Here is a 55,716-nt window from a genome sequence, read left to right as displayed (position 1 = left end):
CGGCGCCCGCGGGGGCGTCTATCTCGGCGGCGGGATCCTGCCGCGCATCGTGGACGTGCTGCGCGGCAGCGCGTTCCGCGACCGCTTCGAGGGGAAGCCCCCCGTCGAGGACTACGTGCGCGGCATCCCGACCGCGCTGATCGTCCATTCCGGCCCGGCCCTGGTCGGCGCCGCCGTCCGGCTCGCGCAGAGCCTGCCCGACGCTCCGCCCCGGAGGGAGCCCGCATGATCGCCGAAGACCTGCTCGACCTCGCGCCCGTCATCCCGGTCGTGGTGCTGGACGACGCGGACGCCGCCGTCCCGCTCGCCCGCGCCCTGGTCGAGGGCGGCCTCCCGGTGATCGAGGTGACGCTGCGCACCTCGTCCGCGCTGGAGGCGATCGCCCGGATCGCGGCGGAGGTCCCGGACGCGGTGGTCGGCGCCGGCACGGTCGTCCGCCCGGAGGACGCCGAGCGGTCCGCCGCCGCCGGTGCGCGGTTCCTGGTGAGCCCCGGCTGCACGTCCCGGCTGCGGGCGGCGATGGTCGCGACCGGGCTGCCGTTCCTGCCGGGCGTCGCGACCGCGTCGGAGGCGATCGCGCTGCTGGAGGCCGGGATCACCGCGATGAAGTTCTTCCCCGCCGAGGCCGCCGGCGGCACCGCCTACCTGAAGTCGCTCGGCGGGCCGCTGCCGCAGATCCGGTTCTGCCCGACGGGCGGCATCGGCCCGCGGAACGCGGCCGACTACCTCGCGCTGGCGAACGTCGGCTGCGTGGGCGGCTCCTGGCTGACCCCGGCGGACGCCGTCCGGAACGGGGACTGGAAGCTCATCCGCGACCTCGCCTCCGAAGCGGCGTCCCTGAGGTGACGTGACGGGTGATGTCACGCCCAGGACGGGGTATCCCGTCTCCTGGGCATGAACACCGCAACGACGCTGGAAAGCTGGAAGAAGCAGAAGACGTTCCTGCTGACGTCCTACCGCAAGGACGGCACGCCGGTCGGGACGCCGGTCAACGTCGTCGTGCGCGGCGACCACGCCTATTTCCGCACCTACGACAAGGCGTTCAAGTCCAAGCGGCTGGCGCGCAACCCGGAGGTGGAGATCGCGCCGAGCACGTTCCGGGGCGAGGTCACCGGCCCGGCGGTGCGCGGCCGCGTCCGGCTGCTGACCGAGGAGGAGGCGCGGCCGATCCGGCGGCTGCTGGCCCGCAAGCACCCGTTCCTGCAGGGTTTCGCGGTACCGCTGTTCCACCGGATGAAGCGCTACCGGACCCTCCACTACGAGGTCACGCTCGACTAGGGCCGTGGGGGCAGGGGCCGGCGGTCAGCCGCGGGGCGCGCCCGTCGGGGATGAGGTCCATGCGCAGCCGGCCGCAGGTGCAGCGGGTCCAGATGACGACGCCGTCGCTGGTGACGTGGCGGGAGACAACCGTGTTCTCGTTCATGTACGGCAGTCTGCAGCCCACCGATCGTTGGCGTCTATTTCAGGTTTCCGCACTAGATCGTGCAATATGGTTGCATGATTGATCTGCGCCGCCTGCACATGCTCCGGCTCGTCCACCAGTACGGGACGGTGACGTCCGCGGCGGAGGCGCTGCACCTCACGCCGTCGGCGGTGTCCCACCAGCTGCGCGAGCTGGCGCGGGAGCTGAAGGTGCCGCTGCTGGAGCCGCAGGGCCGCAAGGTGCGGCTCACTCCGGCCGCGCACCTGCTGATCGAGCACGCCGACGGGCTGCTCGCCCGGTGGGAGGAGGCGCTCGCCGATCTGGAGTCGCACCGCGCCGGGGCCGCCGGGCCGCTGCGCATGTGCGGGTTCACCACGGCGGTCGGCGGGCTCATCGCCCCGGCCGCCGGCGCGCTGCTGCGGGACGACCCCGGCCTGCGCGTCGAGGTCCGCGAGTGCGACACCGACGTGGCGATGGGGCTGCTCGCCGCCGGCGAGACCGACATCGCGGTCATCGAGCCGACCCCGGACGCGCCGCCGCCCGGCGACCCGCGCTTCGACCGCGAGCCGCTGCTGGAGGAGGCCTACGACCTGATCGTCCCGGCCGGGCACCCGCTCGCGGGCCGCGCCGGCGTCCGGCTGGAGCACGCGGCGGAGGAGGTCTGGATCAGCGTCGCGCCCGAGGTGTGCGCCCACTACCAGCAGGTGCTGACGTACTGCGGCGCCGCCGGGTTCACGCCCCGGTTCGCGCATCACGCCACCACCTGGTCGGTGATCTGGGCGCTGGTCGCCAACGGCCTCGGCGTGTCGCTCGTGCCGCGGCTGGCGGGCGGGCCGGCCGACCAGCCGGTCGTGCGGGTCCCGCTGACCGGCGACGCCGTCCCGAGGCGGCGGGTGCTGACCTGCGTGCGGCGCGGCAGCCGGAGCAACCCGCTGATCGTGCGCGGCCTGCGCGCCCTCCACGACGCCGTCCCCGATCGCTGCGCCCGGCTCGCGGCCGCATAGCCGGGCGCAGCGGTCGCTACTCCGCCGCGATCGCCTCCAGGACGTTCATCCGCGCGGCGCGGCGGGCCGGCCACGCGGCGGCGACGACGCCGATCGGCGCGCCCGCCGCGACGTGCGGCTGCTCGGCACGGCCGCCGGGCGCGCGTCCGACCGGGACCGGACCCGCGCGCTCCTGCGCGGCCTCACCGAGCGGGAGACGCAGGTGCTGGCGTGCCTCGGCGAGGGGCTGTCCAACGCGCGGATCGCGCGCCGCCTCCACCTCAGCGAGGCGACCGTCAAGGGGCACGTCTCCCGCGTGCTCGACGAGCTCGGCTGCGCGAACCGCACGCAGGCCGGCCTCATCGCCCGCGACGCCGGCCTGCCCTGACGCCGGCCTGCCCTGACGGGGGCGCCGCGTCAGGCGCCGGGCATGTGGCGGCGCGACCGCCGCACCCCGAACGCCAGCATGACCGCGCGGATCACCCAGACGGCGAGCGCGATCTGCAGGACGGTGAGGAACCCCGTGCCCGGCCCGACCGTGAACGTCAGCACCAGGAACACCCCGAGCAGCAGCGGGAACGCCGGGAAGCGCGGCCCGTGCCGGTGGTGGCGGGCAAGGTGCCGGTGGCGGCGCTGCCACGCGGGGTGCCCCGGCCCGCCGAACATCATCGGCACCGCCCGCACGGGTCCGGGTTCCGGTTCGCGCAGCCCGGTCGGGGACGGCAGGTCCTTGACGAGGGCGCGCAGGTCGCCGCGCGTCCGGGCGGACAGCGCGGACTCCAGCCGCTCGTCCAGCTCGGCGCGGTCGAGCCGTCCCTCGGCGAAGTGGTCGTGCAGGGCCACCATGACGGCGTCGCGCTCGGCGTCGCCGATGCGGATCTCGTCTTGACGCGCCATCTCTACTCCTCGTCGCCGGCGGCCGTCGGCCCCGGGTCGTCGTCGGTGCCTTCGAGGTCGTCGGCCAGGATGCGGTACAGGCTGCGCCGGGTCTCCGCCAGGACGTCCTTCGCCTGGGCGACCTGCGCGGACGACCCGGAGTGGACGATCTGCATCACCGCGGCGCCCGTCTGCGCGGCCTGCTTGAACAGCTCGGGGACGCCCTCGCCGTAGTCGGGCGTCATCTCCGCCCACGGCTCGGCGAGCCGGTCGGCGTTCTCCTCGACGTAGCGGCGGCCCTCGTCGGTGAGGTGGTAGGTGCGGCGGCCGCCCGCCTCGTCGCCGCTGATCAGGCCCTCGTCGGCGAGCTGCTGCAGGGCCGGGTAGACGGCGCCGGGGCTCGGCTTCCACGCCCCGCCGCTGCGCTCGTGGATCTCCTGGATGATCTGGTAGCCGTTGCGCGGCTCCTCGGCCAGCAGCACGAGGATCGCCGCGCGGACGTTGCCCTTGCGCGCCCGGCCGCCGCCGGCGCCCCGGCCCCACGGACCGCCGCGCCCGCGCGCCCAGGGGGGCCGCGGGCCGGGCCCGTGGCCGAACCCGCCGGGCCCGCCCGGTCCGCCGAACGGTCCGCCGAACGCGCCGCCGAACAGCGCGCCGAGGTTCGGGAAGTCGCCGCGGCCCCAGGGGCCGTGCCCGTGCGTGTGTCCCATGTTCTGCACCACCTTCTGAGATCTTCTGAGATCTCTCTCTGATCCTTCGCGATACGACAACGATATATCGAAGACGTACCGCTGAGCCAGATGGTTCCCGAACATTCCGGGGCGCCGTCTCAGGCTTCGCTCTCGGCGAACCCGGGCATGATCCCCAATACCGGGCGGCACCGTCTGATTCCGCGAATCTTGGGTAGGCACCCGACCCGAGGGGGACGATGGGCACACACGAGGTGGTGACCGCGCGGGACGCGGTCGTGATGCCGGGCGCTGCCGGCGCCAGGCCCCGCGCCAGGAACGAGCTGCTGCTCGGCCTGGCGCTCTTCGCTGTGTACTCGCTGGTCACCATGCTGCCGGAGGAGGCGCGGCGGCTGGAGGCCCGCGACCGCGGCGAGCTGCTGTACCGGCTGGAACGCGCCCTGCACATCGACGTCGAGCCGGCCCTCAACGGCTGGCTCGCGCACCAGCCCGTCCTGCGCGTGTTCGCCAACTACGAGTACGCGATCACCTACATCGCGAGCGCGCTGGCGCTCCTCACCTGGCTGTTCGTCCGGCATCCCGAGCGGTACCGCACGGCCCGCAACGCCTTCGTCATGCTCAACCTGGGCGGCCTCGCCTGCTTCGCCCTGTTCCCCGTGATGCCGCCGCGGCTGATGCCCGACCTCGGGTTCGTCGACACCGTCACCGAGGGCCGGACCTGGGGCTCCTGGGGCTCCCCGATGGTCGAGCACGCCGACCAGTTCGCCGCCGTCCCGTCCCTGCACATGGCCTGGACAATGTGGGTCGGCGTCGAGCTCGCCCGCGTGAAGGCCAAGCGCTGGGTGCAATGGTTGAACGTCGCCCACATCCTCCTTACCCTCTACGTCATCCTGGCGACCGCGAACCACTTCCTGGTGGACGCGGTGGCCGCCGTCCCCTTCGTGGTGGTCCCCGTGTACATCGCCGAGCGCATCGCCCATCCGCAGGCCGCCCGCGTCCAGGGCCCCGACGCCTTCTTCCTCTCCGTGGAGACGCCCGCCGCGCCGCAGCAGGCCGGCGGCGTCATCATGCTCGACACCTCGCAGGGAGAGGTGGGGCGCGAGGATCTCGTCCGCGTCATCAAGGAGCGGCTGCCCGGGCTGCCCCGGTTCCGGCAGCGGCTCGTCCGCCGCGGCCGCTGGCGCCGCCCCGTCTGGCACGACCACGACCCGGTCGACTGGGAGTGGCACGTCGCCGAGCGGCACGTCGACGGCATGGCCGGGCTGCGCGCCGCGGTCGCCGAGATCCAGTCGGAGCGGCTGCCGCTCGACCGGCCGCCGTGGCGGATGGTCGTGATGAAGGGCGCCGAGCCCGGCCGGACCGCCGTCGTCTACCTCATGCACCACGTCGTCGCCGACGGCGTCGGCATCGTCGCGCAGGCGATGTACCTGATGGAGCCGCCGCCCGACAACCTCGGCGCGCGCTTCCCGCGCCGGCCGTTCCGGAAGGCCCTCGCCACCGTGGTCGGGCTCGCCCAGCTCGCCACCGCGGTGACGAAGCCGGAGCGGCTGCCGGCCGGCGGGACGGCCGAGCGCCGGTTCAGCTCGATGCGGCTGCCGCTCGCCGAGGTCCGGGACGTGGGCCGCCGCTACGGCGCCCGCGTCACCGACGTCGTGCTGTGCGCGGTCGCGGGCGCGCTGAACCGCGTCGTCAGCGAGGACGACGGGCGCCCCGACACCTGCCGGGTCGCCGTGCCGCTCATGATGCGCCCGCCCGGCAGCGCGATGGTCGGCAACCACACCACCGCCGTCATGGTGGACCTGCCGGTCGGGAAGATGGCGGAGGTCGACCGGCTCGCGCTGATCGCCCGGCGCGGCCGCGTGCTGCGCTCCGGCACCCGCGCGCAGGCCGCCTGGTTCGTGATGTGGCAGGCGGGACGCGTCCTGCCGGTGCCGCTGCACGCCCGGTTCGCCCGCATGTCCTACAGCGGGCGCTTCCTGCAGGGCACCGTGTCGAGCCTCCCGGGGCCGGACAAGCCGCTGCGGCTGGCCGGCGCGCCCCTCACCGCCGTGTACCCGATCGTCCCGCTCGCGCCCGGCGCGCCGCTCGCGGTCGCCGCGCTCGGCGTCGACCGCGAGCTGTGCTTCGGCGTCTCCCTCGACCCCGGCCTGGCCGACGACGCCGACGCCTTCATGGCCGCCGTCCACGACGTGATCGAGGAACTCCGCAGCGAGCCGGAGTAGCCGTCACGCGCTCCGCATCGCGCGCAGCGACTCCTTGAGCGAGCCCATCGTCGCGAACACGGCGGTGGGCTCGTAGCCGCAGTGCGCCATGCAGTTCGCGCACCGGTCGTCGCGGCCCCGCCCGTAGGCGTCCCAGTCGGTGGTGTCGAGAAGCTCCTGGTAGGTGGCGCAGTAGCCGTCGTCCATCAGGTAGCACGGACGCTGCCAGCCCTTCAGCGAGTACGACGGGATCGCCCACGCCGTGCAGCGGAAGTCGGCCTTGCCTTCGAGGAAGTCCAGGAACAGCGGCGAGTGGTTGAACCGCCAGCGCCGGCGGCGGCCGTCCGCGAACGCCTTGCGGAACAGGTTCCGGGTCTCCTCGACGCCGAGGAAGTGGTCCTGGTCCGGCGCCTTCTCGTAGGCGTACGCCGGCGAGATCATCATCTGGTCGACGCGCAGGTCGTCGTTCAGGTAGTCGAGGACGTCGATCACGGTCTGCGGGGTGTCGGTGTTGAACACGGTGGTGTTCGTCGTGACCCGGAACCCGCGCTCCCTGCACATCCTGATCGCCTCGACCGCCTGGTCGAACACGCCCTCCTTGCACACGGACGCGTCGTGCCGCTCCCGCAGCCCGTCGATGTGCACCGCCCACGCGAAGTAGCGGGACGGCCTGAACTGGTCGATCTTCTTCGGGATCAGCGCGGCGTTCGTGCACAGGAACACGTACCGGCGCATCCCGACGAGCCTGCCGACCAGCTCCCCGATCCGCGGATGCATCAGGGGCTCGCCGCCCGCGATCGACACCATCGGCGCGCCGCACTCCTCGACGGCGGCGATCGCCTGCTCCACCGGCATCCGCTGCTTCAGCACGTCCGCCGGATGCTGGATCTTGCCGCAGCCCGCGCACGCCAGGTTGCACGCGTACAGCGGCTCCAGTTCCATGATCAGCGGGAACTTGGCCCGCCCCGCCAGCTTGTTGCGCAGGACGTACCCGCCGACGCGCAGGCTCTGCCGCAGTGGCATGCCCATGGTCAGGCCCCTCTCAGGTACCGGCCCAGCGCCGAGAGCGGGAACACCAGCCGGTACAGGTGGTAGTTGATGTAGAAGTCGCCGGGGAAGCCCGTGCCGGTGTAGTGGTCCTCGTCCCATGTGCCGTCGGGCCGCTGGTGCTCGACGAGCCAGCGGATCCCGCGCTCCACGGCGGGGCCGCGCTCGCCGGCGGCGAGCAGCGCGAGCAGCGCCCACGCGGTCTGCGACGGGGTGGACGCGCCGTGCCCGACCCACGACCGGTCGCGGTAGGAGCGCAGGTCCTCGCCCCAGCCGCCGTCGTCGCGCTGGTGGCGCCGCAGCCAGCCGACCGCGTCCCGGATCACCGGCTTCTCCGGCCGGACGCCCGCCGCGATCAGCGCCGGGACGACGGCGCCCGTCCCGTACACGTGGTTGGCGCCCCACCGGCCGAACCACGACCCGTCTGGCTCCTGCGCCCGCAGCAGCCACACCACGGCCCGCTTCACCGGCAGCGAGTCGGCCATGCCCCGGTGCGACATCGCCTCCACGACGTGCGCGGTGACGTCGGCGGACGGCGGGTCGATCACCTCGCCGAAGTCGCAGAAGGGCAGCCTGCGGCACAGCGCGCGGGTGTTGTCGGCGTCGAACGCGCCGAACCCGCCGTCCTTCGACGCCATCCCCGCCATCCAGCGGACCCCCCGCTCGATCGCCGGTTCCGCCAGGGGGTGCCGGGCGCGGTTCAACGCGATCACGACCTCGGCGGTGTCGTCGGCGTCGGGGTAGCAGTCGTTGTCGAACTCGAACGCCCAGCCGCCCGGCGGCAGGCCGGGGCGCCGCACCGACCAGTCTCCCGGCCCCCGCACCTCCTCGCCGACCAGCCACCGCGCGGCCCGCTCCAGCGCCGGGTGCCCGGCGGGCAGGCCCGCGTCGGCGAGCGCGTTGATCGCGAGGGCGGTGTCCCAGACGGGGGACTGGCACGCTTCGAGGCGCCGGCCCTGCTCGTCCCGGATCGTGAACCGTTCCAGGCCGTCCAGGCCGCGCTGGATGACGGGGTGGTCGAGGCCGTAGCCGAGCAGGTGCAGCGCCAGCAGCGAGTACACCCACGGCGGCTGGATGCCGCCCCACGACCCGTCCCGCTCCTGCCGCGCGACGATCCACTCGGCGGCGCGGCGCAGCGCCGCCTCCCGCAGGCCCCGCAGCGGGCGCCGCTGGTACACGTGGAGGGCACGGTCGAGCGCGCCGAACGCCTCGCCCCAGCCGGGCAGGCCCCGCCGCCCCGGCCGCGGGAGGCGGTAGTCGGGGACCAGCTCGTCCAGCCCGAACGGCAGCGGCCGGACCGGGCGCAGCGCGCCCACCACCGACAGCGGCACGATCGTCTGCCGCGCCCAGCACGCGAAGTCGTACACGTTCAGCGGGAACCAGCGCGGCAGGAACACCATCTCCGGCGGCACCACCGGCAGCTCGTCCCACGGCCAGCGGCCGAACATCGCCAGCCAGAACCGGGTGAACACGCGGGTCGCGGGGAGGCCGCCCTCGCCGCGGATGTAGGCGGCGGCGCGGGCCATGTGCCCGGCGTCCGGGAGGTCGCCGGCGAGCCGCAGCGCCACGTACGCCTCGACGGTCGTGGACAGGTCCGGCGGGCCGTCGTGGAAGTTCGCCCACGTCCCGTCCGGGGATTGCCGCGACCTGATCCAGCGGGCCGCCTCGCGGGTGTCCTCGCCGGTGCGGATGCCGAGGAACTCGCGCAGCAGCAGGTCCTCGGCGTCCATCGTGACGTTGGTCCGCAGCTCGCCCTTCCACCAGCCCTCCGGGGACTGGAGCAGCAGCAGGTGCTCGCGGGCGGCGTCCAGCGCGTCGGCGGCCGTCCGGGGCGCGGCGGCCTCCGGGGTCTCGGGTGTCTCCAGCGTTGTCATCAGTGGTCCCGGTGGGTGACGAAGTCGGCGATGCGGAGGAACTCGGCGCGGACGGAGTCCGGCAGCCGGGCGCCGAGCAGGTGCCCGGCGGCGCGCTGGACGCGGTTCTCGGCCTCCAGCTCGGCCCAGGCGCGCCCGCCCGCGGCCTCCACGAGCGCGGCGGCCTCGGCCAGGTCGTCCTCGGCCGGGTCGGGCCGCGCGTAGAGGTCGGCGAGCTTCGCCGCCTCCGGGGTGCCGGAGTCGAGCGCGGCGACGACCGGCAGCGACATCTTCCGGGACCGCAGGTCCGACATGGCGGGCTTCCCGGTGGCCGCCGGGTCCCCCCAGATGCCGAGCAGGTCGTCGGCGAGCTGGAACGCGACGCCGAGCTCCGCGCCGAACGCCTCCAGCGCGTCCGAGACGGACTCGGGCGCCCCGTCCAGGACGGCGCCGATCGAGCAGGAGCACGCCAGCAGCGCGGCGGTCTTGTCGGACGCCATGGCGAGGCACTCGTCCACGCTCACCTGGCGGCGGGTCTCGAAGTCCATGTCGAGCGACTGCCCGGCGATGAGGCGGCGCGTCGCGGCGGCCAGCGCCCGCGCCGCCTTCGCCGACCCCTGCCCCGGCGCCTCCAGCAGGACCTCGCCGGCGAGGGCGAGGAGCGCGTCCCCGGCCAGGATCGCGGACGCCTCGCCGAACACCGTCCACGCCGCGGGGCGGTGCCGGCGCGTCCGGTCGCCGTCCATGATGTCGTCGTGCAGGAGTGAGAACGCGTGGACCAGCTCCACCGCGACGGCTCCCGGCAGCGCGCTCTCCGGCGGCGCCACCGCGGCGCGCGCCGACAGCAGCGCCAGCGCGGGGCGCAGCGCCTTCCCGACGGGCGCCCTGCGCGGGCGGCCCTCCTCGTCGGTCCAGCCCAGGTGGTAGGCCGCGACGCGGTACGTGCGCGGATCGAGCCGGCCGACGGCGGCGCGCAGCGCCCCGTCGACCAGCTCGCGAACATCGGTCATCGAGACCGGAACGGCAGTCACCGGCCCCTCACCCCCTCCAGTGGCGATGGGTCGGCGGAGGGCCGGCGGCGCGCGGCGGTCACCGGTCCCTCACCCCGTCCAGGTGGCGGCGGACCAGCCGCGCGGCGGTGAGGCCGCTGCGCACTGCTCCCTCCATCGTGTCGGGCCAGCCCGTGTCGGTCCACGCGCCGGCCAGGAACAGCCCGGGCGCCCGCGTCGCCGCGCCCGGCCGGGCCGCCGCGCTGCCCGGGCACTGCCGGAACGTCGCCCGCCGCTCCCGCGTCACGAACAGCTCCCGCACGGCGGCGCCCCGCGCGGCCGGCAGCAGCCGCCGCAGCTCGGGGACGAACCGGGCGCGCAGCTCGGCGGTCGGCATGTCGATCCAGCGGTCCGCGGCCGACAGCGACACCGCGAGGTACTGCCCGCGGCGCAGCCCGCTGACCGCCGTCCGGTCGAACACCCACTGGACGGGCGAGGCGACGGCGGCGGCGAACGGCGCGTCCAGCACCTTGCGGTCGTAGACGACGTGCACGTTCACGATCGGGCTGGCGTCCAGCTCGGGCCAGCGCAGCGGCTCGGGCAGCGCCTGCGCGGGCAGCAGCCGCGCCGCCGCCTCGTGCGGCACCGCCATGACCACCGCGTCGGCGGCCATCGGCACCCCGTCCACCACCACCTTCGGGTCGGTGGTGACGGCCTCGACCTTCGCCTTCAGCCGGACGGTCCCGCCCATCTCCGCGATGCGGCGCAGCGCGGGCCCGCCGTGCAGCTCCTCCAGCGGTACCAGCGGGACTCCGATGTCGGCGGCGTCGGCGCGCCCCAGCAGCGCCCGCCCGCACACCATCGCGGACAGCCCGAGCGCCGCGTCGTCCACCTCGGCGTTCAGCGCCGCGGTGATGAACAGCCCCCACAGCGCCTGCCGCGCCCACGCCCGCTGCCCGTGCTCGGCCAGCCAGGTCCCCGCCGACATCGTGTCGAGGACGGGGTCGGCCGGGTCGAGGCGGCTCAGCCCGGCCGCGGCGCGGATCGCGCGGAGCCGGTCGCCGGGCGGCAGCGGCGAGTACCGGGCCAGCGCGGGCAGCAGGTGCAGCGGGCCCGGCAGCCTCGACCGGCGCAGCCGCGCCGCCTTCGCCCCCGGCCGCAGGACGGGGACGTCGAACCGGTCCTGCACCTCCACCAGGTGGTCGGCGCGCAGCCTGCGCAGCAGCCCCTGGTACGCCGAGCAGCAGCGCAGGAACACGTGCTGCCCGTTGTCCACGCTCAGCTCGCCCCGGACGAACGAGTGCGTCGCGCCGCCCAGCCACGGCCGGGACTCCACGACCGTCACCGGCACGCCCGACTCCTGCAGCGCGATGGCGGCGCTGATGCCCGCGAGCCCGCCGCCGACGATGACCACGCTCACCGTGCCGCCCCCGCTCCGGGCGCCGGTCCCGCACCGCTCACCGCTCGACCCCCGACAGGGCGCGCGCCGCCACCACGGCCTTCTGCCACGTCGGCAGCGACGCCCGGCTGTGCAGCGCCGTCGACGGGCGGGCCGCGATCGTCTCCAGCAGCCGCCGGTAGATGCCCGCCATCGCCGCCGTGCAGGCGGCGCTGCGCCGGTCCAGCAGCGGCAGCAGCCGCAGGCCCTCCGCGTACCAGGCGCGGGCCCGCTCCGCCTGGAAGCCGATGAGCTTGTTCAGCCGCCACGGCGGGTCGACGAACGTGCCCGACTCGTCCAGCTCCAGCGTGCAGCCGAACTGCGCCAGGTCCTCCCGCGGGATGTAGGTGCGGCCCGCCAGCCGGTCCTCGCGCAGGTCGCGCAGGATGTTGGTGAGCTGCAGCGCGACGCCGAGCGAGTCGGCGAGGCCCTCGGCGCGCTGCCGGCCGTCCGACCCGAACACCCCGAGCGACAGCCGCCCGACCGTCCCCGCGACCGCCTGGCAGTACCGCAGCAGGTCGTCGAAGGTGTCGTAGTCGGCGCCCCGCACGTCGTTCTCGCAGCCGTCGATCAGCTCGTCGAACGCCTCCAGGGGGATCGGGTAGCGGCCCGCCGCGTCCGCCAGCGCGGTCAGCACCGGATGGCCCTCCAGCGCCCGGACGTCCGCGCGGCGCCGCAGCACGTCCTGCACGGTCCGCAGCCGCCGCCGGGACCGGTCCAGCAGGTCGAGCCGCACGCACGCCGGCTCCGGGCCGTCCCCGATGTCGTCGATGCCGCGCGCGAACGCGTAGATCGCGCTCATCGCCCGCCGCTTCGGCGCCGGCATCAGCCGGATCCCGTAGGAGAAGTTGCGGGCCTCCTCGCGCACCACCCGCTCGCAGTGCCGGTACGCCTCCACCACCCGCTCGGAGCGCTCGCACGCCTCCAGCGCCGTCATCGCACACCTCCTCGAAGAACGCGCAGCCACCCGGCGGGCAGCGTCGCGCGGCGCGGGCGCAGCCGGCGCGCGAGCACGTCGTAGCGCCCCCGCTCCAGCGCCGCCAGGGCCGCGCGGCCCCCGGCGACGTAGCCCGCGACCGCGATCCGCGCCCATCCGGTGAGCCCGGCCATGAGCGGCGGCGCGCCCCGGTCCAGCAGCTCGGCGGCGCGGCCCGCCTGCAGCGCCAGCACGCCGCGCAGCCGCGTCGGCGTCACCGGGCCCGCCAGGTCCCGCTCGGCGCAGCCGAACCGCCGCAGGTCCTCGCCGGGCAGGTACACGCGCCCGTCCCGGTAGTCCTGGCCCGCGTCCTGGCAGTGCTCGATGACCTGCAGCGCGGTGCACACGTCGTCCGACGCGGCCACCAGGCCGGGCCGGTGCGCGCCGAACAGGTGCAGGACGATCCGCCCCACCGGCGCGGCCGACAGCGCGCAGTAGCCCGTCAGCTCCTCGAACGTCTCGTATCGGTGGACGACCTGGTCCTGGCGGTTCGCCTGGACCAGGTCGCGGAAGGGCGCCTCCGGGATCCGGTGCGCGTGCACCGTGCCCGCCAGGCGTCTCAGCTGCGGCAGGTTCGGCGTCCGTCCGGCGAACACGCGGTCCAGGTCGTCGTCCACGAGGCCGAGCAGCTTGGCCCGCTGCTCCGGCGGCGCCTCGTCGCCGATGTCGTCGACGAGCCGCGCGAAGCCGTAGACGGCCCGCAGGGCGGCGCGGTGCCGGGCGGGCAGCACCCGCGCCGCCACCGGGAAGTTCTCCCGCGCCGCGAGCCGGTCCAGCGCGCGGTCGTGCTCCTCGGCGCTCCAGGGCGGTTGAATGATCACCTTGGAGAGATCGGCAGGTACGGCACCAGAAAAACTCTGGCCCAGGTATGGACTTATTTAAACGCCGCGTGTCCTGCCCTGGACCGTTGCGGAGTCCTGGGCGTCCGCGCCATTGGAACAGGCCATTCCTCGCATGTGGCAGATTGAGGAAATAGCGGTGCGGGCGCGGGGAGCGCCCGGTGTTGGCGGCCGGTCAGTAGGCTCGGGGGATGGGGACGCACGAGCGCGAGATCACCGAACCCGTCGACCTCTGCCTGCCGGACGGGCGGCTCAACCCGGACGCGGTCGGCTGGACGCGCCGGCCCCTGCACCGCTCGAACCTGCGCGGATGGGGGCGGGTGAAGCGCTGGGAGTACTGGGGGATCGTCACGCCCCGGCACATCATCGGGCTGGTGGCGTCGTCGCTCGACTACGCCGGGGTGCACGGCGTGTGGGTGCTGGACCGCGAGACCGGCGAGGAGTCCGCGAAGGACGCCGTCGTTCCGTTCGCGCGAGGCGCCGTCTTCCCGGACCGCAGCGGGGTCGGCGAGGCGTCCGTGCGGGGCGGGGGAGTGGCAGTCGGCGTGCGGCAGCGTCCGTCCGGGTCGCGGGTGCGCGCCCTGGCGCCCGGGGTGATGGACCTCGACGTCGAGATCCCGCTGCCGGACGGGCACGAGTCGCTCGGCGTGGTGATCCCCTGGGGGCCGACGCGCTTCCAGTACACGGTGAAGGACGTCGGGCGGCCGGTGGCGGGGCGGCTGACGCTCCCGTCGGGGGAGCACGAGATCGGGGAAGGGGCGTTCGCCGTCCTCGACCACGGGCGCGGGAAGTGGCCGTACCGGATGACGTGGAACTGGGCGGCGGCGAGCGGTCCGGGCCTGGCCCTGCAGTTCGGCGGCAAGTGGACGGACGGCACCGGCATGACCGAGAACGCGGTCTTCGTCGACGGCCGCCTCCACAAGATCGGCGAGGAGCTGGACTGGTCGTACGACCGGGCCGACTGGCTGCGCCCCTGGACGATCAGCGGCGAGCGGGTCGAGGCCGAGTTCCGCCCGTTCCACGAGAAGGTCGCGCGCACCGAACTCGGCGTCGTCGGCACGGAGACCCACCAGTGCTTCGGGCACTTCAGCGGGCGGGTCCGGACCGACTCCGGCGGATGGATCGATTTCGACGGCCTCACCGGGTGGGCGGAGGAGGCCCGGCAGCGGTGGTGAGCCGCCCGGTCGTTCCGGCGCCGTGCCGGGGAGGGGCTTGCATCCATCTTAGAATCAAGTTCTAATTTGGGTCCGGGGGAATCGGGGGGCGCCAGAAGCGTCGTGCTGAAAGGAAGCCCCAGTGAGGCTCACCGGCATCCCACTGCTCGCATCCGCACTCCTCCTCGCCGGCGCGGCTCCCGCCGCGGCCCAGCCGCGCCCGCCCCGCCCGCCCGCCGTCGTCCGCACCGACCTCGGCCCCGTCCGCGGCCAGGTGCAAGGAGACCACCGCCTCTTCCAAGGCATCCCGTACGCCGCCCCGCCGACCGGAGACCTGCGCTGGAGGCCCCCGCAGCCGGCGCGGCCGTGGCACGGCACCTACGACGCCACGTTCCCGCGCGGCCAGTGCGCGCAGCTCGCCCCGCCCTACGGCGGCGAGACGACCTACGGCGAAGACTGCCTCTACCTGAACGTCACCACCCCCGCCCGCGCGCACGGCCGGCACAAGCTGCCGGTCATGGTGTGGGTGCACGGCGGCAGCAACACGACCGGCAGCGGAAGCGCCTACGACGCGACCAAGCTCGCCGTGGACGGGGACGTCGTCGTGGTCACCGTCAACTACCGGCTCGGCCCGCTCGGCTGGCTCGCGCACCCGGCCCTGGAGACCGGCTCCGACCGCCGCTACCAGGCGGGCAACTACGGCCTGCTCGACCAGCAGGCGGCGCTGCGCTGGGTCCGGCGCAACGCCGCGGCCTTCGGCGGCGACCCGCGCAACGTGACGCTGTTCGGCGAGTCCGCCGGTGCCGCGGACTCGTGCGCCAACCTGGTCTCGCCGTCTGCCGCGGGGCTGTTCCACAAGGTGATCTCGCAGAGCTTCAGCTGCGCTACCCCGGTGCGCACCGAAGCCTCGGCCGAGGCCGACGGCGAGGCGCTCGCCAAGGCCGTCGGCTGCGACGAGGGATCACCCGCCGCGAACGCGGCCTGCCTGCGCGCCGTGCCCGCCAAGACCCTGCTGGAGACCTTCGACGCCGAGGGGATGAGCGCCGGCCCCGTCGCGGGCGGCGACCGCGTCCTGCCGCTGCAGCCCGTCCAGGCGATCGAGCAGGGCCGCTTCAACAGGGTGCCCGTCATGCACGGCAACACCCTGGACGAGATGCGCCTGTTCGTCTCGCTCTACTACCCGAACCCCATCACCGCTGCGCAGTACGAGGGCATCGTCCGCGCCACCTACGGCGCCGCCGCCGACGCGGTCCTGGCCCGCTATCCGGCCGGCGACTACCCCGACCCGAGGATCGCCCTGTCCACGATCCAGACCGACGCCGGTGGCGCGCTGTCGTCCTGCCTGCACCAGGACGCCTTCCAGCTGCTCGAGCGGGCGGGCGTCCCGGTGTACGCCTACCAGTTCGCCGACCGCACGGCTCCTCCGCTGATCGACGTCCCGGGCTTCGACGAGGGCGCCGAGCACGCGACGGAGCTGACATTCCTGTTCCCGGGCCTCCTCGGCGACCTGAACCCGGAGCAGACGCGTCTCTCCGACGCCATGGTCGGCTACTGGACGTCCTTCGCCCACAACGGCCGGCCTAGGGCGCATCGCGCCCCGCACTGGCCGCGTTTCCGCTCGTCGGACGACGTCCTGTCGCTGGCGCCCGGCCCGGGCGGCATCCACCGGACCGACACGTCCGAGAGGAGCATGTGCTCCTTCTGGAACTCCCTCTGACCCCGCCCGCCGGGCCGCTCAAGCAGGGCGAGTCGTCTAGCCGAGGCGTTCGGTCAGGTGGACGGTGACCTTGTCGCCTACCTCCTTGCCGAGCGCCTCGCGGAGTTCCGCCTTCACCGCCAGTTTGTGGTCGCCGTCGCCCAGCGCCATGAATGAGCCCTGGAACGGGTGCCCGTCGATGGTGCCCTTGACCTTCACCAGGCCGCGGGTGCCGAAGAACTCCGCCGACTCGGGCCAGACGACGTACGTCCAGCCGCCCTTGGCGGGACTCTTCTGCAGCGTCTCGGTGAACTCCTTGTCCAGGGGCGTGCTCTTGGATCGGGTCGTCATGGTGTCCTCCGGAGCGGCTGGTGCTCTTCCTGGAAGAGACCTCGCGGGACGGCGGAACTCATCGCTCCGGCTCATTCCGCGACCAGGGCGCGGGGCCAAGGCCGAGGGCACGTGGGCGAGGCTCCGCCGGTGAGTACTCGCGTGCGGGACGGTACTAGCGTGGCGGCATGGTGGAGAGAGACGCGGGGTCGGGGTACGTGCATCGGATCCGGGTCCGGTACGGCGACTGCGACATGCAGGGAGTGGTGTTCAACGCCAACTACTTCGCCTACATCGACGACGCCATGGACATGTGGCTCCAGCACGCGCTCGGCGAGGAGTACCTCGACGAGTTCGACTACGCGGTGAAGAAGGCGGCCATGGAGTGGGCCTCTCCGGCTCGCGCCCGCGAGGTCGTCGACCTGCGGCCCGTGGTCACGCGGTGGGGGCGCACGTCGTTCGATGTCCGCATCGGGCTCAGCGTCGGTGACCGTGCCGTCGGCGAAGGAGAGCTGGTGCTGGTCAGCATCACGCCGGGCGGGTACGAGCCGGCGCCCGTCCCCGAGAGGGTCCGGCGGGCGCTGTCGGACGGAGATGCAAGTAGCTCGATATCGAGATAAATTGGAGATAGCTTGACGTCGAGAGAAATCCTGCGGAAGTTAGGCGGCCCTGATTGCGGGTGATGTGGTCGACTAAGGCAGGATCAAGGTAGACGAGCACCCGGCCCGTCCCGCCGCGCGCCGCCACGTGCCGGCCCCGCGGACGGGCGCACTGCAATTCACGAGGAGCGCCGCGCGCTCATGTCCCGGACCGGACGCGCGGTTGCGATGGAGGAGGAGTCCGTGTCCGCGAACAGCTTCGGCAGCCTTGACAAGCTGCAGGTTGGCGACAAGTCGTACGACATCTATCGGCTGGACGCCGTCGAGGGCGCGGCCCGTCTCCCGTACAGCCTGAAGGTGCTGCTGGAGAACCTGCTGCGCACCGAGGACGGCGCGAACGTCACCGCAGACCACATCCGCGCGCTCGCGCAGTGGGACCCGCAGGCGCAGCCGAGCAAGGAGATCCAGTTCACCCCCGCCCGGGTGATCATGCAGGACTTCACCGGCGTGCCGTGCGTGGTCGACCTCGCCACGATGCGCGAGGCCGTACGGGACCTCGGCGGGGACCCCACGAAGATCAACCCGCTGGCGCCGGCCGAGATGGTGATCGACCACTCGGTGATCGTCGACTACTTCGGCACCCCGCAGGCGTTCGAGCGGAACGTGCAGCGGGAGTACGAGCGCAACAAGGAGCGCTACCAGTTCCTGCGGTGGGGGCAGACGGCGTTCGACGAGTTCAAGGTCGTCCCGCCCGGCACCGGCATCGTCCACCAGGTGAACATCGAGCACCTCGCGCGCGTGGTCTTCGACCGCGACGGCGTCGCCTACCCCGACACCTGCGTCGGCACCGACTCCCACACGACGATGGAGAACGGCATCGGCGTCCTCGGCTGGGGCGTCGGCGGCATCGAGGCCGAGGCCGCGATGCTCGGCCAGCCGATCTCGATGCTCATCCCGCGCGTGGTCGGGTTCAAGCTGACCGGCGAGCTGCCCGCCGGGACCACCGCGACCGACCTGGTCCTCACGATCACCGAGATGCTGCGCGAGCACGGCGTCGTCGGCAAGTTCGTCGAGTTCTACGGCGAGGGCGTGCACGCGCTGCCGCTGGCGAACCGCGCCACGATCGGCAACATGAGCCCCGAGTTCGGCTCCACCTGCGCGATCTTCCCGATCGACGACGAGACGCTGAAGTACCTGCGGCTGACCGGGCGCACCGAAGAGCAGATCAGCCTCGTCGAGGCGTACGCCAAGGCGCAGGGCCTGTGGCTCGACCCGTCGGTGGAGCCCGAGTTCTCCGAGTACATGGAGCTGGACCTCGGCACGGTCGTGCCGTCGCTCGCCGGCCCGAAGCGCCCGCAGGACCGCATCCCGCTGTCGGACGCCAAGCGGATCTGGCGGCGTGACGTGCAGAACTACGTCTCCAGCATCATGGGCGCGCTGGACGAGGCGTCCGACGAGAGCTTCCCGGCCTCCGACACCCCGGCGATCACCCACGCGACCAACGGCGACAAGCCGCGGCACGTCGACCCGGAGGGCTCCACGCGGCCGCACAAGCGCGTCCCCGTCAAGCTGGAGGACGGCACCGAGTTCGTCCTCGACCACGGGCACGTCGCCGTCGCGGCCATCACGTCCTGCACCAACACGTCCAACCCGTACGTGATGATCGGCGCGGCGCTGCTGGCGAAGAACGCCGTGGAGAAGGGCCTCACCCGCAAGCCGTGGGTGAAGACCTCGCTCGCGCCCGGGTCGCAGGTCGTCACCGACTACTACGAGCGCGCCGGGCTCACCCCCTACCTCGACAAGATCGGCTTCAACCTGGTCGGGTACGGCTGCACCACCTGCATCGGCAACACCGGGCCGCTGCAGCCGGAGATCTCCAAGGCCGTCAACGACAACGACCTGGCGGTCACCGCGGTGCTGTCCGGCAACCGCAACTTCGAGGGCCGCATCAGCCCCGACGTGAAGATGAACTACCTGGCGTCGCCGCCGCTCGTCATCGCCTACGCGCTCGCCGGGACGATGGACATCGACATCCTCAACGACCCGATCGCCGAGGGCACCGACGGCCCGGTCTACCTGCGCGACATCTGGCCCGCGCCGGAGGAGGTCGCGGCGATCGTCGAGTCGTCCATCGGGCAGGAGATGTTCGTCGAGAGCTACGCCGACGTCTTCAAGGGCGACGAGCGCTGGCGCAACCTCGCCATCCCCACCGGCGACCTGTTCGAGTGGGATCCGTCGTCCACCTACGTCCGCAAGGCCCCGTACTTCGACGGCATGGGCGCCGAGCCCGAGCCGGTCGCCGACATCCACGGCGCCCGCGTCCTGGCGAAGCTGGGCGACTCGGTCACCACCGACCACATCTCCCCGGCGGGCGCCATCAAGGTCGGCACCCCCGCCGCGCAGTACCTCCAGGACAACGGCGTCGCCGTCAAGGACTTCAACTCCTACGGCTCGCGCCGCGGCAACCACGAGGTCATGATCCGCGGGACGTTCGCCAACATCCGGCTCCGCAACCAGCTCCTGGACGGCGTCGAGGGCGGCTACACCCGCGACTTCACCCAGGAGGGCGCGCCGCAGGCGTTCATCTACGACGCCTCGCGGAACTACCTCGAGCGCGGCATCCCGCTCGTGGTCATCGCGGGCAAGGAGTACGGCTCCGGCTCGTCCCGCGACTGGGCGGCGAAGGGCACCGCGCTGCTCGGCGTCCGTGCCGTGATCGCCGAGTCCTTCGAGCGCATCCACCGCTCCAACCTGATCGGCCTCGGCGTCCTGCCGCTGCAGTTCAAGGACGGCGAGTCCGCCGAGTCGCTCGGCCTCACCGGCACCGAGACCTTCGACATCACCGGCGTCACCGCCCTCAACGAGGGCGGCATCCCGGAGGAGGTCACCGTGAAGGCCGACGACAAGGAGTTCACCGCCATCGTCCGCATCGACACCCCGGGTGAGGCGGACTACTACCGCAACGGCGGCATCCTCCAGTACGTCCTGCGCAACCTGATCCGCAAGTAACCCGCACGACCGCGACGGGCCGCTCCACCCCGGAGCGGCCCGTTCCGTCTCCGTCTCACCGGCCTTTCAGCCGTTCGTGGATCTTCGCGGCCACCGCCGGCGGGCAGTCGGACCGCCGGGCGAGGTCGAGCGCGCGGCCGCCCGGCACGTTGCGTTCGTGGACGGCGATGGCCTCGGCGATGGCCCCCTTGGTGCCCGGGCCGACGCTCGTCCACAACTCCTCGGTCAGCCGGCCGGCGAAGGTGTCCGACCGGGCGATGACTCCGCGCAGCATGTCGGCCAGCGCCTCACCGAAACCGCTGCTGACCTGCTGGACGTCCCAGCCGGGCAGGACGCCCCCCACCGCCCGCTCGATCTCCGCGACGGGGAGGCGGTGCAGGCCGAGCGCGTTGACGGCGTCCACCCAGAGGCTCAGTTCCGAGGTGAGCCGGGCCGTCGCGCGCGTCGTGGAGTCGGCGGCGATCCGTGCGGGGACGGCGCGGAGCGGCTCGGTGAGCTTGTCCATGACGGCTCGCACGTCGTCTAGGGGCAGCGGGCGGCGCCGGTCCAGTTCGACGAGGAGCTTGAGAAGGTCGGCGGGTAGCTGGGTGTTCTCGCGGGCGTCGACGGCCCTCTCCAGCCGCGCGCGGGCCGCGTCGCCGATCCCGTCCCATTCCGCGCGGGTCAGCGAGGCGTCCGGAACGAGGCGCTCGTCCGCCAGGATCAGGGCGATCTTCCCCGCGGCGTCGGTGTGCCGGGTGGGGAGGAGGGCGAGGAGCCACCGCGTCACGTCGGGGGAGAGCGGCTCGCCGTCCTCCAGGGCCCACGACTGGACGGTGTTGACGGCGGTGCCGGCGACGGCCGGGCTGGCTCCGTCCAGGATCCGGGGCGCGAGCCACGCCCGCGCCCCGGCGTCGTGGCGGGCGATCCGCCCCTCGAACTGGGCCCGCCGCTGGACGGACTTGCCGCCGCTCTCGGTCGGCAGCAGCGCGCGGAGGTCCGTCCGCGCCTCGACGAGGAAACCGGTGGGTGCCGTGTTGAGCCAGGTCCGGACCGTGCTGGCGAGGACGACCTCCCAGTCCTTCACGGCCCGCGGCCCGTCCGCGGCGGTGCGCCGCTTCCGGTCGTGCGCGGCCAGGTCGGCCAGTAGGGACCGGTGGAGATCGGCGTCGGGGTTCGCGAGCTTGACGAGGACGGGCCAGACCTGCCGCTCGAACCGCGACCGGTGCCGGGAGAGGGCGCCGAGGAGCCGTTCCCGGCGCGCGCGGCCGAGCCGCCCGGCGATCTGCTTCGCCAGGGCGGCGGCCGTGCCCACGGCCTCCGCGCCGGCGTCCTCGGGCAGCTCCAGCAGGTCTGCGGCCACCTCGTCCGGACGGTCGTCGGCGATGAACCGGGCGACGTTCACCCAGCGCTCCCGGAACCGGACGGACCGGTCGCTCAGCACTGTGCCGAGCAGGTCCCGGCGGACGTCCGGGTCTCGCGTGAACTCGGCGACGAGCCGGATCTGCGCCTTGTCCCATCGGGCGGGCAGGTCGTCCTGGAGGAGGTCCGGCCAGGACGCCCAGCCGCGCGCCGACCTGACCGCGGGGGTGTGCCAGCAGTGCCGGAGCAGGTCCACGGCGTCGTCGTTGGCCAGGTCCGTCGGCAGCTCGGCCGCCAGCATGGCCGTCTCCAGGCCGTTCCACGCGGCCGGCTCCCCGCGCCGCAGCACCGCGAGCTTGCCCCTCAGCATCGTGCGCTGCGCGCACACGCCGAGGGCCGCGTACCGGCCGTGCAGGTGCTCCTCTATCTCCGGGCCGGGCTCGGACGCGCACAGTTCCGCGATCAGGTTCTCCGGCAGGCCGACCCACAGGTTGTTCGACAGTCCGTCCCGGCGCGCGTCGACCAGGGCCAGTGCCCACGAGAGGTAGTGCCGCCGCAGCGGTCCGTCCAGGCGGGCCAGCAGGCTTCCCACGGTGCGGGTGGCCTCGGGCAGCAGATCCGCCGCGGTGTGTTCGAGCAGCGGGACGCTGATCCGCAGGGCCTCCTCGCGGCAGCCGGCCGGCGCCTGCGCCAGCAGCGGGACGAGCGAGTGCAGCAGCGCCGGATCGTCCTGCGCCAGGGCGTCGGCTAGGGTGCGCAGGTCCTCCGGCGAGTCCCAGGCCAGCGCGGCCAGCAGGTGGATGCGGGCGCCCTCCGCGGTCAGCCGCGGGACGGCGTCGCGCAGCTCGTCCCGGCGGTCGGGCGCCGAGCCCTGCAGCAGCAGGTGCCGGGCGATCGACCAAAGGAAGGAGTGCGGGTCGGCGAGGCCCGCGCGCAGGTCGTCCAGCTGGGCCGGTTTCCCGCGCTGGGCGAGCAGCCGGGCGATGACGAACTCGGCGTAGGTCTGGTGGAAGAATTCGCACCGGCCGGCGCGGTGGCGCAGCGCGCCCTCGCTGAGCAGCGCGCGCAGGCCCGAGTCGTCGGGTAGCTCCGCGATGTCCACCGTCGGCGACAGGCGCCCGGTGCTCTGGTCCAGGACGGCCTGTGCCAGCGCGAGCGCGGCCGCCTCCTGACGCCTCGCCTGAGCCGAATGGCGGCCCTGCCGGTCGCGGGCGATGCGCCGGTTCCAGTACGCCAGGTACAGGCCGGTGATGGTGAGGTCGGACGGCACCGTGCCCGTCTCGCTGTACAGCTCGCAGGCCAGCGCGAGGCGCAGCGGCACCGCGCAGACCTCCCGGACGGTGGCCGCCGACACGGCGTCCGACAGCGAGCGGAGGAAGCGCTCCCGCTCGTGCGCCGTCCGGTCCAGGCCCGAGACGTACCGTTCGGCCCACGCCAGGATCTCCGTCGTGCCCAGCCTGGGCAGGGCGACGGCCTTGCCGAGCCGGAGCCTCAGCCGCGGGCGGTAGGAGTGCGGATCCTGGAGCAGATCCTCGAACTCGCGGGTGCGGCAGGTGACGAAGAGTCTGGCGTGCTCGGCGGCGTCCTCCAGGACGGTCGTCAGCGCGTCGGCGGTCGCGTCGGAGAGCGCGACGTCCAGGGTGTCCACCAGCAGGAACACCTCGCCGAAGGCGGCGCGCAGCTCTTGGACGAACCGCCGCAGCCCCGGCCCGGGCAGTGCGGCCGCCGCCGCGAGCGCGCGGTCGGCGGAGTCGGCGGTGGTCAGGTCGGCGGCGGCCGGGATCAGCGCGCACGGCACCAGCACGACGGCCTCGGTGCGCTCCGCGGTGCCGAGCCGCTCCGCGATCTGCCCGAGCAGGACGCTCTTGCCGAGCCCGCCCTCGCCGACGAGGAAGACGACCCGGTCGTCTCCGTCCAGCTCGGCGTCGACGAGTCCGAGGCGGGAGACCGCGGGGAGCACGAAAGCGTCCGTCGTCTCCATCCCGTGCAGATGGACGCGGCTCGGCTTCGGCGGCCTCGGACGCGCCGGGGCGGACGCCGGCCGGCGCCGCACCTTCTCGTAGAGCGCGTCCCAGTCGTCGACGCCCGTCGCCGACGGCGGTAGGTCCCGCAGCGCCCGGCGCATCAGGTCCCAGTTCTTCTCGCCCGGTATCGACCCGTTCTTCGCGTCGTACCAGACGGACTTGAAAACGCCGCTCCGGGCTTCGGCCGCTCGGTCGCCGCCCATTTCATCGACCGCGCGGGCGATCGCGTCCCTGAACCGCCGCCGATGCCGGTCGGCCGCCGCTCCCGAAGGGGACGTCATCGAGAAGGCACCTCCGGGAGATCTGTCCGGCGTCCGGACCGACGAATTCGACCGGACATCGGAAACGTACACCGCGAGGTGGCCGCCCGCGGCGGGTCGTGTCCGGCGCCGCCCGTCCCGCCGGACACCGATGCCGGACGCCGCCCCGGCCAGGCACGCTGCGCCCATGTCCACAGCGCGAAACGACCTGACGGCGCTGGCCGTGGCGACCGAGTGGTCGTCGGCGAACGGCGGCCTGAGCACGCTCAACCGCGGCCTGTGCGGGGCGCTCGCCGCGAAGGGCGTGCGCGTGCTCTGCCTGGTGCCGGGCGCGTCCGAGGAGGAGCGGGCGGACGCGGAGGCCGCCGGGGTGACGCTGGTCGCGGCGCGCCCCGTGCCGGGCGGGTCGCCGCGCAGGGCGCTGATCCGGCGGCCGGTGCTGCCGGAGGGCGTCGTGCCGGATGTGGTCATCGGGCACGGCCGGGTGACCGGGCCGATGGCGATGTGCCAGGTGGAGGACCATTTCCCGGATGCGTCACGGGTCCAGGTCGTCCATGTCGCGCCGGACGAGCTGGAATGGTGGCGGCCGGATCGCGCGGACGATCCAGGGCTGCGCGCCGAGCAGCGCACGGAGCTGGAACGGCTGCTCTGCCAGGAGGCGGCCGTGGTCGCGGCCGTCGGGCCACGGTTGCACGAGCGGTTCTCCCGTGACCTGGCGGTGCGTCCGGGGGCCCCGTCGCCCATCCGGCTCGACCCCGGCTTCGACGTGCCGCCCGTGCGTCCGCGTCCGCCCGCGTGCGGCGCGCCGGCGCAGGTCCTGCTCGTGGGGCGGCTGGAGGACTACGAGATCAAGGGCGTGGACCTCGCCGCGCGCGCCGTCGCCCACGCGCTGGAGCTGCGGGACGACCGCGACGCCGAGGTGGAGCTGCTGGTGCGGGGCGCGCCGCCGGGGGAGTGCGGCGCGCTCCGGGACCGCATCCGGCGGGACGCCGCATGCCCGGCCCTGGACGTGACCGTCCGCCCCTTCTCGGTGGACGGCGACCGGCTCGCGGAGGACCTGGCCCGCGCGTCCCTCCTCGTCATGCCGTCCCGGGCGGAGGCGTTCGGGCTCGTCGGCCTGGAGGCGGCCGTCGCGGGGACGCCGGTGCTCGCCGCCGCGCGGAGCGGTTTCGGGCTGCTGCTCCGCGACGTCCTCGGCGCCGCGGCGGCGCCGTTCGTCGTGCCCGTCCGCGACGACCGCGAGGACGTCCTGCGGTGGGGCCACAACGTGGCGGCCGTCCTGCGGGACCCGGCCGGGGCCTTCGCCATGGCGGACACCGCGCGGCGGGAACTGGCACGTCGCCGGACCTGGGCGATGGCCGCCGGCGCGCTGCTGGACGCCCTCAGTGTCCGACCGCGAGGCGGAGGCCGAACGAGATGAAGGCGGGGCCATGCCGGAGATGTCGCAGGAGTGTTCCGCGGCGCGGTGGGAATGGGCGTCCGGAACGTTTGATTGGATCTGGGGATGGCCGGCATGAACAAGATCGGTGACCTCGACGTCTTCCCGCTGTGCCTGGGCGGGAACGTCTTCGGCTGGACGACCGGCAAGGAGCGCTCGTTCGAGATCCTGGACGCCTACGCGGCGGCCGGCGGCAACTTCATCGACACGTCCGACTCCTACACGGCGTCCGCGCCGGGCAACAGCGGCGGCGAGTCCGAGACGATCATCGGGGAGTGGGCGGAGTCCCGCGGCAACCGGGACGACATCGTCATCGCCACCAAGGTGGGCAGGCACCCTGACCGCCAGGGGCTGGCCCCGGCCAACATCAAGGCCGCCGCGGACGACTCCCTGCGCCGGCTCCGCACCGACCGCATCGACCTGTACTACACGCACTTCGACGACCCGTCCGTGCCCGTCGGGGACATCATGGGCGCCCTGGACGAGCTGGTGACGGCGGGCAAGGTCAGGCACATCGCGGTGTCCAACATCGAGCCGGACCGGCTTGAGGCGTCACTGGAGTTCGCCGAGCGCGAGGGCACCGCCCGCTACGTCGCCATCCAGCCGCACTACAACCTCGTGTCCCGCGACACCTACGAGGGGCCGCGCCGCGACCTCGCCGAACGGTACGGACTGGCCGCCGTCCCCTACTACGGACTCGCGTCGGGCTTCCTGACCGGCAAGTACCGCCCCGGCGGCAAGGTGGACAGCGTGCGCGCCGGCCGCGCGGCGAAGTACCTGGAGACCGAGCGCGGCCGCAGGGTGCTCGCCGCGCTCGACCTCGTCGCCGAGGAGCAGGGCGTCGCCGTCGCCACCGCGGCGCTGGCCTGGCTCGCCGCGCAGCCGACCGTCGCCGCGCCCATCGCCAGCGCCCGCACCCCCGACCAGCTCCCGCCCCTCGTCGAGAGCGCCCGGACGACCCTGACCGACGACCAGCTGAAGCGCCTCACCGAGGCATCCGCCTGATGATGACCGGATAAGTAGGGATGTAGCGTCACGCGTTGTGCCGCCTTTCGAGTTCCTCCTGTTCGGCGGCCTGGCCGCGCTGGTCGGCGCGATCGTGCAGGGAAGCGTCGGCCTCGGCGTCGGCCTGGTCGCCACCCCGATCGTCACGATGCTGTACCCGTCGCTGATGCCGGGCGCGATCCTGGTCGTCGCGCTGGTCCTGCCGCTGGCCACGCTCGCGCAGGAGGTCGGGCACGTCGACTCCCGCGGCCTCGCCTGGGCGTTCGGCGGCCGGCTCGCCGGGACGCCGTTTGGGGTGTGGCTGGTCGCCGCCGTCCCCACCCGCGTCCTCAGCATCGTCATCGGCGTGATCGTCCTCGCCGCGCTCGCGGTGACGGCCCGGTCGGCGGACGTGCCGCGCAACCGCCGGACGCTCGCCGCCGCCGGAGTCGTCTCCGGCACCACCGGGACCGCGTCCGGCATCGGCGGCCCGCCCATCGCGCTGCTCTACCAGCGCGAGAGCGGCCCCCGGGTGCGGGCGACGCTCGCCCTGTACTTCGTGGGCGGCACGCTGCTCTCCCTGACCGTCCTCGGCGTCGCGGGGCACCTCCCCGCCCGGCAGGTCGTCGCGGGCCTGCTGCTGCTCCCGTTCGTGTTCGCGGGGTTCCTCGCGGCCGGTCCGCTGCGCCGCTACCTGGACGCCGGGCGCCTCCGGCTGGCGCTGCTCCTCGTCGTCGGGACGTCCGCGGTGGTGCTGATCGTCCGCAACCTGATCTGAGGCGCCCGGCGAGGCCGCCCTTCCGCGGTACCGCCGGTAGTTTTGCCTGATGCGTCCCAGCAAGGCCGACCTTGAGGCGGCTCGCGACCGTGTCATCGACGATGTCCTGCCCCTGGACGGCGGGACGCTCCGGGTGCTGTTCAGCGGCATCAACCCGGGCCTGTACTCCGGCGCCACCGGGTACCACTTCGCGCGTCCCGGCAACCGCTTCTGGCCCGCGCTGCACCGCTCCGGCTTCACCGACCGGCTCCTGGACCCGTCCGAGCAGCACCTCCTGCCCGGCTACGGCCTCGGCATCACCAACCTGGCGCACCGCACCACGGCCCGCGCGGACGAACTGACCGGCGAGGAGCTGCGCGAGGGCGGACGCCGCCTGAAGGCCCTCGCGGACCGGCACCGTCCCGCCTACCTGGCGGTCGCCGGGGTCACCGCCTACCGCACCGCCTTCGGCCGCCCCCGCGCCCAGATCGGCCCGCAGGACGAGCGGTTCGGCCCGGCGAGGGTCTGGGTGCTGCCGAACCCGAGCGGGTTGAACGCCGGGTGGCCGCTCGACCGCATCGCCGCCGAGTTCCGCCGGCTGCGCGAAGCCGCCGAGGCCCTCAGGGGTTGAGGGCGAACATCGTGTTCACCTCTTTGACCAGGGACGGGTGCGGCTGCCACAGGTCGGTGCGGCCGAGGGCGACGATGGGCCGGGGGAGGGGGCGGACGCCGCTGAGGTGCCAGTGGTGGTGGCCGCGCTCCGCCCAGGGGCCGCAGTCGCAGGAGCCGCCGCGGACGGCGGCGGAGCAGACGTCGTCGAGCTCGGCGACCGCGATGACGGCGCCGATCGTGGCGAGCGGGTCGCGCGGGTCCCAGCCGGCGGCCTGGATCAGCGGCGAGTCGCACGCCTTCAGGTCGACGCGCATGGAGGCGTGGACGAGGAGGGGGCCGCGGTAGGCCGTCGGCAGGCTCTGGTTCGAGACCGACTTGCCGCCGCGCGCGATCGCGAACGCCCAGGGCTGCTGAACACTCATCGCCTGCACGCGGCCACCTCCACTGCTCGTCCCCGTCTCCGTCGACCCGGGATCGCCGAGGCCCCGGCGGATGCCGGTGTGCCGCGCGACGATGCCCGAGAGGCTAGGCGCATCCCGGCGGAATTGCCAACGGGCGGGTCGAAAGGATTGATGTCCGCCATGGGACGGCTGCCGGGCCGTGCAATTCCCATGCGGATCTCCTTTGATCATCCTTGTGACGCGTGAGCACCGTGCCGGGTTGACGTGCTCCTGCGACTAATACGGATTAACACGAATTGACGCGGGGGTCCATAACGGACGGGCCAGAGGTGCGGCGCGCGCGGCCGGTGTGTTCGTCCGTCTCATCCCTTGAGCGCTCCCGCCATCAGGCCGCGCATGAAGAACCGTCCCAGCAGCAGGTACACCAGGAGGGTCGGCAGGGACGCCAGGAGCGCCTCGGCCATCTGCTGGTTGTACTGGACGGCGACCGCGCCCGAGCCCGCCGTGTTGTTCAGCATCACCGTGACCGGCCAGCTGTCGGGGGCGCCGAGGAACACCGCGAACAGGAAGTCGTTCCACATCGAGGTGAACTGCCAGATCAGCGTCACCGCGAACGCGGGCGCCGACACCGGCAGGACCACCGACCAGTACGTGCGCAGCATGCCGGCGCCGTCCACGCGGGACGCCTCGATCAGCTCGTCCGGGATCGTGACGTAGTAGTTCCGGAAGATGAGCGTGCAGATCGGGATGCCGTACACGACGTGCGCGAGGACGAGGCCGCGGATCGTGCCCGCCAGCTCCATGTCCGTCAGCAGCCCCGCCAGCGGGATCATGACCGCCTGGTAGGGGATGAACATGCCGAACAGGAACAGGGTGAACACGACGTCCGCGCCCGGGAACCGCCACTTGGACAGGACGTAGCCGTTCATCGAGCCGAGCACGGCCGAGATGACCGACCCGGTCACCGCGATCTTGACGCTGTTCTCCAGGCCCGGCTTCAGCGCGTCCCAGGCCGTGCTCCAGCCGGACGTGCTCCAGTTGCTCGGCAGGCTCCACGCGCTGCTCGGGTCCGCCTCGGCCAGCGGTTTGAAGCTGGTGACGATGAGGACGTAGACGGGGATGAGGAACAGCAGCACGAACGCCAGCAGGACGGCCAGCTTGACCGCCTGCACGGCCCGCGACGACCGGCCGGGCGCGCTCGTGCCCGCGCCGCCCCCGCCGCGTCCGCGCAGGCCGCCCGCCAGCCGGCGCCACGCCGGCGCCGCGGGGGGTGCTTCCACGCGCGTCATCGGGTCCGCTCCGATCGCACCGACCAGACCAGGTACGGGATCACCAGGACGGCGACGGCGACCAGCATGTAGGTCGCGATCGTCGCGCCGTTCGCCGGGTCGTGCCGGTCGAAGATCTCCACGTAGGTGGCGATCGCCGGGACGTAGGTGATGATCTGCTTGCCCGCGATCGCCATGATCAGGTCGAACACCTTCAGCGAGATGTGCCCGAGGATGATCAGCGCGGACAGCGTCACCGGGCGGAGCTGCGGGAACACCACGTACCGGTACACCTTCCACTCGGAGGCGCCGTCCACCCGCGCCGCCTCGCGCAGCTCCTCAGGGACGCTCCGGAACCCGGCCAGATACAAAGCCATGACATATCCGGACATCTGCCAGATGGCGGGGAGGGCCATCGCCGCCATGCCCCAGTCCGGATGCTGCCACCAGCTGTTCGACAGGAACCCCAGATGGAGCTTGTCGAACAGCTGGTTGAACCCGACGGCGCGCTGCGGCGGCGCCGGGTTCATCAGCCATCGCCACACGACCCCGCTGGCGATGAACGACACCGCCATCGGGAACAGGTACACCACCCGGAAGCCGGCCTCGGCGCGGATCCCCTTGTCCATGAGGAACGCCAGGAAGGCGCCGAGCGCCAGCGCGCCGACCACGAACACCGCCGTGAACAGCAGCGCGTGCTTGACCGCGCCCGGCCAGCTCGGCTGGGACCACAGGTCGACGAAGTTCCTGCCCTTGTCGAACCCGTACTCGGAGACCTCGTCGTGCTTGCCGCTCAGCGCGACCCGCGTGTTCCAGAACAGCAGCCCGTAGACGAACAGCCCGATCGCGGCGATGGACGGCGAGACGAGCAGCAGCCCCGGCAGCCACTTGCGGCTGCGCCGGAGGAGCGACGAGCGGTGCTCCTCCGGCGTCTCCCGGCGGCCGGCGCCGGCTGCTTTCAGGCCCTCATCCGACGCGGTCACTGTCCGCTGTTCTTGGCCGCGGTCACCAGCCCCTGCTGGAGCTTGGCCACGTCCCGGTTCTGCAGGAACAGGCCGATCGCGGTGTCGATGTCGGTGTGCCACTTGTTGTTGGCGTTCACGCCGTGCCAGAACGAGCCCGCCAGCTTGGTCTGCGGGTTGTTCCACTCCTCGAACGCGGTCTGCAGGTAGCCGGTGTAGAGGCTCTTGTCGGCGTCCTTACGGGCGGGGATGGAGCCCTTCTTCGGGTTGAAGAGGTCCTGCCCCTCCTTGCTGGACACCTCCTTCAGCCACGCGGTCGCCCCGGCGCGGTGCGGCGCGCCCTTGGGCAGGGTGAAGCTGTCCGACAGCCACATGTAGGTGCCCTCGGTGCCCGGCGCCGGCGCGAACTTGAAGTCGGTGTCGAGCTTCTTGCCGAGGCCGTTGGGCGCGTCGCCGATGAAGTACCCGTAGGCCCAGTCGCCCATGATGTTGAACGCGGCCTTGCCGTCCACGACGGCCTTCGCGGCGCCCTGCCAGTCGGTGGACGCGGCCTCCAGCGTCGTGTACTTCATGATCTCGCCGAAGTCGTTCAGCGCGTTGGTGACCGCCGGGGTGCTCCAGTCGGCGCCCGGCTTCCACAGCGCGTTGTAGCCGTCGGTGCCGAGGCTGCCGAGCAGGACGTTCTCCAGCAGGTGGTCGGCCGTCCATTGCGCGCCGAGCGACAGCGGCACCTTCTTCGTCTTGCTCTTGACGGCCTTCAGCGCGGTGATGAACTCGGGGATCGACTTCGGCGGCCCGTCGATCCCGGCGTCCTTGAGGATGCCCGGGTTGTACCAGAGCACGTTGGACCGGTGGATGTTCACCGGGACCGAGTAGATGTGCCCCTGGTAGGTGATCTGGTCGAGAAGCTGCTGCGGGTAGACCGACTTCAGGTTGTTCTCCTGGTAGAAGTCGTCCAGCGGCTCGATCTGCCCGGCCTTGATGTAGTCCAGCAGCTCTGCGCCCGCGTGGCCCTGGAACGAGTCCGGCGGCTTGCGGTTCTGCAGCCGGCTCGCCAGGACGGCCTTGGCCTGCGTCCCCGACCCGCCGGCGATCGCCGCGTTGACGAACTTCGTACCGGGATTCTTCTTCTCGAAGTCGGCCTGCATGGCCTTCAGCCCGTCGGCCTCGCCCGGGCCGGTCCACCAGGAGAAGACCTCGACCTCGGACTTGTCGTCGTTCGAGCCTCCGCCGTCGTCTCCGCCGCAGCCCGACATGGCGAGGGCACCGGTCATGGCCACGGCCGCGAAGACGGTCCAGCGGCGCCGGAAAGCACGTACTCGCATCGTCCGTCCTTTCGGTAACCCCGGGAGAGCAAGCGTCCGTTCGGACGCGCGGGCGGTCAACACCGGGGACCGAAAAGTGATCAAGCGGTGATGCGGTCGCTCCGGCCTACCAGGCGAGCGCGGGCGGGAGGTCGTCCTGCCCGGCGTCCGGCCAGTCGAGCGGGGCGCCGAGCGGCGCCAGCTCGGCCAGCTGCAGCCGGTACCAGGGCGAGGACTCGGGGCGCTCGGCCAGCTCCAGGCAGCGCTCCCACGTCCACCACTCGGCCGCCTCGACCTCGTCGGGGTTCGGGTGGACGGCCCCGTCGGCGGCGGTGGCGCGCACGACCGGGCAGCGCTCGTGCTCGACCGTTCCGTCCGCGGCCGCGGCCCGGTACCGGAACCGCGGCAGGACGGACGTGAGCGACGCCGCCGCCATGCCCAGCTCGTCCCGCAGCCGGCGCAGCACCGCGTCGCGCAGCTTCTCGCCCGGCGCGGGGTGCCCGCAGCAGCTCCCCGTCCAGACCCCGGGGAACGTCCGCTTGTCGAGGGCGCGCTGAGTGATCAGGATGCGACCTTCCGTATCCACGACATAGCAGGAAAAGGCCAGGTGGTACGGCGTGCGCCTGTGGTGGCTGGCGCTCTTCGGAGCGGTTCCGACGGCTTCGTCCGCCGCGTTGAGCAGCACGATCTCTTCGACGCCCATGCTCTACTCCTACCCCATCCCTGCCCCGGGGGTCAGTCTTTTCACACCCGGCGCGCGGGCGGCCTTCGGCGCGTCGCGGGCGAACCGGGATTAAACTCGGAACGGCCCGAGCCAGGGGAGACCCGATCCCCGACGGAGGAGTTGAAACGAGTGAGCTTGCTTGAGTCGATCAAAGGTCCCGACGACCTCAAACGACTGGACGCCGCTCAACTGCCTCGGCTCGCGGAGGAGATCCGCGAGTTCCTCGTCCAGGCGGTCTCCAAGACCGGCGGGCACCTGGGGCCCAACCTGGGCGCGGTCGAGCTGACGATCGCGCTGCACCGCGTCTTCGACTCGCCGCACGACAAGGTCCTGTTCGACACGGGGCACCAGGCGTACGTGCACAAGATCCTCACCGGGCGGCACGACTTCGAGCTGCTCCGCAAGCGCGGCGGCCTGTCGGGGTACCCGAGCCGCAACGAGTCCGAGCACGACGTCATCGAGAACTCCCACGCCTCCACCGCCCTCTCCTACGCCGACGGGTTCGCCAAGGCGTTCCAGCTGCGCGGCGAGACCGACCGCGCGGTGGTCGCCGTCGTCGGCGACGGCGCGCTGACCGGCGGCATGTGCTGGGAGGCGCTGAACAACATCGCCGCCGGCGTCGACCGGCCGGTCATCATCGTCGTCAACGACAACGGCCGGTCCTACTCGCCGACCATCGGCGGCCTCGCGTCCCACCTCGCCGACCTGCGCGTCACCCAGGGCTACGAGAACGCGCTCGAACTCATCAAGAAGACGGTGCCGCGCGCCCCCGTCGTCGGGAACCTCACCTACGAGGCGCTGCACGGCATCAAGAAGGGCCTCAAGGACGTCCTGCAGCCGCAGGCCATGTTCGAGGACCTCGGCATGAAGTACGTCGGCCCGATCGACGGCCACGACGAGGACGCCGTCGAGCGCGCGCTGCGCCGCGCCCGCGGGTTCGGCCGCCCGGTCATCGTGCACTGCATCACCACCAAGGGGCGCGGCTACGCGCCCGCGGAGAACGACACCGAGGACTGCATGCACGGCGGCGGCGCGTTCGACCCCGCCACCGGCAAGTTCGTCGTCAAGAAGAGCGGCCCCGCCTGGACGAAGATCTTCGGCGAGGAGATGGTGGCGATCGGCCGGGAGCGCCGCGACGTCGTCGCCGTCACCGCCGCGATGCTCCACCCGGTCGGGTTCGCGCCGTTCGCCGAGGCGTTCCCCGACCGCATCTTCGACGTCGGCATCGCCGAGCAGCACGCGGTCACCTCCGCCACCGGGCTCGCCATGGGCGGCCTGCACCCGGTCGTCGCGGTGTACGCGACGTTCCTCAACCGGGCCTTCGACCAGGTCCTCATGGACGCGGCGCTGCACAGGCAGCCCGTCACGTTCGCGTTGGACCGCTCCGGCGTGACTGGCGACGACGGCGCCAGCCACAACGGCATGTGGGACCTGTCGATCCTGCAGCTCGTGCCGGGCATGCGCATCGCCGTCCCGCGCGACGGGGCGCGGCTGCGCGAGCTGCTGCGCGAGTGCGTCGCCGTCTCCGACGGCCCGACCGCGATCCGCTACCCCAAGGGCCCGGCGGCCGACGACATCGAGGCGATCGACAAGGTCGGCGAGATGGACGTGCTGGCGCGCCACGACGGCTTCAACGGCACCCGCGTGCTGCTGGTCGCGGCCGGCTCGATGGCGACGCCCGCGGTCGAGGCGGCGGGGCTCATCGCCGCGCAGGGCATCGGCGTCACCGTCGTCGACCCCCGCTGGGTGAAGCCGCTCGACCCGGCGCTGCTCGACCTCGCCCGCGACCACGCGCTCGTCGCCGTCGCCGAGGACAACGGCCGCGCCGGCGCCGTCGGCGACGCCGTCGCGCGGCTGCTGCGCGACGCCGAGGTGGACGCCCCGGTCCGCACGTTCGGCATCCCGCAGGAGTTCCTCGACCACTCCTCGCGCGGCGAGATCCTCGCCGACATCGGCCTGACGCCGCAGGCGCTCGCCCGCGACATCACCGAGTACGTGGCCCGCATCACCGCGACGGAGAGCGACACCCCGGAGGCGTCCGAGCGGGCCTCCGAGCAGACCAGCGACGAGAAGCCCTGACGCCCCGGACGGCAGGCCCCGGCCGGGGAGGCCCGGCCGGGGCCGGCGGCTAGACGCCGTCGGCGGACAGCAGGCGCCAGGAGTGGGTGATGGACGCGGCGGACGTGCCGAGTTCACGTCCGGAGTACGTCCATTGCCCGCGCAGGCGCCAGGGGCGCCCGGCGCCGTCCTGGACGAAGACCTGCAGCGGGAAGCAGGCGTCGTGCGCGCGGATGACGCCCGCCGGGTCGACCGAGGGGGCGAGCCGGGGCCGGCCCTCGCACCGCACGCCCATGACGGACGTGCGCGGGTCCTGGCGCAGGAGCCCCTGCGTCAGGTCGTACACGAGTACGGACACGTAGTCGGGGCCCAGCCACCTGAGGTCGGGGACCGTCTCGGGTGGCGGGAACCCGTACAGTTCTGGACCACCGGTCACACGCGCACCGTAGCGCCCGGGTCACATGTCCGTCACTACCTTGCGGCCGGGCAATTCGCGTGAAGGTGAATTACAGGGGCGTCACTCGGCGCCGCGGCAGGCGGCCGTCATCGCCTCCCAGCGGGCCAGCTTGACCCGCTCGCCGCGGTCGAGGCTGCGCGCGAGGGCGATCTCGGCGGCGTCGAGCCTCAGCCAGTCCGCGTAGGTGACGACGGGCAGCCCGCGCGCCTCCAGCAGCTCCTCGATGGTGCGCTTCGGCGACGCGTCGGTGCCGGCGGCGTCCTCCAGGAGGTTGCGGACGGTCTCGGCCGCGTCGGACTTGTTGGTGCCGACGACGCCGGACGGGCCGCGCTTGATCCACCCGGCGACGTACTCGCGGGGGACGGGCGCGCCGTCCGGGCCGAGGATCCGGCCGCCCTCGTTGGGGACGACGTAGGAGCGCTCGTCGAACGGGACGCCGTCCAGCGGCACGCTCTGGTAGCCGACCGACCGCAGCACCATGCCGACGGGCAGCGTCTCGAACTCGCCGGTGCCGACGACGCGGCCCGACTCGTCCAGCCGCGTCCTCTCCAGCTTCAGGCCCTCGACCCGGCCGGTGCCGAGGATCTCGGCGGGCGCCCGCCAGAACCGCACGTCGATGTGCCGGGCCCGGCCGGGGGCCGGCTCGCCCGTCCAGCCGTTGAGGACCTTGACGTTGCCGCCGGTCTTGCGGTCGCTCGCGGCCAGCTCGGCGCTCGCCGGGTCGAGCTGCATGTCCTCGGGGCGGACGTGGATGCTGGCGTTGGGCAGCTCGCCCAGCTCGCGGGCCTCCTTGGTGGTGAACTTCGCCTGCGCGGGGCCGCGCCGCCCGATCATGTGGATGCGCTTGACCCTGCTGCGCGACAGCGCCTCGATGACCTGCTCGGGGACGTCGGTGTCGCGCAGCTCGCCCGCCGACTTGGCGAGGATGCGGACGACGTCCACGGCGACGTTGCCGACGCCGACCACCGCGACCTCCTCCACGGACAGGTCGAACTCGTGGTCGGCGGCGTCGGGGTGCCCGCAGTACCAGTTCACGAAGTCGGTGGCGGCGATGCTGCCGGGCAGCTCCTCGCCGGGGATCCGCATGTGCCGGTCGACCATCGCGCCGGTGGCGTAGATGACGGCGTCGTAGCAGTCGAGCAGGTCGGCGCGGGTGATGTCGCGGCCCAGCTCGACGCAGCCGAAGAACCGGACGGCGGGGTTCTCCAGGACCTTCTGCAGGTACCGGGCGATCGACTTGATGGACGTGTGGTCGGGCGCGACGCCGTAGCGGACCAGCCCGTACGGCGAGGGCAGCCTGTCGAACACGTCCACCCGGACGTCGCCGCCGGTCTGCTTGACGAGGGCCTCGGCGGCGTAGATCCCCGCCGGGCCGGAACCGATCACCGCGACGAGCACTGGAGAAGCCATGCGGGCCATTGTGCCCACCCGCCGCGCAAAAGGACACAGTGACGCCCGTCACGAGATCGGGTCGCCCCGGAGCCGTCCCGGGAGCCGTCCCACGGGGCGGAGTCAGGACTTGATGGACGCCGGTTCCGCGCGGCCCACCCGGCTGTGCCGGTACCCGTAGAACCCGTAGACGACGATGCCGATCACCATCCAGGCGAGGAACCGCAGCCACGTGTCCACCGGCAGGTTGATCATCACGAACAGGCAGCCGAGCACCGACAGGACCGGGACGGCCGGGACCCACGGCGTGCGGAACGCGCGGGGCAGGTCCGGGCGGGTGCGGCGCAGCACCATCACGGCGATCGAGACGACGAGGAACGCGAACAGGGTGCCGATGTTGACCAGCTCGGCCAGCTTGGCGAGCGGGATGAACCCGGCGAGCACGGCGACCACGGTCCCCATCAGGATCGTCGAGCGGTAAGGGGTGCCGAACCGCGGGTGGACGGCCGACAGCCAGGGCGGCATGAGGCCGTCCCGGCCCATCGCGAAGAAGATGCGGCTCTGCCCGAGCAGCAGGATCAGCACGACGCTGGTGAGGCCGATGACGGCGCCGACGTCGATGAAGGTGGCGAACACCGGGTGCCCGGCGGCCTTGAACGCGTCGGCGAGCGGCGCCTCGGTGCTCAGCTTCGTGTAGTTCTGCATCCCGGCGACGACGGTGGACACGGCGGCGTACAGGACCGCGGTGATGACGAGCGACCCGATGAGCCCGATGGGCACGTCCCGCTGCGGCCGGCGGGCCTCCTCGGCGGCGGTGGCGACGATGTCGAAGCCGATGTAGGCGAAGAACACGATCGCGATGGCGGCGAAGATGCCGAGCCAGCCGAAGTTGGCCGGGGTGAAGCCGAACAGCTCCTGCATCAGCGGCGCGGTGAGGCCGCTGCCCTCGGGCGCCGGCTTCGACGGCGGGATGAAGGGCTCGTAGTTGGCGGCCTTGACGAAGAACAGCCCGGCGAAGATGACCAGCAGCACGATCGACACCTTGATCGCGACGACCACGGCGTTCACCCGGGAGGAGATCTTGACGCCGAGGACGAGCAGCGCGGTCACCACGACCACGAGGGCGATGGCGGGGACGTTCACCGTGCCGCCCTCGCCCGGCGGCGCGGCGAGCGACTCGGGGATGGTGACGCCGATGTCGTCCAGCAGCGAGGCGAAGTAGCCGGACCAGCCGACCGACACCACGGCCGCGCCGAGCGCCATCTCCAGGATGAGGTCCCAGCCGATGATCCAGGCGGGGAACTCCCCGATGGTGGCGTAGGAGAAGGTGTAGGCGGAGCCCGCGACCGGGACGGTGGAGGCGAACTCGGCGTAGCAGAGCGCCGCGAGCCCGCACACGACCGCGGCGAGGATGAACGACAGCGCGACCGCGGGTCCGGCCTTGTCCCGGGCGACCTGCCCGGTGAGCACGAAGATGCCGGTCCCGATGATCACTCCGACGCCGAACACGGTGAGGTCCAGCGCGGACAGGGCGCGCCGGAGCCGGTGCGCGGGCTCCTCGGTGTCGCGGATCGACTGCTCCACCGATTTCGTGCGCAGCAGGTTCATCCTCGCCGCCCCTCCGCGTCCCTCGTGCCCGTCCCGGCGGTGTGCTCGGCTGTCTGCCGTATGCCCAGATGAGCGCGGCTTATGATCAGCGGGGCCGGATGAGCGCCTGTGACGTGCGGGAATGCCGGAGAAGTGGCGTTCCGAATGCGGCTCGGAACGCCACTTCTCCGGGGAGCGGCGGAGGCCGTGTCAGGCGGGCCGTGTCAGGCGGGCCGTGTCAGGCGGGCAGGGAGGCGACCCCCGGCTCCAGGAAGCGGCGGCCGGTCACCTTCTCGGCGATGCCCGACCTGTCCAGGTACGGGGTGATGCCGCCCAGGTGGAACGGCCAGCCGGCGCCGAGGATCATGCAGAGGTCGATGTCCTCCGGCGCCGCGACGACCCCCTCGTCCAGCATGATGCGGATCTCCTCGGCGAGCGCGGCGAGCGCCCGGTCGAGGACCTGCTCCTCGGTCGACGGGCTCGTCCCGCCCGCGAAGATCTCCACGACCTCGGGGTCGAGGGAGAAGTCCGGCAGATACACGCCGGGCTTGCCGGCCGCGACCATCTTCGCGAGGTTGTCCGACAGCGGGAACCGGTCCGGGAACGCGGCGTGCAGGGTCTCGTTGACGTGCAGCGCGATCGCCGGGCCGACCAGGCCCATCAGGACGAACGGCGGCATCGGCAGGCCGAGCGGCGCGGCGGCCCGCTCCGCGACCTCGATCGGGGTGCCCTCGTCGACCGTCTTGACGATCTCGGCGAGCAGGCGCAGCAGGACGCGGTTGACCACGAACGCCGGGGCGTCCTTGACCAGCACGCACGACTTCTTCAGCGCCTTGCCGGTCGCGAACGCGGTGGCGAGCGCGGCGTCGTCGGTCCGCCCGCCGCGGACGACCTCCAGCAGCGGCAGCACCGCGACCGGGTTGAAGAAGTGGAAGCCGACGACCCGCTCCGGGTGCTTCAGCTTCGACGCCATCTCGGTGACGGAGAGGGACGAGGTGTTGGTCGCGAGGACGCACTCGGCCGAGACGTACTCCTCGACCTCGGCGAACACCTTCTGCTTGACCGCCATCTCCTCGAACACGGCCTCGATGACGAAGTCGGCGTCGGCGAACGCGTCCTTCGTCAGCGAGCCGGAGATGAGCGACTTGAGGCGGTTCGCCGCGTCGGGGGAGAGGCGCCCCTTGCCGAGCAGCTTGTCGATCTCGCCGTGCGCGTAGCCGACGCCCTTGTCCAGGCGCTCCTGGTCGAGGTCGGTCAGCACGACCGGGACCTCCAGGCGGCGCGCGAACAGCAGCGCGAGCTGCGAGGCCATCAGGCCCGCGCCGACGACGCCGACCTTGGTGACCTTGCGGGCGAGCGCCTTGTCCGGCGCCCCGGCGGGGCGCTTCGCCCGCTTCTGGGTGAGGTCGAACGCGTAGAGGCCGGCCCGCAGCTCGTCGCTCATGATGAGGGAGCACAGCGCTTCGTCTTCGGCGGCGAAGCCCTCGTCGCGGGTGCGGTCCTTGGCGGCGGCGACGAGGTCCAACGCGCGGGTGTAGGACGGGGCGGCGCCGTGGAGCTTGCCGTCGACGTTCCAGCGGGCCGCCGCGACCGCGTCGTCCCACGCCTTGCCCTTGTCGACCTCGGGCCGGGTGACGGTGATGTCGCCGTTGAGGACGCGGGCCGTCCAGGCGAGCGACTCCTCCAGGAAGTCGGCCGAGTCGAAGATCGCGTCGGCGATCCCCAGCTCGTACGCCTGCCCGCCCTTCAGCATCCGGTTCTGGGCGAGGGGGTTCTCGATGATGACCTTGAGCGCGTTCTCCGCGCCGATGAGGTTCGGCAGCAGATACGTCCCGCCCCAGCCGGGAACCAGCCCGAGGAACGTCTCGGGCAGCGCGAACGCCGGGACGCCGGACGAGATCGTCCGGTACGTGCAGTGCAGGCCGATCTCGACGCCGCCGCCCATCGCCGCGCCGTTGTAGTAGGCGAACGACGGGACGTCCAGCTCGCCGAGCCGCCGGAACACGTCGTGGCCCAGCTTGCCGATGGCCCGCGCGTCGTCCCGGTTCGTGATGAGCGGGACGCCCTTGAGGTCGGCGCCGACCGCGAAGATGAACGGCTTGCCGGTGACGCCGACGGCCGCGATGTCGTCGCGTCCCGCGATGGTGTCGATGGCGGCGTCCAGCTCGGCGAGGCCGTTGGGGCCGAAGGTGTTGGGCTTGGTGTGGTCGAATCCGTTGTCGAGCGTGATGAGCGCGAGCGTGCCCGCGCCGTAGGGGAGCGTCACGTCGCGCACGTGCGCGTGTGTGACGACCTCGTCGCCGAATACCTCTCGAAGTCTGCTCACTGTGTCCTCCCCCCGGGGGCGGTCCCCCGGACCCCCCGAACGACTCCGTCGCTCACTGCGTCCTCCCCGGGGGCGGTCCCCCGGACCCCCCGAACGACTCCGTCGCTCACTGTGCATCCCCCCAGTTGACGTTCTCCCAGAGGACGGTTCCGCCCATGCCCATCCCTACACACATCGTGGTCAGCCCGTAACGCACGTCGGTGCGCTCCTCGAACAGGCGGGCGAGCTGGTTCATCAGCCGGACGCCGGACGAGGCGAGCGGGTGGCCGAGCGCGATCGCGCCGCCCCACGGGTTCACCCGCGGGTCGTCGTCGGCGATCTTGAAGTGCTCCAGGAACGCCAGCACCTGCACGGCGAACGCCTCGTTGATCTCGATGAGGCCGATGTCGTCCATGGTCAGCGCGTTGCGGGCGAGGAGCTTCTCGGTGGCGGGCACGGGCCCGACGCCCATGACCTCCGGCTCCACCCCGGCGAACGAGAAGTCGATCAGCCGCATCTTCGGCGCGAGGCCGAGCTCGCGGGCGACGTCCTCGGCCGCCAGCAGGCAGGCCGTGGCGCCGTCGTTCAGGCCGGCGGCGTTCCCGGCGGTGACGTTGCCGTGCACGCGGAACGGGGTCTTCAGCCCGGCCAGGTCGTCCATCGTGGTGCCGGGGCGCGGCGGCTCGTCCTCGGTGGCGAGCCCCCACCCCTTCTCCGCGGAGCGGATCGCGGTGGGGACGAGGTCCGGCTGGATCTTCCCGGCGGCGTAGGCGGCGGCGACCTTCTGCTGGCTGCGCACGGCGTAGGCGTCCGCGCGCTCCTTGGTGATGCCGGGGAAGCGGTCGTGCAGGTTCTCCGCGGTCGCCCCCATGACCAGGGCGGACGGGTCGACCAGCCGGTCGGCGAGGAACCGCGGGTTCGGGTCGACGCCCTCGCCCATCGGGTGCCGCCCCATGTGCTCGACGCCGCCCGCGATGACGACGTCGTAGGAGCCGAACGAGATGCCGGCGCCGGACGTGGTCACGGCGGTCATCGCGCCCGCGCACATCCGGTCGATCGCGTAGCCGGGGACGCTCTTCGGCAGCCCGGCCAGCACGGCGGCGGACCGCCCGATGGTCAGGCCCTGGTCGCCGGTCTGCGTGGTGGCGGCGATGGCGACCTCGTCCACCCGCTCGGGCGGGAGGGACGGGTTGCGGCGCATCAGCTCGCGGATCGCGCGGACGACCATGTCGTCGGCGCGGGTCTGCGCGTACAGGCCCTTCGGGCCGGCCTTGCCGAACGGCGTGCGGACGCCGTCGACGAACACGACGTCGCGTGCGGTGCGAGGCACGGGATCGTCCTCCCTGCGGTGGGCTCGGTGGGTCGTCGAGCCTCGTGCCGCCCCTGCCTTCGACGGCGGCACGAGTGCCCGCGACAGCGATGCTACTCGCTGGTAACCCTTAATACTACTCGTCAGTAACCACTGACGCCGCGACGCTCTTGTTCGCTTTATGACGGGTGAGTAACGTGGCGGGGGAGGAGGCACGGTGACGCACGCGAGGCCCGCGTACCGGCCGGGGATGCGCCGGCGGATCGGGCATATCCGCGATCTCACCGCGCTCCTGCTGCGCACCGGCCTGCTGTTCGGCGGCGGCCCGCGCCGCATCTTCCGGCAGCTCGGCACGCTGCGGCGCTGGGGCACCACGCTCGCCGGGCTCGTCGCCGCGGGCGCCGCGCGCTCCCCGTCCCGTCCCGCGCTCATCGACGACGAGGGCGCGCTCACGTTCGCGGAGCTGGACGAGCAGGCCGCGCGCCTCGCCGCCGGGCTGCCCCTGCGGGGCCCCCGCCCCCGCGTCGGCGTCCTGTGCCGCAACCACCGCGGCATGGCCCTGACGCTCGTCGCCTGCTCCCGGCGCGGCGCGGAGGTCGTGCTGCTCAACACCGGTTTCGGAGCGGGCCAGACCCGCGCCGTCCTCAGCGAGCTGCGGCCCGCGCTCATCGTCGCCGACGCCGAGTTCGCGCCGCTCCTGGCGAACGTGCCGATCGCGCTGCGCCGGAACGTGCTGTGGGCCGACCGCCGCCCGGACGCCGGGATGCCGCTCGCCGCGCCCGTCCCGCTCGCCGCGCTGCCGCCCGCGCCGCGGCCCGACGTGGACGCGCTGCCCCGCCCCGCCGCCGGGTCGGGCCCCAGCATCGACGAGATCATCTCCTCGGCGCCCGCGTCCGCCGCCGAGGCCGGCCCGCCGCAGATCCAGAGCCGCACGATCATGCTCAGCTCCGGGACCACCGGACGCCCCAAGGGCGCCCGCCGCCCGCCCCGGCCGGGCCTGTGGCCGCTCGCCTCGATGACCTCCCGGATCCCGCTGCGCGCCCGGCAGACCATGATCGTCGACGCGCCGCTGTTCCACACCTGGGGGTACGCCGCGCTGCAGATGGCGTGGGCGATGCGGGCGCCGGTCGTGCTGCACCGCCGGTTCGACCCCGAGCAGACGCTGCGGTCCATCGCGTCCCACCGCGACACCGCCGTGTTCGCCGTCCCGGTCATGTGCCAGCGGATCCTGGAGCTGCCGCAGGACGTCCGCGACCGCTACGACACGTCCTCGCTGCGGATCTTCGCGCTGAGCGGCGCCGCGCTGCCCGGCGACCTCGCGACCCGGTTCATGGACGCGTTCGGCGACCGGCTCTACAACGTCTACGGGTCCACGGAGGCGTCGTGGGTGTCCATCGCCACCCCGCACGACCTGCGGCTCGACCCGCGCACCGCCGGGCGCCCGCCGCGCAACACCGCGCTGGCGATCGTGGACGCCGACGGCCGCCGGGTGGGCCGCTCCACCCGCGGGCAGATCTTCGCCGCGAACGAGCTGCTGTTCGAGGGCTACACGGGCGGCGAGCCGATGGAGGTGCGCGACGGGCTGCTCGCGACCGGCGACCTCGGCCACATCGACCACCGCGGCCTGCTGTTCGTCGACGGGCGCAGTGACGGGATGGTGGTGTCCGGCGGCGAGAACATCCTCCCCAAGGACGTGGAGGACGCGCTGCTGAAGCTGCCCGAGATCCTGGAGGCCGCGGTCACCGGGGTGCCCGACGACGAATGGGGGCAGCGGCTCGCCGCCTACATCGTCCTGCGGCCCGGCGCGCGGCTGGACGCCGACGCCGTCCGCGCGTACGTGCACGCGCAGGTCGCCCGGTTCGCGGTGCCGCGCGACGTGCACTTCATCGCCGAGCTGCCGCGCAACGCGACCGGCAAGGTCGTCACCCGCTGGCTCGGCGCGCGCCCAGGCCGGCCGCTACCGGAGGGTCATGTGGCGTGGCCGCGTCCGCGGGCAGCCGGACGGTGATCGACAGGCCGCCGTCGGGGCGCGGCAGCGTCTCGATCGTGCCGCCGTGCGCGTCCACCACCGCCCGGACGATCGACAGGCCGAGGCCCGCGCCTTCCTTCGACCCCGTCCGGTCGGCGCGCAGCCGCCGGAACGGCTCGAAGATCGCCGCGACCTCGTAGGCCGGGACGGGCCGCCCGGTGTTGACGACCTGCAGGAACGCCTCGCCGTCCGCGACCCCGGTGCGGACCCACACCCGCCCGTCCCGCACGTTGTACTTCACCGCGTTCTCCAGCAGGTTCACCGCGCACCGCTCGAGCAGCACCGGATCGCCGGTCACGACCGCGGGCGCGAGCTGCGCCTCCACGTCGACCGCCGCGTCGTCCAGCTGGTCGAGCGCGCTGCGGACCACCTCCGGCAGCGGGGTCGGCGCCCGCGTGCCGAGGTCCCGCTCGGACTTCGCGAGCAGCAGCAGCCCCTCGATGAGCCGCTCGTGCCTGGCGGTGTTGCCGAGCAGGACGTCCGCGAGAGCCTTCGTCTCCGGCGGGTTCTTCCGGCTCGCCAGCGCGACCTCCAGCACCGTCCGGTTGATGGTCAGCGGCGTGCGCAGCTCATGCGAGGCGTTCGCGACGAACCGCCGCTGCGCGTCGAACGCCCTGTTCAGCCGGTCGAGCATCCGGTCGAACGTGTCGGCCAGGTCCTTGATCTCGTCCTGCGGGCCGTCCAGCGCGATCCGCTCGTGCATGTTGCTCTCCGACAGCCGCCGCGCCGTCGCCGTCACCTTGTGCAGCGGCCGCAGCATCCGCCCGGCGACCAGGTACCCGATGACCACCGCCAGGACCCCGATCACGAGCATCGTCACCAGCGAGCTCTGCAGCAGCTGCTCCAGCGCGTCGTGCTTCTGCTGCGCCATCTGCCGGTCGGCGTCCGCCTTCAACGCCATCAGCTGGTTCACGTCGCCGTCGATCGCCATGGCCCGCACCCGCGCGAGCGTCCCCGGGTCGATGTCGCGGGCCGAGAACCGGTTGTCCATCGTCCGGACCGTCAGCAGATAGGTGACCGCGACCAGCACCGCCGAGGTGACGAGGAACAGCGACCCGTAGACCAGCGTCAGCCGCGTCCGGACACTGAGCCTTTTCACCGCGCCTCCAGCCGGTACCCGGAACCCGTCACCGTCTCGATCACCGGCGGCTGCCCGAGCTTCCTCCGCAGCGTCGCCATCGTGACCCGGACGATGTTGCTGAACGGGTCGATGTTCTCGTCCCACGCCCGCTCCAGCAGCCGCTCGGCGCTCACCACCCCGCCCTCGGCCCGCATCAGCTCCTCCAGCACGGCGAACTCCTTCTTCGTCAGCCGCAGCTCCCGCCCGTCCCTGTCGACCTTCCGCCGGTACGGGTCGAGCCGGATCCCCCTGCGCTCCAGCACGGGCGGCACCGCCGTCCCCGACCTCCGCGCCAGCGCCCGCACCCGCGCCACCAGCTCGCTGAACACGAACGGCTTGGGCAGATAGTCATCGGCGCCGAGCGACAACCCGTCGACCCGGTCATCAACGTCGCCGGCCGCGGTGAGCATCAGGATGCGCCCGGGACTCCGCCGCACCACCAGCTCCCGGCACACGTCGTCCCCGTGCACCGTGGGCAGATCCCGGTCGAGGACCACCACGTCGTACTCGTTGTAGGAGGCCAGCTCCAACGCCTCATCGCCGTCATAGGCAACGTCGACGGCCATGGCCTCGTCCCGCAGCCCCTCGGCGATGGTGTCGGCGAGCACCCGCTCGTCCTCAACGACAAGAACACGCATGCCCAGAGCATCCCGCCCCCGGGGTTAAACCCCGATAAGCCCTGGTGCTCGCCGAGGGGGCCGACCGTCGGCGCGCCCCGGTGGGGTCAGTCGACCAACGCGTGGACGGCCTGCGCCAGTGCGGTCCCGGCCTGCTCGACCGCCGGCAGGTGCAAGTCACGGAAGCGCTGCCGCCGGGCTCGGGCGCGACCGTTCCGGTGCCGCGTCCGCCGATGTAGCACCGCGTAGGCGGCCCGGCCGCGCGCACACCCTGGCAGCCCCCGAACGGGCGGTGCGGCGGAGGGTTTCGGTTCAGGCGGAGGTCAGAGCCCGACCAGGGGCCAGAACCTGGTCACGGGCCGCTCCAGGAACAGCAGCAGCAGAACGAAATAGGAGACCGCGGGGATGGCGGCGGCCACGGCGAGGGCCGCGGCGAGCAGGGCCGCGGCCGACAGGCCGCCGCGCACGGCCTCGATGTCCGGCGGATCGGACTCCGACGCGACCTCCCGGTCGCGGTAGGAGATCACGCTCACCATGCTCTGGCAGGTGCTCGCGGCGAGGATGTTCCCGATGTAGAACATCAGGGTGAAACGGTCGTCACCGGGATAGGCCCCGACGAGTTCGGTGGAGAACGGCAGGATCACGATGGCCAGCAGCCATCCCGCGTTCCACATCATCAGCGCCCGCGTGTAGCCGCGGATGTGCTGGAACACCTGGTGGTGCACGAACCACAGCCGGAGGATGACGGCGAAGCTGAGCAGGAAGCTCCAGACCTGCGCCTGATGCCCGGTGATCACCTCGGTCGACCGCCCGTGCTCGCCGACCACCTCCGGCACCACGTCCACCAGCGGCAGGATCAGCAGCGTCACCGCGATCGCCACCACCGCGTCGGTGAACAGGACCAGCCGATCCGGATCCCGCGTGACCACTCGCGACATGCCTCGTGATCTTACTCTCCGTAACCGCCCCTGCTGGACTACATGGCTAATGCGGGTTTAACCCCGGGGCCGGTCTCATGGCTTCCGCCTGGGCGAGGTGCCTTGGCGGAGAGGACGCGATGAGGAAACCGTGGGTTGCCGGGGTGGCCCTGGCGCTGGTCTTGGGGCTTTCGGCTTGTGGGAGCGACGACGGCGGGGGCGGGGTCGCCTCCGCCGGTGGGACGGCGAAGGCTTCTGCGTCGGCCTCGCCTACGGCGTCGCTTTCGGCGGAGGACGCGCAGCTCAAGTTCGCTCAGTGCATGCGGGAGAACGGGGTCGACCTCCCCGACCCCGGGAGCGGGGATCGGAGTGCGCTGCGCCTCGGGAAGAGCACCGACCGGACGAAACTGCAGGGCGCGCTGAAGAACTGCAAGCAGTGGCTGCAGGCGGGCGGGAGGTTGCCCGATCTGAAGGACCCGAAGGTGCGCGACCAGTTCGTGAAGTTCGCGCAGTGCATGCGCGAGCACGGGGTGGACATCCCCGATCCCGGGCCGGACGGGCAGTTCAAGCTGCCGACCGGGGGCATCGACCGGGGCGCGCTGAAGAAGGCGCGCGAGGCGTGCAAGGCGGACCTGCCGGGGGTCGGGCGGTGAGGCGTGTCGTTGTCGCCGGCGGAGTCGCCGTCGCCGTGGTCGCCGGCGGTGGCGGTGCGTTGGCCTGGACGATGGACGGGAGCGAGCCCGAAAGCGTCCATGAGGCGAGGCTCGGCACCGCCGTGGTGACCCGGGGCGATCTCGTGGACACCGAGACGGTGGACGGGAAGCTCACCTACGGCGATGTGCGCGAGGTGTGGACGGGCGCGTCGGGCGTGGTGACGTGGGCGCCGGAGAAGGGAGCGGTCGTCAAGCGGGGCGGGACGCTGCTCAAGGTGGCGGGCAAGCCCGTCACGCTGATGTACGGCGGCAGCCCCATGTACCGGACGCTGCGGGAGGGCACGTCGGGCAAGGACGTCCGGCAGCTCGAAGAGAACCTGCGGGCGCTCGGGTACGGCGGGATGACCGTGGACGACGAGTTCACCGCCGCGACCGGGGCGGCCGTCAAGGAGTGGCAGGACGACCGGGGGCTGGCGGAGACCGGGGCCGTCGACTCCGGCCAGGTCGTCTTCCTGAGCGGGGCCGTGCGGGTGCGGGAGGTCAAGGCGCCCGAGGGGAGGCGGGTCGGCCAGGGGCAGGCCGCTCTCACCGTGGCCGGGACGAAACGGGTCGTGCACGTCGATCTGGACGCCGACAAGCAGGACCTCGCCGAGGAGGGCGCCGGGGTCTCGGTGCAGCTGCCCGGCGGCAAGTCCGTCAAGGGGAAGATCACCGAGGTCGGCAGCGTCGCCGAGAGCACCGGGTCCGGGCAGGACAAGAAGACCACCATCGGCGTCGACATCTCGATCGGCGACGCGAAGACGGGACGGCTGGACGAGGCTCCCGTCAGCGTCGAGCTGGAGAGCGAGCGGAAGAAGGACGTCCTGTCGGTGCCGGTCGAGGCGCTGCTGGCGTTGAGGGAGGGCGGCTTCGGGGTCGAGGTCGTCGATACCGGAAGGCGGATCGTGCCCGTGCAGGTCGGGACGTTCGGCGGGGGCCGGGTCGAGGTCAGCGGGAGCGGCCTGAGCGAGGGCATGAAGGTCGGGGTGCCCGCCCAATGAGCACGCTGGACGTGGGTGGGAACATCGTCGAGCTCGCCGGGGTCACCAAGGAGTACACGGGCGTCGCGGCGCTCAAGGGCGTCGACCTGGTGATCGCGCCGGGGGAGATGGTCGCGATCGTCGGGCCGTCCGGTTCGGGGAAGTCGACGATGCTGCACATGATCGGGACGCTCGACCGCCCGACCGGGGGCAGCGTGCGGGTCGCCGGGCACGAGGTCGGCGTGCTCGGCGACCGGGAGCTGTCGGCGCTGCGGGCGCGGCACATCGGGTTCGTGTTCCAGCAGTTCCACCTGGCGGCGGGGGTGAGCGCGCTCGACAACGTCGCCGACGGGCTGCTGTACGGCGGCGCCCGGCTGCGGGAGCGGCGGGAGCGGGCGCGCGCCGCGCTCGACCGCGTCGGGCTCGGGCACCGCACCGGGCACCGGCCGCACCAGCTTTCCGGCGGCGAGCAGCAGCGGGTCGCGGTCGCGCGGGCCGTGGTGGGCGAGCCGGACCTGCTGCTCGCCGACGAGCCCACGGGCAACCTCGACTCGGCGGCCGGCGCGGAGGTGCTGGCCCTGCTGGACGAGCTGAACCGCGCCGGCACCACCGTCGCGATCATCACGCACGATGCGGAGGTGGCCGGCCGGGCGCCGCGCCGGGTCCGGGTCAGGGACGGGCTGATCGTCGCCGACGAGCGGGCGGAGGTGGGCAGCCGATGAAGGCGGCGCTCGCGCCCGCGCGGCTGGGGCCGGACGACGTGCTGCGCGTCGGCCTCGGAGGGCTCCGGGCACGCCCCGCCAGGGTCGTGCTGTCCGCGCTCGGCATCGCGATCGGGATCGCCACGATGGTCGCGGTCATCGGGATCTCCTCGTCCAGCAAGGAGGATCTGCTGCGGCGGCTCGACCGGCTCGGCACCAACCTGCTGACCGCGAAGCCCGGCGACACCCTGTTCGGGGAGAAGGCGGAGCTGCCCGAGACGGCGCCGGAGATGGTGCGCCGCATCGGGCCGGTCACCGCGGTCGGCGCGACGGGGGCGGTGGACGCGACCGTCCGCCGGACCGACAAGATCCCCGAGGAGGTCACGCAGGGCATCGCCGTGCAGGCCGCCACGACGGACCTGTTCGGCACGCTCGGCGTGGAGACGGCGAGCGGGAGCTCGCTCAACGTGGGCACGGCCCGCTATCCCGGGGTCGTGCTCGGCTCCGAGGCCGCGAAGCGGCTGGGCGTCCGCGAGGGCCGGGTGTGGATCGGCGGCCGGTGGTTCACGGTCCTGGGCGTCCTGCGGCCCGCCGAGCTGGCCCCGGAGATCGACCGCTCCGCCCTCGTCGGCTGGGACGCGGCCCGCCGCTACCTGGGGTTCGACGGGCATCCGACGACGATCTACGAGCGGTCGGCGGACGCGTCGGTGAACGACGTCCGGGACGTCCTCGCGCGGACGGTCAGCCCCGAGCATCCCGAGGAGGTCGAGGTCAGCCGCCCCTCGGACGCGCTGGAGGCCAAGGCCGCCGCCGCGGGCGCGTTCACCGGGCTGCTGCTCGGGCTCGGTGCGGTCGCGCTGCTGGTCGGCGGGGTCGGCGTCGCCAACACGATGGTGATCTCGGTGCTGGAGCGGCGCCGGGAGATCGGGCTGCGCCGCTCGCTCGGCGCGACCCGCGGCCAGGTGCGCGTCCAGTTCCTCGCCGAGTCGCTGCTGCTGTCGGGGTTCGGCGGCGCGGCCGGCGTCCTGCTCGGCACGGCCGTCACCGCCGGGTTCGCGCTGTGGAAGGGGTGGCCGCCCGTCGTGCCGGTGTGGGCGCTCGGCGGCGCGCTCGCCGCGACGCTGGCGATCGGGACGGCCGCCGGGCTGTATCCGGCGGTGCGCGCCGCGAGGCTGCCGCCGACGGAGGCGCTGGCGTCGGCCTGACACTGGTCACGTTCGCCCGGGGCGGTGCATGATTGTGGAAGGCAGCTGTGTTCCGCCCCCGGGGGAGGTGCCTCGACCGCCATGCCGGTGCCACGCCCGCTACGCGAGCGCTGCAGGGAGTTCCTCGGAATCGACGGGGAGATCCGCTACATCTTCCCTGCGATGGCCTACGGCGGCGGCGCGGGCTTCGTCTTCGTCGTCACCGACGACCAGGTAGCCGTGATCTCCACCGGCTCGCTGCGCAGCAGCAACCCGAAGACGATCTGGGGCAGCTACCCGCGCGGCACCCGGATCGGGCCGGTGGAGACGGGCGCCGGCGCGTCGTTCGAGTTCGCCGGCGCCGTGTTCGAGGTGGACGACGAGTACGTCCCGGTCGTCAACGCCGCCGACGCCGAGATCTTCGCCCGCGACAGCCTCCCCAGGGACCCGCTCCCCGACCTCTGAGGGCCGGGGTCAGGACGTGGCGGCCGGCTCCGTGGCCTTGGCGGGGGCGGGCTTGGGCGCCGACGGGGTGCGCAGGAACAGGAACATCACCGGCACCAGGTACGCCGCCCACATGACCAGCTGCAGCCACGTGATCTGCGGTGTGACGTTCAGCACGCCCTGGAACACCGTCTGCATCCAGTCGCCCGCGCTGCCGAACTTGGCGAAGAACGTGTGCGGCTCCAGCGCGACGGCGTTCAGGCCCGGGAAGACCTCGGCCTCCTGCAGGTCGTGGAAGCCGTAACCGAACACGCCCGCGGCGACGACGATGAGCGCGGCGCCCGTCCAGGTGAAGAACCGCTTCAGGTTGATCTTGAGGCCGCCGCGGTAGAGCAGGTAGCCGAGCACGACGGCGACGGCGAGCCCGAGGAACGCGCCGATGATCGGCTGGGTGGAGCCGCCGGAGGAGTTGGAGATGTTCGTCCACAGGAACAGCGCGGTCTCCAGGCCCTCCCGCCCGACGGCGAGGAACGCGACCGCGGCGAGGGCGAGCGGCCCGACGTTCAGCGCGCCCTCCAGCTTGCCCTCCAGCTCCGCCTTCATGAACCGGGCGGTCCTGCGCATCCAGAAGACCATCCAGGTGACCAGCCCCACCGCGATGATCGACAGGACGCCGCCGAACAGCTCCTGCGTCTTGAACTGCATCTCCGAGGACGCGGCGCTCAGCGCGACGCCGAACGCGAACGCCAGCGCGACGGCGACGGCGACCCCCGTCCAGACGGGGAGCAGGGCCCGGCGGTTGCCGGTCTTCACCAGGTACGCGATCAGGATGCTCACGACCAGGGCGGCCTCGAGCCCCTCACGTAGTCCGATGAGGAAGTTGCCCAGTAGCATCGCCGTACTCCTCCGGATCGCACAGATGTCAGGCCGAGCTTTGCAGGCAGAGCCTTTTAGGCAAAGCTAACCTAACCAAGTGTGCGCCCGGCACCCGACCCCGGCAAGAGGGCTCAGACCTCTCCTTTGCTTTCGAGGCGCAGGAACGCCTTGGCGAGCGGCTGGGCGGTCAGCTCGACCTGCCACCTGCGGGCGCCGAGCTCGCGCAGGGCGGCGCCGATCGCGGACGGCGACGACTCTTCGGGCGGCGTCCAGGCGAGGCGGCGGACGTAGTCGGGCTGCACCAGGTTCTCCGACGGCATCGAGTGCTCGTCGGCGAGCGCCGCGATGACGGCGCGGGCCGCGGTGAGCCGCTTGGCGGCCTCCGGGTCGCGGTCGGCCCAGCGGTGCGCGGGCGGCGGGCCGTCGCCGGGCAGGTTCGACTCCGGCAGCGCCCGCTCGGACAGGTCGCGGGCGCGGGCGACGGCGCGCAGCCACGCCGACTGGTGCCGCCGGGCGCCGCGCCCCCGCATGGTGGGCAGGGCCTGCAGCTCGGCGGGCGTCTTCGGGGACTTCTGCGCCAGCTCTATGATCGCGGCGTCCTGCAGCACCCGGCCGGGGGACAGGTCGCGCTCGCGCGCTATCCGGTCGCGGGCCGTCCACACCTCGCGGACGGCGGCGAGCGCCCGCCGGTTGCGCACCCGGTGGATGCCGGACGTGCGGCGCCACGGGTCGGGCCGCGGCGGCTTCGGCGGCGTGGCCAGTATCGCGGCGAACTCCTCCAGCGCCCACTCCAGCTTGCCCGCCGTCTCCAGCTCCTCCTGCAGGGCGTCGCGCAGCTCGACGAGGAGCTCGACGTCCAGCGCGGCGTAGCGGAGCCAGTCTTCGGGGAGGGGGCGCGTGGACCAGTCGGCCGCCGAGTAGCCCTTCTCCAGCACGAACCCCAGCACGTTCTCGACCATGGAGCCGAGCCCGACCCGCGGGTAGCCGAGCAGCCGCCCCGCCAGCTCGGTGTCGAACAGCCGGCGCGGGACGAGCCCGACCTCGGCCAGGCACGGGAGGTCCTGGTTGGCGGCGTGCAGCACCATCTCGGCGTCGGCGAGCGCGGCGTCCAGCCCGGACAGGTCGGGGCAGGCGATCGGGTCGATCAGCGCGGTGCCGGCGCCCTCGCGGCGCAGCTGGATCAGGTAGGCGCGCTGCCCGTACCGGTAGCCGGAGGCCCGCTCGGCGTCCACCGCGACGGGGCCGGTGCCGGCCGCGAACGCCGCGATGACGCGGTCGAGCCCGGCGGCCGTGGCGACGACGGGGGGGACGCCCTCGCGCGGCTCCAGCAGCGGGACGGCCGGGGGGCCGGTATCGGCCTTCGCGTCGTCCGGGCCCGTCCCCTGCTGATCGGGAACGGCCCCTGTTCGTTCGACGGCCGTCTCCTCCGCACCGGTCTCCCCTTTGGGGCCGGTGGCGCGCGTTTCGGACACTCCCACTGTTTCCGTGTTCTCCCCCGCCGCCTCGGTCTCGGACGCTGTGCTCACGCCACCTACCGTACGTCGTTCAGCCGCCACCGCCGCCCGGCGGATCCGGCAGCGACGCGACGCCGGACGGCGGCAGCCCGGCCGTGGTGCACATCACCTCGCACCAGGCCGCGACGTGGCCGGCGAGGTCGTCCCCGGTCGGCGACCAGGAGGCGCGCAGCTCCAGCTCGGTGGTGGACGGCTCGTCGCGCTTGTCGCCGAAGCTCTCCGACACCGCCCGGGTGACCGTCCCGGACACGTTCGCGTACCCGGCGGGCTCCAGCGCCTCCAGCAGCCAGTCCCAGGCGACGGAGCCGATCAGCTCGTCGGCGGCGATGTCGGGCTCCAGGTCGGCGCGGATGTAGGCGACGATGCGGAACCCGTTCGTCCAGCCGGACCTGCCCTCCGGGTCGCACAGCACGATGAGGCGCCCGGCGGCGACCTCGGTGTCGTCGTCGCGGTAGACGGTGCCGGACATCGCCGCCGCGTACGGCGCGAGGCGCTGCGGGGCGGGCATGTCCTCCAGGTCGAGCTCCGGCCGGAGGGCGGGCCCTTCGAGGAACGAGCGCAGCGTGTCGACGGCCCGCTGGAAGGCAGGTGGGTTCATGGGCGGACCGGCCTGGTCGCGGGTGAGCGGCCGGGAGCCGGGGGCCGGCTCGGGGCGGTGCCGCCGGGACGGGGCGGCGGGGGGACGCGGAGGGGAGACGGGCACGGCACAGCTGGTTTCGTCTCGGGGGCCGGGCCGGTCAGGCCACGGCCCGCTCGGCGGCGGCGCGGCGGGGCGCCCGGACGGTCTGCGGGCCGGTCGGGCCGGTCGCGCGGGCCGGGGCGGTCACCGGCGGCAGGCCGACGAGGACCGCGGCGCCGCACTCGACGCAGGCCCGCTCGGGACACTCCGCACCGTGCCCGTCGGGACACGGCGGCTGCTCGAACTCACGTTCATCACCGCAGGTGGAGCAGTACAAGGGGGACCTCCCTCGGCTATGACACGCATCACGTTCGCACGCGCCGGTGACAGAATGCGGGACTTCGCTCGGCGTGTCCGGAAGTTCGTTTCGCCTCAGCCGCCACTCCGGTGCCTTCTCACCTGCGTTTCATGGGACCATCGCAACGTGACCGCTGACGCTGCCCGTCCGAACGACGACTCTGTGAACACGCCCGCTGGGGACGCGCTCGCCGAGAGCCCCTTCCTGCTGGCCTGCCGGCGGCGGCCGGTGCCGCACACGCCGGTGTGGTTCATGCGCCAGGCCGGCCGCTCGCTGCCGGAGTACCTGCGGGTCCGCGAGGGCGTCCCGATGCTGGAGTCGTGCACCCGCCCCGACATGATCGTGGAGATCACGATGCAGCCGGTGCGCCGGTACGCGGTGGACGCGGCGATCTTCTTCAGCGACATCATGGTTCCGCTGAAGGCCATCGGCGTCGACCTCGACATCAAGCCGGGCGTCGGGCCGGTGATCGCCGACCCGATCCGGTCGGCGGGCGACCTCGCCGCGCTGCGGCCCCCCGTCCCCGACGACGTCCCGTACGTGACCGAGGCCGTCCGGGGGCTGGTCGGCGAGCTGGGCGCGACGCCGCTGATCGGCTTCGCGGGCGGCCCGTTCACGCTCGCCTCGTACCTGATCGAGGGCGGCCCGTCCAAGAACCACGAGCGCACCAAGGCCATGATGTACGGCGAGCCGGAGCTGTGGGCGAGCCTCATGGACCGCCTCGCCGACCTCACGATCGCGTTCCTGAAGGTGCAGGTCGCGGCCGGGGCGAGCGCCGTGCAGGTGTTCGACTCCTGGGTGGGCGCGGTCGCCGCGCAGGACTACCGCGAGTCGGTGCTGCCGCACACGCGCCGCATCTTCGCCGCGATCGAGCCGCTCGGCGTGCCGCGCATCCACTTCGGCGTCGGGACGGGCGAGCTGCTCGGCCCGATGGGCGAGGCCGGGGCCGACGTCGTCGGCGTCGACTGGCGGGTGCCGCTGGACGAGGCCGTCAGCCGGGTCGAGCCGGGCAAGGCCCTGCAGGGCAACCTCGACCCCGCGATCCTGTTCGCCCCGTGGGAGATCGTCGAGCGCCGCGCCCGCGACGTGCTGGCCCGGGGCCGCACCGCCGAGGGCCACATCTTCAACCTGGGACACGGCGTCCTGCCGTCCACCGACCCCGACGTGCTGGCCCGCCTCGCGGACCTCGTCCACGAGGCGAGCAGCGGGCGGGACGGCTAGGCGGGACGGCTAGGCGGGCGGCTGCCGCGGCGGTGCCGTGCCCGCCGCGGCCTTCTCCGGCTCCGGTCCGGGCGCCGGCTCGGAACGGCCGCCGAACCGGCCGCGGATGCGGCGCCGGAAGGCGAGCAGCGGCCAGCCGAGCGCGGCGGCGAGGACGAGGAACGGCAGCAGCCAGCCGAGCACGGTGGCGACGCCGCCGATGAACGCGGTGAACGCGTGCCAGCCGTCCTGGAGGCCGCCGATGAACCCGCCGCGCTCGTCGTCCTTCTCGGGCGCCGCGGCCTCGGCCACCAGCGTCACGGTCACCGTCGCGTACCGGGTGCGGTGCTTCAGCGAGTTCTGCCGCGCCTGCAGCGCCTCAAGGTCGGCCTCGCGCCGGGCGATCTCCTGCTCGACCTGGATGACCTCGCCGACGGAGTCCGCGCGGCCGAGGAGCTTGCGGAACGACTCCAGCGTGGCCTTCGCCGACCGCACGCGGGCGTCGACGTCGGCGACCTCGCCGGTGACGTCCTCGGCCTCCTGGGAGAGGGAGATCTTGGTGCCGAGCCGCGTGCTCAGCTGGTCCAGCACGTCGGTGTAGCGGTCGGCGGGGATCTTCAGGGTGATCTGCGAGCGGGCCGGGTCGCTCGAACTCGACTCCTGCTCGACGTAGCCGCCGGCCGAGGCCGTCATCTGCTTGGCCTTGGCGGCGGCGTCCTCGACGTCCCCCGCCTGGACCCGCAGCCGCGCGGTGTGGACGACCTCGCGCCCGGTCGGCAGCGGCGCCTGCGGCTTCTGCGCGGTCTTCCCGCCGGCCGCGTTCCCGCCGGCCGCGTTCCCGTCGGCGGCGTTCCCGTCGGCGGCGCCCCCCGCCGGGGCCGCCTCGTTCCGGGTCGCCGCCGGAGCGGGGCCGATTCCCCGGTCGGCGGCCTCGGACGAGCCGGACGAGCGGTCGCCGCCGCCGCACGCGGCCAGGACCCCGGCCAGCAGCAGGACGACCAGCGCACATGTGACGTTCCTGACGTTCCGCATGCGGCTTGGACGGGGTGACGCGGGTCACCGTTCCGCGCGGCGAATCACGAAAGGGCCACGATGCCCGCGGCGACGCGGCCAGCGGGCCGTGGCGCGGGGCCGTGGCGCGGCCGCGCCGGTCACGGCCCGCCCCCGCTGCGGGCCGTGACCG

At 73.1% G+C, this 55,716-nt stretch carries 51 protein-coding genes (1 of these 51 cut by a window edge); 22 read left to right on the top strand and 29 right to left on the bottom strand.

Annotated elements, in window-relative coordinates; translation table 11 throughout:
* The 3 genes in view from glk to ACIWVC_RS00330 are tightly spaced (at most 48 nt apart) and all read left to right on the top strand, a layout consistent with a single transcriptional unit that may run on beyond the window.
* Window positions 1–229, top strand: the 3' portion of a protein-coding gene (glk, locus tag ACIWVC_RS00340; RefSeq protein ID WP_396445370.1) for a glucokinase. It extends 749 nt beyond the left edge of the window; 229 of the gene's 978 nt are visible here — the last part of the coding sequence; its start codon lies beyond the left edge, outside the window; it ends in the stop codon at window positions 227–229.
* Entirely contained in the window at window positions 226–846 is a 621-nt protein-coding gene (eda, locus tag ACIWVC_RS00335) for a bifunctional 4-hydroxy-2-oxoglutarate aldolase/2-dehydro-3-deoxy-phosphogluconate aldolase (RefSeq protein WP_396445371.1), read from the top strand. Before glk ends, eda begins: the two co-directional genes overlap by 4 nt.
* A gap of 48 nt (window positions 847–894) precedes the next feature.
* A complete protein-coding gene (locus ACIWVC_RS00330) occupies window positions 895–1,278 on the top strand; it encodes a PPOX class F420-dependent oxidoreductase (RefSeq protein ID WP_396445372.1) in 384 nt (127 codons plus the stop codon).
* On the opposite strand, the gene ACIWVC_RS00325 is transcribed toward ACIWVC_RS00330, so the two are convergent.
* A complete protein-coding gene (locus tag ACIWVC_RS00325) occupies window positions 1,265–1,423 on the bottom strand; it encodes a hypothetical protein (protein ID WP_396445373.1) in 159 nt (52 codons plus the stop codon). The two genes, ACIWVC_RS00330 and ACIWVC_RS00325, sit on opposite strands and share 14 nt — an antisense overlap.
* Before the next feature lie 74 nt (window positions 1,424–1,497).
* On the opposite strand from ACIWVC_RS00325, the gene ACIWVC_RS00320 reads away from it, so the two are divergent.
* Together ACIWVC_RS00320 and ACIWVC_RS00315 are read left to right on the top strand one after the other, a co-directional pair.
* A complete protein-coding gene (locus ACIWVC_RS00320) occupies window positions 1,498–2,427 on the top strand; it encodes a LysR family transcriptional regulator (protein WP_396445374.1) in 930 nt (309 codons plus the stop codon).
* A gap of 112 nt (window positions 2,428–2,539) precedes the next feature.
* Entirely contained in the window at window positions 2,540–2,794 is a 255-nt protein-coding gene (locus ACIWVC_RS00315) for a response regulator transcription factor (protein ID WP_396445375.1), read from the top strand.
* 29 nt (window positions 2,795–2,823) lie between these two features.
* Here ACIWVC_RS00315 and ACIWVC_RS00310 read toward each other — a convergent pair whose 3' ends face one another.
* Both ACIWVC_RS00310 and ACIWVC_RS00305 read right to left on the bottom strand, forming a co-directional pair.
* Complete coding sequence (locus ACIWVC_RS00310) at window positions 2,824–3,303, bottom strand: DUF1707 domain-containing protein (RefSeq protein ID WP_396445376.1); 480 nt, start codon at window positions 3,301–3,303, stop codon at window positions 2,824–2,826.
* Between the two features lie 2 nt (window positions 3,304–3,305).
* Window positions 3,306–3,992 (bottom strand): PadR family transcriptional regulator, encoded by a 687-nt coding sequence (locus ACIWVC_RS00305; protein WP_396445377.1) that lies wholly within the window; start codon window positions 3,990–3,992, stop codon window positions 3,306–3,308.
* Window positions 3,993–4,210: 218 nt separating this feature from the next.
* On the opposite strand from ACIWVC_RS00305, the gene ACIWVC_RS00300 reads away from it, so the two are divergent.
* Window positions 4,211–6,193 carry a phosphatase PAP2 family protein gene (locus ACIWVC_RS00300; RefSeq protein WP_396445378.1) on the top strand — a complete coding sequence of 661 codons (1,983 nt, stop codon included), beginning with the start codon at window positions 4,211–4,213 and terminating at the stop codon, window positions 6,191–6,193.
* A 3-nt stretch (window positions 6,194–6,196) separates the two neighbouring features.
* On the opposite strand, the gene hpnH is transcribed toward ACIWVC_RS00300, so the two are convergent.
* The 6 genes from hpnH to hpnC all read right to left on the bottom strand — a co-directional run bounded on the left by hpnH (window position 6,197) and on the right by hpnC (window position 13,296).
* A complete protein-coding gene (gene hpnH / locus ACIWVC_RS00295) occupies window positions 6,197–7,201 on the bottom strand; it encodes an adenosyl-hopene transferase HpnH (protein WP_396445379.1) in 1,005 nt (334 codons plus the stop codon).
* 2 nt (window positions 7,202–7,203) lie between these two features.
* Window positions 7,204–9,093 (bottom strand): squalene--hopene cyclase, encoded by a 1,890-nt coding sequence (shc, locus tag ACIWVC_RS00290; protein ID WP_396445380.1) that lies wholly within the window; start codon window positions 9,091–9,093, stop codon window positions 7,204–7,206.
* On the bottom strand, window positions 9,093–10,082 hold the full coding sequence (locus ACIWVC_RS00285; RefSeq protein WP_396445381.1) for a polyprenyl synthetase family protein: 990 nt from the start codon (window positions 10,080–10,082) through the stop codon (window positions 9,093–9,095). Before ACIWVC_RS00285 ends, shc begins: the two co-directional genes overlap by 1 nt.
* A gap of 79 nt (window positions 10,083–10,161) precedes the next feature.
* Window positions 10,162–11,481 (bottom strand): hydroxysqualene dehydroxylase HpnE, encoded by a 1,320-nt coding sequence (gene hpnE / locus ACIWVC_RS00280; protein WP_396445382.1) that lies wholly within the window; start codon window positions 11,479–11,481, stop codon window positions 10,162–10,164.
* Between the two features lie 37 nt (window positions 11,482–11,518).
* Window positions 11,519–12,436, bottom strand: coding sequence for a phytoene/squalene synthase family protein (locus ACIWVC_RS00275; protein ID WP_396445383.1), 918 nt, complete (start codon window positions 12,434–12,436; stop codon window positions 11,519–11,521).
* Entirely contained in the window at window positions 12,433–13,296 is an 864-nt protein-coding gene (gene hpnC, locus ACIWVC_RS00270) for a squalene synthase HpnC (protein WP_396445384.1), read from the bottom strand. The genes ACIWVC_RS00275 and hpnC overlap by 4 nt, the downstream gene beginning before the upstream one ends.
* 209 nt (window positions 13,297–13,505) lie before the next feature.
* Here hpnC and ACIWVC_RS00265 point away from each other — a divergent pair, with 209 nt between their 5' ends.
* The gene (locus ACIWVC_RS00265; RefSeq protein ID WP_396445385.1) at window positions 13,506–14,489 is read left to right on the top strand and encodes a DUF2804 domain-containing protein; all 984 of its coding nucleotides are present in this window, start codon (window positions 13,506–13,508) and stop codon (window positions 14,487–14,489) included.
* A gap of 121 nt (window positions 14,490–14,610) precedes the next feature.
* Window positions 14,611–16,185 (top strand): carboxylesterase/lipase family protein, encoded by a 1,575-nt coding sequence (locus ACIWVC_RS00260; protein ID WP_396445386.1) that lies wholly within the window; start codon window positions 14,611–14,613, stop codon window positions 16,183–16,185.
* Window positions 16,186–16,221: 36 nt separating this feature from the next.
* Here ACIWVC_RS00260 and ACIWVC_RS00255 read toward each other — a convergent pair whose 3' ends face one another.
* Window positions 16,222–16,515: a DUF1905 domain-containing protein gene (locus ACIWVC_RS00255; RefSeq protein WP_396445387.1), complete on the bottom strand. Its 294-nt coding sequence runs from the start codon at window positions 16,513–16,515 to the stop codon at window positions 16,222–16,224.
* Window positions 16,516–16,682: 167 nt separating this feature from the next.
* Here ACIWVC_RS00255 and ACIWVC_RS00250 point away from each other — a divergent pair, with 167 nt between their 5' ends.
* Together ACIWVC_RS00250 and acnA are read left to right on the top strand one after the other, a co-directional pair.
* Entirely contained in the window at window positions 16,683–17,114 is a 432-nt protein-coding gene (locus ACIWVC_RS00250; protein ID WP_396445388.1) for an acyl-CoA thioesterase, read from the top strand.
* Between the two features lie 222 nt (window positions 17,115–17,336).
* Entirely contained in the window at window positions 17,337–20,102 is a 2,766-nt protein-coding gene (acnA, locus tag ACIWVC_RS00245; protein ID WP_396445389.1) for an aconitate hydratase AcnA, read from the top strand.
* Window positions 20,103–20,157: 55 nt separating this feature from the next.
* Here acnA and ACIWVC_RS00240 read toward each other — a convergent pair whose 3' ends face one another.
* Window positions 20,158–23,748: a hypothetical protein gene (locus ACIWVC_RS00240; protein WP_396445390.1), complete on the bottom strand. Its 3,591-nt coding sequence runs from the start codon at window positions 23,746–23,748 to the stop codon at window positions 20,158–20,160.
* 166 nt (window positions 23,749–23,914) lie between these two features.
* Between ACIWVC_RS00240 and ACIWVC_RS00235 the strand changes: the two genes are divergently transcribed.
* From ACIWVC_RS00235 to mug, 4 genes are all read left to right on the top strand, one after another.
* The gene (locus ACIWVC_RS00235; protein WP_396445391.1) at window positions 23,915–25,147 is read left to right on the top strand and encodes a glycosyltransferase family 4 protein; all 1,233 of its coding nucleotides are present in this window, start codon (window positions 23,915–23,917) and stop codon (window positions 25,145–25,147) included.
* 93 nt (window positions 25,148–25,240) lie between these two features.
* Window positions 25,241–26,170 carry an aldo/keto reductase gene (locus ACIWVC_RS00230; protein ID WP_396445392.1) on the top strand — a complete coding sequence of 310 codons (930 nt, stop codon included), beginning with the start codon at window positions 25,241–25,243 and terminating at the stop codon, window positions 26,168–26,170.
* A gap of 37 nt (window positions 26,171–26,207) precedes the next feature.
* Window positions 26,208–26,927: a sulfite exporter TauE/SafE family protein gene (locus tag ACIWVC_RS00225; RefSeq protein ID WP_396445393.1), complete on the top strand. Its 720-nt coding sequence runs from the start codon at window positions 26,208–26,210 to the stop codon at window positions 26,925–26,927.
* A gap of 49 nt (window positions 26,928–26,976) precedes the next feature.
* Window positions 26,977–27,537, top strand: a complete 561-nt coding sequence (gene mug / locus ACIWVC_RS00220) for a G/U mismatch-specific DNA glycosylase (protein ID WP_396445394.1) — start codon at window positions 26,977–26,979, stop codon at window positions 27,535–27,537.
* Here mug and ACIWVC_RS00215 read toward each other — a convergent pair.
* The 5 genes from ACIWVC_RS00215 to idi all read right to left on the bottom strand — a co-directional run bounded on the left by ACIWVC_RS00215 (window position 27,527) and on the right by idi (window position 32,156).
* Entirely contained in the window at window positions 27,527–27,940 is a 414-nt protein-coding gene (locus ACIWVC_RS00215; RefSeq protein WP_396445395.1) for a hypothetical protein, read from the bottom strand. The two genes, mug and ACIWVC_RS00215, sit on opposite strands and share 11 nt — an antisense overlap.
* A gap of 341 nt (window positions 27,941–28,281) precedes the next feature.
* Window positions 28,282–29,208 (bottom strand): carbohydrate ABC transporter permease, encoded by a 927-nt coding sequence (locus ACIWVC_RS00210; protein WP_396445396.1) that lies wholly within the window; start codon window positions 29,206–29,208, stop codon window positions 28,282–28,284.
* Window positions 29,205–30,170, bottom strand: coding sequence for a carbohydrate ABC transporter permease (locus ACIWVC_RS00205; protein ID WP_396445397.1), 966 nt, complete (start codon window positions 30,168–30,170; stop codon window positions 29,205–29,207). The genes ACIWVC_RS00210 and ACIWVC_RS00205 overlap by 4 nt, the downstream gene beginning before the upstream one ends.
* Window positions 30,167–31,474 (bottom strand): ABC transporter substrate-binding protein, encoded by a 1,308-nt coding sequence (locus tag ACIWVC_RS00200; protein ID WP_396445398.1) that lies wholly within the window; start codon window positions 31,472–31,474, stop codon window positions 30,167–30,169. Before ACIWVC_RS00200 ends, ACIWVC_RS00205 begins: the two co-directional genes overlap by 4 nt.
* A 106-nt stretch (window positions 31,475–31,580) precedes the next feature.
* On the bottom strand, window positions 31,581–32,156 hold the full coding sequence (gene idi, locus ACIWVC_RS00195; protein ID WP_396445399.1) for an isopentenyl-diphosphate Delta-isomerase: 576 nt from the start codon (window positions 32,154–32,156) through the stop codon (window positions 31,581–31,583).
* Between the two features lie 150 nt (window positions 32,157–32,306).
* Between idi and dxs the strand changes: the two genes are divergently transcribed.
* Window positions 32,307–34,256: a 1-deoxy-D-xylulose-5-phosphate synthase gene (gene dxs, locus ACIWVC_RS00190; RefSeq protein WP_396445400.1), complete on the top strand. Its 1,950-nt coding sequence runs from the start codon at window positions 32,307–32,309 to the stop codon at window positions 34,254–34,256.
* A gap of 49 nt (window positions 34,257–34,305) precedes the next feature.
* Here dxs and ACIWVC_RS00185 read toward each other — a convergent pair whose 3' ends face one another.
* The 5 genes from ACIWVC_RS00185 to ACIWVC_RS00165 all read right to left on the bottom strand — a co-directional run bounded on the left by ACIWVC_RS00185 (window position 34,306) and on the right by ACIWVC_RS00165 (window position 41,303).
* Entirely contained in the window at window positions 34,306–34,671 is a 366-nt protein-coding gene (locus ACIWVC_RS00185; protein ID WP_396445401.1) for a hypothetical protein, read from the bottom strand.
* 81 nt (window positions 34,672–34,752) lie between these two features.
* The gene (locus ACIWVC_RS00180) at window positions 34,753–36,102 is read right to left on the bottom strand and encodes an FAD-dependent oxidoreductase (protein ID WP_396445402.1); all 1,350 of its coding nucleotides are present in this window, start codon (window positions 36,100–36,102) and stop codon (window positions 34,753–34,755) included.
* A gap of 102 nt (window positions 36,103–36,204) precedes the next feature.
* The gene (locus ACIWVC_RS00175) at window positions 36,205–37,689 is read right to left on the bottom strand and encodes an amino acid permease (protein ID WP_396445403.1); all 1,485 of its coding nucleotides are present in this window, start codon (window positions 37,687–37,689) and stop codon (window positions 36,205–36,207) included.
* Between the two features lie 217 nt (window positions 37,690–37,906).
* The gene (locus tag ACIWVC_RS00170; RefSeq protein ID WP_396445404.1) at window positions 37,907–39,994 is read right to left on the bottom strand and encodes a 3-hydroxyacyl-CoA dehydrogenase NAD-binding domain-containing protein; all 2,088 of its coding nucleotides are present in this window, start codon (window positions 39,992–39,994) and stop codon (window positions 37,907–37,909) included.
* A 106-nt stretch (window positions 39,995–40,100) separates the two neighbouring features.
* Window positions 40,101–41,303 (bottom strand): thiolase family protein, encoded by a 1,203-nt coding sequence (locus tag ACIWVC_RS00165; protein WP_396445405.1) that lies wholly within the window; start codon window positions 41,301–41,303, stop codon window positions 40,101–40,103.
* Between the two features lie 196 nt (window positions 41,304–41,499).
* Between ACIWVC_RS00165 and ACIWVC_RS00160 the strand changes: the two genes are divergently transcribed.
* On the top strand, window positions 41,500–43,290 hold the full coding sequence (locus ACIWVC_RS00160; protein WP_396445406.1) for an AMP-binding protein: 1,791 nt from the start codon (window positions 41,500–41,502) through the stop codon (window positions 43,288–43,290).
* Here the strand turns inward: ACIWVC_RS00160 and ACIWVC_RS00155 are convergent.
* The 3 genes from ACIWVC_RS00155 to ACIWVC_RS00145 form a co-directional block, all read right to left on the bottom strand.
* Entirely contained in the window at window positions 43,205–44,410 is a 1,206-nt protein-coding gene (locus ACIWVC_RS00155; RefSeq protein ID WP_396445407.1) for a sensor histidine kinase, read from the bottom strand. The two genes, ACIWVC_RS00160 and ACIWVC_RS00155, sit on opposite strands and share 86 nt — an antisense overlap.
* Complete coding sequence (locus ACIWVC_RS00150) at window positions 44,407–45,069, bottom strand: response regulator transcription factor (RefSeq protein ID WP_396445408.1); 663 nt, start codon at window positions 45,067–45,069, stop codon at window positions 44,407–44,409. The genes ACIWVC_RS00155 and ACIWVC_RS00150 overlap by 4 nt, the downstream gene beginning before the upstream one ends.
* A 302-nt stretch (window positions 45,070–45,371) precedes the next feature.
* Entirely contained in the window at window positions 45,372–45,986 is a 615-nt protein-coding gene (locus tag ACIWVC_RS00145; protein WP_396445409.1) for a TMEM175 family protein, read from the bottom strand.
* Between the two features lie 299 nt (window positions 45,987–46,285).
* Here ACIWVC_RS00145 and ACIWVC_RS00140 point away from each other — a divergent pair, with 299 nt between their 5' ends.
* The 5 genes from ACIWVC_RS00140 (at window position 46,286) to ACIWVC_RS00120 (ending at window position 49,987) form a co-directional block, all read left to right on the top strand.
* Window positions 46,286–46,618, top strand: coding sequence for a hypothetical protein (locus tag ACIWVC_RS00140; protein WP_396445410.1), 333 nt, complete (start codon window positions 46,286–46,288; stop codon window positions 46,616–46,618).
* Window positions 46,615–47,658 carry a peptidoglycan-binding protein gene (locus ACIWVC_RS00135; protein ID WP_396445411.1) on the top strand — a complete coding sequence of 348 codons (1,044 nt, stop codon included), beginning with the start codon at window positions 46,615–46,617 and terminating at the stop codon, window positions 47,656–47,658. Before ACIWVC_RS00140 ends, ACIWVC_RS00135 begins: the two co-directional genes overlap by 4 nt.
* Window positions 47,655–48,359 carry an ABC transporter ATP-binding protein gene (locus ACIWVC_RS00130; protein ID WP_396445412.1) on the top strand — a complete coding sequence of 235 codons (705 nt, stop codon included), beginning with the start codon at window positions 47,655–47,657 and terminating at the stop codon, window positions 48,357–48,359. The genes ACIWVC_RS00135 and ACIWVC_RS00130 overlap by 4 nt, the downstream gene beginning before the upstream one ends.
* Complete coding sequence (locus ACIWVC_RS00125; RefSeq protein WP_396445413.1) at window positions 48,356–49,543, top strand: ABC transporter permease; 1,188 nt, start codon at window positions 48,356–48,358, stop codon at window positions 49,541–49,543. Before ACIWVC_RS00130 ends, ACIWVC_RS00125 begins: the two co-directional genes overlap by 4 nt.
* Before the next feature lie 81 nt (window positions 49,544–49,624).
* Entirely contained in the window at window positions 49,625–49,987 is a 363-nt protein-coding gene (locus ACIWVC_RS00120) for a hypothetical protein (RefSeq protein ID WP_396445414.1), read from the top strand.
* A 9-nt stretch (window positions 49,988–49,996) separates the two neighbouring features.
* Here the strand turns inward: ACIWVC_RS00120 and efeU are convergent, their stop codons facing one another.
* From efeU to ACIWVC_RS00100, 4 genes are all read right to left on the bottom strand, one after another.
* On the bottom strand, window positions 49,997–50,860 hold the full coding sequence (efeU, locus tag ACIWVC_RS00115; RefSeq protein WP_396445415.1) for an iron uptake transporter permease EfeU: 864 nt from the start codon (window positions 50,858–50,860) through the stop codon (window positions 49,997–49,999).
* A gap of 113 nt (window positions 50,861–50,973) precedes the next feature.
* Window positions 50,974–52,173 carry an HRDC domain-containing protein gene (locus tag ACIWVC_RS00110; protein ID WP_396445453.1) on the bottom strand — a complete coding sequence of 400 codons (1,200 nt, stop codon included), beginning with the start codon at window positions 52,171–52,173 and terminating at the stop codon, window positions 50,974–50,976.
* Between the two features lie 214 nt (window positions 52,174–52,387).
* Window positions 52,388–52,954 carry a DUF3000 domain-containing protein gene (locus ACIWVC_RS00105; RefSeq protein WP_396445416.1) on the bottom strand — a complete coding sequence of 189 codons (567 nt, stop codon included), beginning with the start codon at window positions 52,952–52,954 and terminating at the stop codon, window positions 52,388–52,390.
* Between the two features lie 139 nt (window positions 52,955–53,093).
* Window positions 53,094–53,312, bottom strand: coding sequence for a hypothetical protein (locus tag ACIWVC_RS00100; RefSeq protein WP_396445417.1), 219 nt, complete (start codon window positions 53,310–53,312; stop codon window positions 53,094–53,096).
* 225 nt (window positions 53,313–53,537) lie between these two features.
* Between ACIWVC_RS00100 and hemE the strand changes: the two genes are divergently transcribed.
* Window positions 53,538–54,554 carry a uroporphyrinogen decarboxylase gene (gene hemE, locus ACIWVC_RS00095; protein WP_396445454.1) on the top strand — a complete coding sequence of 339 codons (1,017 nt, stop codon included), beginning with the start codon at window positions 53,538–53,540 and terminating at the stop codon, window positions 54,552–54,554.
* A 9-nt stretch (window positions 54,555–54,563) separates the two neighbouring features.
* On the opposite strand, the gene ACIWVC_RS00090 is transcribed toward hemE, so the two are convergent.
* Window positions 54,564–55,565 carry a DUF4349 domain-containing protein gene (locus tag ACIWVC_RS00090; RefSeq protein WP_396445418.1) on the bottom strand — a complete coding sequence of 334 codons (1,002 nt, stop codon included), beginning with the start codon at window positions 55,563–55,565 and terminating at the stop codon, window positions 54,564–54,566.
* Between the last annotated feature and the right edge of the window lie 151 nt (window positions 55,566–55,716).

Source organism: Actinomadura sp., assembly GCF_044508335.1.
Taxonomy (GTDB): Bacteria; Actinomycetota; Actinomycetes; order Streptosporangiales; family Streptosporangiaceae; genus Spirillospora.
Note: the sequence above shows the minus strand (reverse complement) of the source record. Positions and strands in the feature narration are given on the sequence as shown.

What these genes read in the sequence shown, in the direction of transcription:
- eda (WP_396445371.1), top strand. Translation starts at nt 226, where the DNA reads ATGATCGCCGAAGACCTGCTCGACCTCGCGCCCGTCATCCCGGTCGTG.
- ACIWVC_RS00330 (WP_396445372.1), top strand. Translation starts at nt 895, where the DNA reads ATGAACACCGCAACGACGCTGGAAAGCTGGAAGAAGCAGAAGACGTTC.
- ACIWVC_RS00325 (WP_396445373.1), bottom strand. Translation starts at nt 1,423, where the DNA reads ATGAACGAGAACACGGTTGTCTCCCGCCACGTCACCAGCGACGGCGTC.
- ACIWVC_RS00320 (WP_396445374.1), top strand. Translation starts at nt 1,498, where the DNA reads ATGATTGATCTGCGCCGCCTGCACATGCTCCGGCTCGTCCACCAGTAC.
- ACIWVC_RS00310 (WP_396445376.1), bottom strand. Translation starts at nt 3,303, where the DNA reads ATGGCGCGTCAAGACGAGATCCGCATCGGCGACGCCGAGCGCGACGCC.
- ACIWVC_RS00305 (WP_396445377.1), bottom strand. Translation starts at nt 3,992, where the DNA reads ATGGGACACACGCACGGGCACGGCCCCTGGGGCCGCGGCGACTTCCCG.
- ACIWVC_RS00300 (WP_396445378.1), top strand. Translation starts at nt 4,211, where the DNA reads ATGGGCACACACGAGGTGGTGACCGCGCGGGACGCGGTCGTGATGCCG.
- hpnH (WP_396445379.1), bottom strand. Translation starts at nt 7,201, where the DNA reads ATGGGCATGCCACTGCGGCAGAGCCTGCGCGTCGGCGGGTACGTCCTG.
- shc (WP_396445380.1), bottom strand. Translation starts at nt 9,093, where the DNA reads ATGACAACGCTGGAGACACCCGAGACCCCGGAGGCCGCCGCGCCCCGG.
- ACIWVC_RS00285 (WP_396445381.1), bottom strand. Translation starts at nt 10,082, where the DNA reads ATGACCGATGTTCGCGAGCTGGTCGACGGGGCGCTGCGCGCCGCCGTC.
- ACIWVC_RS00275 (WP_396445383.1), bottom strand. Translation starts at nt 12,436, where the DNA reads ATGACGGCGCTGGAGGCGTGCGAGCGCTCCGAGCGGGTGGTGGAGGCG.
- ACIWVC_RS00265 (WP_396445385.1), top strand. Translation starts at nt 13,506, where the DNA reads ATGGGGACGCACGAGCGCGAGATCACCGAACCCGTCGACCTCTGCCTG.
- ACIWVC_RS00255 (WP_396445387.1), bottom strand. Translation starts at nt 16,515, where the DNA reads ATGACGACCCGATCCAAGAGCACGCCCCTGGACAAGGAGTTCACCGAG.
- ACIWVC_RS00250 (WP_396445388.1), top strand. Translation starts at nt 16,683, where the DNA reads ATGGTGGAGAGAGACGCGGGGTCGGGGTACGTGCATCGGATCCGGGTC.
- ACIWVC_RS00240 (WP_396445390.1), bottom strand. Translation starts at nt 23,748, where the DNA reads ATGACGTCCCCTTCGGGAGCGGCGGCCGACCGGCATCGGCGGCGGTTC.
- ACIWVC_RS00235 (WP_396445391.1), top strand. Translation starts at nt 23,915, where the DNA reads ATGTCCACAGCGCGAAACGACCTGACGGCGCTGGCCGTGGCGACCGAG.
- ACIWVC_RS00230 (WP_396445392.1), top strand. Translation starts at nt 25,241, where the DNA reads ATGAACAAGATCGGTGACCTCGACGTCTTCCCGCTGTGCCTGGGCGGG.
- mug (WP_396445394.1), top strand. Translation starts at nt 26,977, where the DNA reads ATGCGTCCCAGCAAGGCCGACCTTGAGGCGGCTCGCGACCGTGTCATC.
- ACIWVC_RS00215 (WP_396445395.1), bottom strand. Translation starts at nt 27,940, where the DNA reads ATGAGTGTTCAGCAGCCCTGGGCGTTCGCGATCGCGCGCGGCGGCAAG.
- ACIWVC_RS00210 (WP_396445396.1), bottom strand. Translation starts at nt 29,208, where the DNA reads ATGACGCGCGTGGAAGCACCCCCCGCGGCGCCGGCGTGGCGCCGGCTG.
- ACIWVC_RS00200 (WP_396445398.1), bottom strand. Translation starts at nt 31,474, where the DNA reads ATGCGAGTACGTGCTTTCCGGCGCCGCTGGACCGTCTTCGCGGCCGTG.
- idi (WP_396445399.1), bottom strand. Translation starts at nt 32,156, where the DNA reads ATGGGCGTCGAAGAGATCGTGCTGCTCAACGCGGCGGACGAAGCCGTC.
- ACIWVC_RS00180 (WP_396445402.1), bottom strand. Translation starts at nt 36,102, where the DNA reads ATGGCTTCTCCAGTGCTCGTCGCGGTGATCGGTTCCGGCCCGGCGGGG.
- ACIWVC_RS00175 (WP_396445403.1), bottom strand. Translation starts at nt 37,689, where the DNA reads ATGAACCTGCTGCGCACGAAATCGGTGGAGCAGTCGATCCGCGACACC.
- ACIWVC_RS00150 (WP_396445408.1), bottom strand. Translation starts at nt 45,069, where the DNA reads ATGCGTGTTCTTGTCGTTGAGGACGAGCGGGTGCTCGCCGACACCATC.
- ACIWVC_RS00145 (WP_396445409.1), bottom strand. Translation starts at nt 45,986, where the DNA reads ATGTCGCGAGTGGTCACGCGGGATCCGGATCGGCTGGTCCTGTTCACC.
- ACIWVC_RS00140 (WP_396445410.1), top strand. Translation starts at nt 46,286, where the DNA reads ATGCGGGAGAACGGGGTCGACCTCCCCGACCCCGGGAGCGGGGATCGG.
- ACIWVC_RS00130 (WP_396445412.1), top strand. Translation starts at nt 47,655, where the DNA reads ATGAGCACGCTGGACGTGGGTGGGAACATCGTCGAGCTCGCCGGGGTC.
- ACIWVC_RS00125 (WP_396445413.1), top strand. Translation starts at nt 48,356, where the DNA reads ATGAAGGCGGCGCTCGCGCCCGCGCGGCTGGGGCCGGACGACGTGCTG.
- ACIWVC_RS00120 (WP_396445414.1), top strand. Translation starts at nt 49,625, where the DNA reads ATGCCGGTGCCACGCCCGCTACGCGAGCGCTGCAGGGAGTTCCTCGGA.
- efeU (WP_396445415.1), bottom strand. Translation starts at nt 50,860, where the DNA reads ATGCTACTGGGCAACTTCCTCATCGGACTACGTGAGGGGCTCGAGGCC.
- ACIWVC_RS00105 (WP_396445416.1), bottom strand. Translation starts at nt 52,954, where the DNA reads ATGAACCCACCTGCCTTCCAGCGGGCCGTCGACACGCTGCGCTCGTTC.
- ACIWVC_RS00090 (WP_396445418.1), bottom strand. Translation starts at nt 55,565, where the DNA reads ATGCGGAACGTCAGGAACGTCACATGTGCGCTGGTCGTCCTGCTGCTG.